This window comes from Streptomyces sp. CNB091 (genome assembly GCF_000377965.1).
The window spans coordinates 33,214-89,196 of sequence record NZ_KB898999.1 but is presented as its reverse complement, the minus strand read 5'-3'; the positions used below and the strand labels follow the sequence as shown (position 1 = coordinate 89,196).

The 55,983-nt window shown below is 71.3% G+C and carries 54 protein-coding genes and 2 pseudogenes; 26 read left to right on the top strand and 30 right to left on the bottom strand.

The features are described from left to right. Window positions 1-66: 66 nt before the first annotated feature. Window positions 67-597, top strand: coding sequence for a hypothetical protein (locus D581_RS0118565; protein ID WP_018958717.1), 531 nt, complete (start codon window positions 67-69; stop codon window positions 595-597). 462 nt (window positions 598-1,059) lie between these two features. On the opposite strand, the pseudogene pip reads toward D581_RS0118565, so the two are convergent. Next, a pseudogene (gene pip, locus D581_RS0118560) lies at window positions 1,060-2,025 on the bottom strand (prolyl aminopeptidase); the annotation flags it as partial. An 89-nt stretch (window positions 2,026-2,114) separates the two neighbouring features. Here pip and D581_RS0118555 point away from each other — a divergent pair. Next, window positions 2,115-2,570 carry a VOC family protein gene (locus D581_RS0118555; protein WP_018958715.1) on the top strand — a complete coding sequence of 152 codons (456 nt, stop codon included), beginning with the start codon at window positions 2,115-2,117 and terminating at the stop codon, window positions 2,568-2,570. A 10-nt stretch (window positions 2,571-2,580) separates the two neighbouring features. Then, window positions 2,581-3,072 (top strand): hypothetical protein, encoded by a 492-nt coding sequence (locus D581_RS0118550; protein ID WP_018958714.1) that lies wholly within the window; start codon window positions 2,581-2,583, stop codon window positions 3,070-3,072. Window positions 3,073-3,133: 61 nt separating this feature from the next. Here the strand turns inward: D581_RS0118550 and D581_RS0118545 are convergent, their stop codons facing one another. Beyond that, entirely contained in the window at window positions 3,134-5,251 is a 2,118-nt protein-coding gene (locus D581_RS0118545) for a serine/threonine-protein kinase (RefSeq protein WP_018958713.1), read from the bottom strand. 113 nt (window positions 5,252-5,364) lie between these two features. Beyond that, window positions 5,365-6,177, bottom strand: coding sequence for an SDR family oxidoreductase (locus D581_RS0118540; protein WP_018958712.1), 813 nt, complete (start codon window positions 6,175-6,177; stop codon window positions 5,365-5,367). 220 nt (window positions 6,178-6,397) lie between these two features. Between D581_RS0118540 and D581_RS0118535 the strand changes: the two genes are divergently transcribed. Next, window positions 6,398-6,727: a nuclear transport factor 2 family protein gene (locus D581_RS0118535; protein ID WP_018958711.1), complete on the top strand. Its 330-nt coding sequence runs from the start codon at window positions 6,398-6,400 to the stop codon at window positions 6,725-6,727. Between the two features lie 39 nt (window positions 6,728-6,766). Here the strand turns inward: D581_RS0118535 and D581_RS0118530 are convergent, their stop codons facing one another. The 3 genes from D581_RS0118530 to D581_RS0118520 all read right to left on the bottom strand — a co-directional run bounded on the left by D581_RS0118530 (window position 6,767) and on the right by D581_RS0118520 (window position 10,141). Then, window positions 6,767-8,416 (bottom strand): helix-turn-helix domain-containing protein, encoded by a 1,650-nt coding sequence (locus tag D581_RS0118530; protein ID WP_018958710.1) that lies wholly within the window; start codon window positions 8,414-8,416, stop codon window positions 6,767-6,769. A 74-nt stretch (window positions 8,417-8,490) separates the two neighbouring features. Beyond that, window positions 8,491-9,297 carry an SAM-dependent methyltransferase gene (locus D581_RS0118525; protein WP_018958709.1) on the bottom strand — a complete coding sequence of 269 codons (807 nt, stop codon included), beginning with the start codon at window positions 9,295-9,297 and terminating at the stop codon, window positions 8,491-8,493. Continuing rightward, window positions 9,272-10,141 carry a Scr1 family TA system antitoxin-like transcriptional regulator gene (locus D581_RS0118520; protein ID WP_018958708.1) on the bottom strand — a complete coding sequence of 290 codons (870 nt, stop codon included), beginning with the start codon at window positions 10,139-10,141 and terminating at the stop codon, window positions 9,272-9,274. The genes D581_RS0118525 and D581_RS0118520 overlap by 26 nt, the downstream gene beginning before the upstream one ends. A gap of 452 nt (window positions 10,142-10,593) precedes the next feature. Here D581_RS0118520 and D581_RS0118515 point away from each other — a divergent pair, with 452 nt between their 5' ends. Together D581_RS0118515 and D581_RS0118505 are read left to right on the top strand one after the other, a co-directional pair. Further along, the gene (locus tag D581_RS0118515) at window positions 10,594-11,013 is read left to right on the top strand and encodes a hypothetical protein (RefSeq protein ID WP_018958707.1); all 420 of its coding nucleotides are present in this window, start codon (window positions 10,594-10,596) and stop codon (window positions 11,011-11,013) included. A 318-nt stretch (window positions 11,014-11,331) separates the two neighbouring features. Then, the gene (locus D581_RS0118505; protein WP_469222169.1) at window positions 11,332-11,799 is read left to right on the top strand and encodes a hypothetical protein; all 468 of its coding nucleotides are present in this window, start codon (window positions 11,332-11,334) and stop codon (window positions 11,797-11,799) included. Window positions 11,800-11,971: 172 nt separating this feature from the next. On the opposite strand, the gene D581_RS0118500 is transcribed toward D581_RS0118505, so the two are convergent. Then, entirely contained in the window at window positions 11,972-12,604 is a 633-nt protein-coding gene (locus D581_RS0118500) for a hypothetical protein (protein WP_018958704.1), read from the bottom strand. A 362-nt stretch (window positions 12,605-12,966) separates the two neighbouring features. Here D581_RS0118500 and D581_RS0118495 point away from each other — a divergent pair, with 362 nt between their 5' ends. From D581_RS0118495 to D581_RS0118475, 5 genes are all read left to right on the top strand, one after another. Next, on the top strand, window positions 12,967-13,341 hold the full coding sequence (locus tag D581_RS0118495) for a hypothetical protein (RefSeq protein WP_051114608.1): 375 nt from the start codon (window positions 12,967-12,969) through the stop codon (window positions 13,339-13,341). Then, window positions 13,338-15,158, top strand: a complete 1,821-nt coding sequence (locus D581_RS0118490) for an alpha/beta hydrolase (protein ID WP_018958702.1) — start codon at window positions 13,338-13,340, stop codon at window positions 15,156-15,158. The genes D581_RS0118495 and D581_RS0118490 overlap by 4 nt, the downstream gene beginning before the upstream one ends. Beyond that, window positions 15,155-15,745 carry a hypothetical protein gene (locus D581_RS0118485; protein WP_026290652.1) on the top strand — a complete coding sequence of 197 codons (591 nt, stop codon included), beginning with the start codon at window positions 15,155-15,157 and terminating at the stop codon, window positions 15,743-15,745. The genes D581_RS0118490 and D581_RS0118485 overlap by 4 nt, the downstream gene beginning before the upstream one ends. Before the next feature lie 177 nt (window positions 15,746-15,922). Continuing rightward, window positions 15,923-16,558 carry a DUF1707 SHOCT-like domain-containing protein gene (locus D581_RS0118480; protein WP_026290651.1) on the top strand — a complete coding sequence of 212 codons (636 nt, stop codon included), beginning with the start codon at window positions 15,923-15,925 and terminating at the stop codon, window positions 16,556-16,558. A gap of 88 nt (window positions 16,559-16,646) precedes the next feature. Continuing rightward, on the top strand, window positions 16,647-16,997 hold the full coding sequence (locus D581_RS0118475; RefSeq protein WP_051114602.1) for a hypothetical protein: 351 nt from the start codon (window positions 16,647-16,649) through the stop codon (window positions 16,995-16,997). 479 nt (window positions 16,998-17,476) lie between these two features. Here the strand turns inward: D581_RS0118475 and D581_RS0118470 are convergent, their stop codons facing one another. Continuing rightward, window positions 17,477-17,716, bottom strand: a complete 240-nt coding sequence (locus D581_RS0118470) for a DUF397 domain-containing protein (protein WP_018958698.1) — start codon at window positions 17,714-17,716, stop codon at window positions 17,477-17,479. Beyond that, on the bottom strand, window positions 17,713-18,531 hold the full coding sequence (locus D581_RS0118465) for a helix-turn-helix domain-containing protein (protein ID WP_018958697.1): 819 nt from the start codon (window positions 18,529-18,531) through the stop codon (window positions 17,713-17,715). Before D581_RS0118465 ends, D581_RS0118470 begins: the two co-directional genes overlap by 4 nt. Before the next feature lie 82 nt (window positions 18,532-18,613). On the opposite strand from D581_RS0118465, the gene D581_RS0118460 reads away from it, so the two are divergent. Continuing rightward, window positions 18,614-19,039: a hypothetical protein gene (locus tag D581_RS0118460; RefSeq protein WP_018958696.1), complete on the top strand. Its 426-nt coding sequence runs from the start codon at window positions 18,614-18,616 to the stop codon at window positions 19,037-19,039. Between the two features lie 29 nt (window positions 19,040-19,068). Here D581_RS0118460 and D581_RS1000000140800 read toward each other — a convergent pair. From D581_RS1000000140800 to D581_RS0118420, 8 genes and pseudogenes are all read right to left on the bottom strand, one after another. Continuing rightward, window positions 19,069-19,305: pseudogene (locus tag D581_RS1000000140800) on the bottom strand (HNH endonuclease); the annotation flags it as partial. Window positions 19,306-19,436: 131 nt separating this feature from the next. Further along, a complete protein-coding gene (locus D581_RS0118450) occupies window positions 19,437-21,230 on the bottom strand; it encodes a pentapeptide repeat-containing protein (protein ID WP_158688617.1) in 1,794 nt (597 codons plus the stop codon). 100 nt (window positions 21,231-21,330) lie between these two features. Next, on the bottom strand, window positions 21,331-21,951 hold the full coding sequence (locus D581_RS0118445) for a hypothetical protein (protein WP_026290650.1): 621 nt from the start codon (window positions 21,949-21,951) through the stop codon (window positions 21,331-21,333). A gap of 224 nt (window positions 21,952-22,175) precedes the next feature. Further along, window positions 22,176-22,859 carry an HNH endonuclease family protein gene (locus D581_RS0118440; protein WP_032752817.1) on the bottom strand — a complete coding sequence of 228 codons (684 nt, stop codon included), beginning with the start codon at window positions 22,857-22,859 and terminating at the stop codon, window positions 22,176-22,178. 204 nt (window positions 22,860-23,063) lie between these two features. Continuing rightward, window positions 23,064-25,664, bottom strand: a complete 2,601-nt coding sequence (locus tag D581_RS0118435) for a hypothetical protein (protein WP_018958691.1) — start codon at window positions 25,662-25,664, stop codon at window positions 23,064-23,066. After that, a complete protein-coding gene (locus D581_RS0118430; RefSeq protein WP_199787814.1) occupies window positions 25,664-26,398 on the bottom strand; it encodes an ABC transporter ATP-binding protein in 735 nt (244 codons plus the stop codon). Before D581_RS0118430 ends, D581_RS0118435 begins: the two co-directional genes overlap by 1 nt. Before the next feature lie 181 nt (window positions 26,399-26,579). Next, on the bottom strand, window positions 26,580-27,368 hold the full coding sequence (locus D581_RS0118425) for a hypothetical protein (protein ID WP_078625876.1): 789 nt from the start codon (window positions 27,366-27,368) through the stop codon (window positions 26,580-26,582). A 188-nt stretch (window positions 27,369-27,556) separates the two neighbouring features. Continuing rightward, the gene (locus D581_RS0118420; RefSeq protein WP_018958688.1) at window positions 27,557-27,853 is read right to left on the bottom strand and encodes a type II toxin-antitoxin system prevent-host-death family antitoxin; all 297 of its coding nucleotides are present in this window, start codon (window positions 27,851-27,853) and stop codon (window positions 27,557-27,559) included. A gap of 198 nt (window positions 27,854-28,051) precedes the next feature. Between D581_RS0118420 and D581_RS1000000141665 the strand changes: the two genes are divergently transcribed. Continuing rightward, the gene (locus D581_RS1000000141665) at window positions 28,052-29,278 is read left to right on the top strand and encodes a hypothetical protein (RefSeq protein WP_018958687.1); all 1,227 of its coding nucleotides are present in this window, start codon (window positions 28,052-28,054) and stop codon (window positions 29,276-29,278) included. Here the strand turns inward: D581_RS1000000141665 and D581_RS0118410 are convergent. After that, the gene (locus tag D581_RS0118410; protein WP_018958686.1) at window positions 29,251-30,036 is read right to left on the bottom strand and encodes an SAM-dependent methyltransferase; all 786 of its coding nucleotides are present in this window, start codon (window positions 30,034-30,036) and stop codon (window positions 29,251-29,253) included. The genes D581_RS1000000141665 and D581_RS0118410 overlap by 28 nt on opposite strands. Before the next feature lie 406 nt (window positions 30,037-30,442). On the opposite strand from D581_RS0118410, the gene D581_RS0118400 reads away from it, so the two are divergent. Continuing rightward, a complete protein-coding gene (locus D581_RS0118400; RefSeq protein ID WP_018958684.1) occupies window positions 30,443-31,345 on the top strand; it encodes a type II CAAX endopeptidase family protein in 903 nt (300 codons plus the stop codon). Window positions 31,346-31,414: 69 nt separating this feature from the next. On the opposite strand, the gene D581_RS0118395 is transcribed toward D581_RS0118400, so the two are convergent. The 4 genes from D581_RS0118395 to D581_RS0118380 all read right to left on the bottom strand — a co-directional run bounded on the left by D581_RS0118395 (window position 31,415) and on the right by D581_RS0118380 (window position 35,431). Further along, window positions 31,415-32,614, bottom strand: coding sequence for an ABC transporter permease (locus D581_RS0118395; RefSeq protein WP_018958683.1), 1,200 nt, complete (start codon window positions 32,612-32,614; stop codon window positions 31,415-31,417). After that, window positions 32,611-33,444 (bottom strand): ABC transporter ATP-binding protein, encoded by an 834-nt coding sequence (locus D581_RS01000000137435; RefSeq protein WP_018958682.1) that lies wholly within the window; start codon window positions 33,442-33,444, stop codon window positions 32,611-32,613. Before D581_RS01000000137435 ends, D581_RS0118395 begins: the two co-directional genes overlap by 4 nt. Window positions 33,445-33,692: 248 nt before the next feature. Then, window positions 33,693-34,766, bottom strand: coding sequence for a peptidoglycan-binding protein (locus tag D581_RS0118385; protein WP_018958681.1), 1,074 nt, complete (start codon window positions 34,764-34,766; stop codon window positions 33,693-33,695). Then, entirely contained in the window at window positions 34,763-35,431 is a 669-nt protein-coding gene (locus D581_RS0118380) for a hypothetical protein (protein WP_018958680.1), read from the bottom strand. The genes D581_RS0118385 and D581_RS0118380 overlap by 4 nt, the downstream gene beginning before the upstream one ends. 135 nt (window positions 35,432-35,566) lie before the next feature. On the opposite strand from D581_RS0118380, the gene D581_RS0118375 reads away from it, so the two are divergent. The 3 genes from D581_RS0118375 to D581_RS0118365 all read left to right on the top strand — a co-directional run bounded on the left by D581_RS0118375 (window position 35,567) and on the right by D581_RS0118365 (window position 38,549). Beyond that, a complete protein-coding gene (locus D581_RS0118375) occupies window positions 35,567-36,283 on the top strand; it encodes a response regulator transcription factor (protein ID WP_018958679.1) in 717 nt (238 codons plus the stop codon). A gap of 212 nt (window positions 36,284-36,495) precedes the next feature. Further along, window positions 36,496-38,034 carry a sensor histidine kinase gene (locus tag D581_RS0118370; protein ID WP_051114607.1) on the top strand — a complete coding sequence of 513 codons (1,539 nt, stop codon included), beginning with the start codon at window positions 36,496-36,498 and terminating at the stop codon, window positions 38,032-38,034. Continuing rightward, entirely contained in the window at window positions 38,031-38,549 is a 519-nt protein-coding gene (locus D581_RS0118365; RefSeq protein WP_486585849.1) for a GerMN domain-containing protein, read from the top strand. The genes D581_RS0118370 and D581_RS0118365 overlap by 4 nt, the downstream gene beginning before the upstream one ends. 259 nt (window positions 38,550-38,808) lie before the next feature. Here D581_RS0118365 and D581_RS0118360 read toward each other — a convergent pair whose 3' ends face one another. Continuing rightward, complete coding sequence (locus tag D581_RS0118360; protein WP_018958676.1) at window positions 38,809-39,408, bottom strand: TetR/AcrR family transcriptional regulator; 600 nt, start codon at window positions 39,406-39,408, stop codon at window positions 38,809-38,811. Between the two features lie 363 nt (window positions 39,409-39,771). On the opposite strand from D581_RS0118360, the gene D581_RS0118350 reads away from it, so the two are divergent. Continuing rightward, a complete protein-coding gene (locus tag D581_RS0118350) occupies window positions 39,772-42,081 on the top strand; it encodes an exo-beta-d-1,3/1,6-glucosidase (protein ID WP_018958674.1) in 2,310 nt (769 codons plus the stop codon). Between the two features lie 94 nt (window positions 42,082-42,175). On the opposite strand, the gene D581_RS0118345 is transcribed toward D581_RS0118350, so the two are convergent. After that, window positions 42,176-43,054 (bottom strand): hypothetical protein, encoded by an 879-nt coding sequence (locus D581_RS0118345; RefSeq protein ID WP_018958673.1) that lies wholly within the window; start codon window positions 43,052-43,054, stop codon window positions 42,176-42,178. A 406-nt stretch (window positions 43,055-43,460) separates the two neighbouring features. Here D581_RS0118345 and D581_RS0118340 point away from each other — a divergent pair, with 406 nt between their 5' ends. Then, window positions 43,461-44,114 carry a TetR/AcrR family transcriptional regulator gene (locus D581_RS0118340; protein WP_026290647.1) on the top strand — a complete coding sequence of 218 codons (654 nt, stop codon included), beginning with the start codon at window positions 43,461-43,463 and terminating at the stop codon, window positions 44,112-44,114. 145 nt (window positions 44,115-44,259) lie between these two features. On the opposite strand, the gene D581_RS0118335 is transcribed toward D581_RS0118340, so the two are convergent. Continuing rightward, window positions 44,260-45,030, bottom strand: coding sequence for a GDSL-type esterase/lipase family protein (locus D581_RS0118335; RefSeq protein WP_078625875.1), 771 nt, complete (start codon window positions 45,028-45,030; stop codon window positions 44,260-44,262). On the opposite strand from D581_RS0118335, the gene D581_RS0118330 reads away from it, so the two are divergent. Further along, window positions 45,029-46,075: a hypothetical protein gene (locus tag D581_RS0118330; protein ID WP_018958670.1), complete on the top strand. Its 1,047-nt coding sequence runs from the start codon at window positions 45,029-45,031 to the stop codon at window positions 46,073-46,075. The genes D581_RS0118335 and D581_RS0118330 overlap by 2 nt on opposite strands. A gap of 53 nt (window positions 46,076-46,128) precedes the next feature. On the opposite strand, the gene D581_RS0118325 is transcribed toward D581_RS0118330, so the two are convergent. Together D581_RS0118325 and D581_RS0118320 are read right to left on the bottom strand one after the other, a co-directional pair. Further along, complete coding sequence (locus D581_RS0118325) at window positions 46,129-46,533, bottom strand: PPOX class F420-dependent oxidoreductase (protein ID WP_018958669.1); 405 nt, start codon at window positions 46,531-46,533, stop codon at window positions 46,129-46,131. 31 nt (window positions 46,534-46,564) lie between these two features. After that, window positions 46,565-47,473, bottom strand: coding sequence for a TetR/AcrR family transcriptional regulator C-terminal domain-containing protein (locus D581_RS0118320; RefSeq protein WP_018958668.1), 909 nt, complete (start codon window positions 47,471-47,473; stop codon window positions 46,565-46,567). A 127-nt stretch (window positions 47,474-47,600) separates the two neighbouring features. Here D581_RS0118320 and D581_RS0118315 point away from each other — a divergent pair, with 127 nt between their 5' ends. From D581_RS0118315 to D581_RS0118305, 3 genes are all read left to right on the top strand, one after another. After that, window positions 47,601-48,677 (top strand): daunorubicin resistance protein DrrA family ABC transporter ATP-binding protein, encoded by a 1,077-nt coding sequence (locus D581_RS0118315; RefSeq protein WP_018958667.1) that lies wholly within the window; start codon window positions 47,601-47,603, stop codon window positions 48,675-48,677. Next, the gene (locus D581_RS0118310; protein ID WP_018958666.1) at window positions 48,674-49,516 is read left to right on the top strand and encodes an ABC transporter permease; all 843 of its coding nucleotides are present in this window, start codon (window positions 48,674-48,676) and stop codon (window positions 49,514-49,516) included. The genes D581_RS0118315 and D581_RS0118310 overlap by 4 nt, the downstream gene beginning before the upstream one ends. Window positions 49,517-49,723: 207 nt before the next feature. Continuing rightward, on the top strand, window positions 49,724-50,248 hold the full coding sequence (locus tag D581_RS0118305) for a GNAT family N-acetyltransferase (RefSeq protein WP_026290645.1): 525 nt from the start codon (window positions 49,724-49,726) through the stop codon (window positions 50,246-50,248). 71 nt (window positions 50,249-50,319) lie between these two features. On the opposite strand, the gene D581_RS0118300 is transcribed toward D581_RS0118305, so the two are convergent. The 3 genes from D581_RS0118300 to D581_RS1000000141660 form a co-directional block, all read right to left on the bottom strand. Then, window positions 50,320-51,423, bottom strand: a complete 1,104-nt coding sequence (locus D581_RS0118300; RefSeq protein WP_026290644.1) for a methyltransferase domain-containing protein — start codon at window positions 51,421-51,423, stop codon at window positions 50,320-50,322. Window positions 51,424-51,768: 345 nt separating this feature from the next. Continuing rightward, a complete protein-coding gene (locus D581_RS1000000142160) occupies window positions 51,769-52,068 on the bottom strand; it encodes a hypothetical protein (protein ID WP_018958663.1) in 300 nt (99 codons plus the stop codon). A gap of 133 nt (window positions 52,069-52,201) precedes the next feature. Beyond that, a complete protein-coding gene (locus D581_RS1000000141660) occupies window positions 52,202-52,354 on the bottom strand; it encodes a hypothetical protein (RefSeq protein WP_018958662.1) in 153 nt (50 codons plus the stop codon). A 120-nt stretch (window positions 52,355-52,474) separates the two neighbouring features. Between D581_RS1000000141660 and D581_RS0118285 the strand changes: the two genes are divergently transcribed. The 3 genes from D581_RS0118285 (at window position 52,475) to D581_RS0118275 (ending at window position 55,653) form a co-directional block, all read left to right on the top strand. Continuing rightward, entirely contained in the window at window positions 52,475-53,593 is a 1,119-nt protein-coding gene (locus tag D581_RS0118285) for a helix-turn-helix domain-containing protein (protein ID WP_026290643.1), read from the top strand. 12 nt (window positions 53,594-53,605) lie between these two features. Next, the gene (locus D581_RS0118280) at window positions 53,606-54,187 is read left to right on the top strand and encodes an HD domain-containing protein (RefSeq protein WP_018958660.1); all 582 of its coding nucleotides are present in this window, start codon (window positions 53,606-53,608) and stop codon (window positions 54,185-54,187) included. 416 nt (window positions 54,188-54,603) lie between these two features. Beyond that, window positions 54,604-55,653, top strand: a complete 1,050-nt coding sequence (locus D581_RS0118275) for a hypothetical protein (protein ID WP_018958659.1) — start codon at window positions 54,604-54,606, stop codon at window positions 55,651-55,653. The last annotated feature ends 330 nt before the right edge of the window (window positions 55,654-55,983 follow it).

Here is a 55,983-nt window from a genome sequence, read left to right as displayed (position 1 = left end):
TGCGAATCCCCCGCCCTCTGGGCCGTCGGAGTTCTTCGAGTGGGCAGCACATGGGAGGAACAAAGGTTGAAGAGTCATCGCGTCCTGCTGCGCAGGAAATCACTCACTTTCATCGCGTGGTCGTTCGCACTGCTGCTCATGCTGATCGGCTCTATCGCCCTCGCCTCTCTCGCCGATGGGGTCGATGTCGACGCTTTGGGTGTCGCGGCAGTCTGTCTGGTGTCTGCTTCCTTCATCCTCCGCGTGGGGCGTGCGCGCATTGTTCTCGCTGATGTGAATGTACTGGTGATCAACCCTGTTTTCACTTATACGATTCCTTGCAGGGCCGTGACCGAGGTCCGCGAGGAACACACCTTGATCATCGTTACGCATGGTGAGGGTGATATCAGCTCGGCGGCTTTCGGGTCTTCTCTCATCGATCATTTCGTTCGCTCGACGGAGCGGGCTTCGGATGAGGTCGCGAGGCACGTTCGGGCGTTTCGAGGAAGAGCGGGCGGGCGCGTCGTGAGGCGCATGACCAGGGCGTGGGTCGCGGACGCCTGCGGCCTGGCGGCTCTTGTCTGCGCTGTTGCGGCGCTGTGGGCTGGAAGTGCTTAGGCGTCCGGTGTGACGTTCGAAGTGGGTCTGGGTGCAGGCCGGACTTGTCTGGGCCGCTACCGCGCTCCCGGGGGTTCTGTGAGTCCTGCACGGGCCCATGCGCCCGGGAGGGGAAACATGTACGAATTGATTCTCGCGGCCCGGACTTCTCATTTGGTGCGCTACGGCGAACTGGCCGTCGGGGTTCTGCTTGCCGTTTTCGGGTCCTTGTTTGCTTTGAATGTGAAGGGTTGGGCCGAAGTTGCTTCTGATTTCCTGGGGAGGGTAATGTTTTCAGCCTTCTATCACAATGACCTCATCCTGAGGATTCCGGCCGGGTTTTTTGCGGTGGGTGGAGTAATCTTGACCTCGATTAATCTGAAGATTCTCTTCTTTGGGTTCTGAGGAGTCATAGGGGGCAAGCACCGGACCTGGTCGGTGCCGGACTGCGTGCCGCCGCGCCGGCTTCGCCTCTACCGCCGCCCCCCCGAACCCGTCCAGCGCCCCCAGCACCGCCCGCCGGGTCTCCGTGCCGCCCGTGTGCCCCGCGTTCTCGATGATCGTCAGCTCGGCGTCCGGCCAGGCGCGGGCGAGTTCCCAGGCGGTGATCAGGGGGCTCGCCAGGTCCAAGCGGCCGTGGATCAGGGCGGCCGGGATGCCGGTCAGGCGGTGGGCGTGGGCGAGGAGTCGGCCTTCCTCCAGCCAGGCTCCGTGGGCGAAGTAGTGGGCGCAGATCCGGACGAACGCCTGCTGGGCGCGGTCCGGGCGGCTGCTGTACGGGGGCGGGCCCTGGGTCGCCTCCATCGAGACGACCGCGTCCTCCCAGGCGCACCAGTCGGCCGTGGCCCTCTCCCGTACGGCGGCGTCCTGGCTCTCCATGCGGCGGGCGTACGCCGCGACCAGGCCGCTCGGGTCGCTCGTCTCGGGGACGCCCGCGCGGAAGGCGTCCCAGGCCTCGGGGAAGAGCCGGCCGACGCCCCGGTAGAGCCAGTCGGTCTCGCTGCGGCGGGTCGTCGTCACCGCGGGGATCACCGCCTCCGTGACCCGGTCCGGGTGCTCCTCGGCGTACGCCAGGATCAGGGTCGAGCCCCAGGAGCCGCCGTACAGCAGCCACTTGGTGATGTTCAGGTGTTCCCGCAGGCGTTCCATGTCGGCGATCAGGTGGGCCGTCGTGTTGTGCGACATGTCCGTCGCCGGGTCGCTCGCGTGCGGGGTGGAGCGGCCGCAGCCCCGCTGGTCGAAGAGGACCACCCGGTAGCGGTCCGGGTCGAAGTACTGGCGGGCGCGGGGTGTGCAGCCGGAGCCGGGGCCGCCGTGCACCACGAGGGCCGGCTTGCCGTCCGGGTTGCCGCACACCTCCCAGTACACGTGGTTGCCGTCGCCGACGTCCAGCATGCCGCTCCCGTACGGTTCGATCGGGGGGTAGGGGTCGTTCGGTTCGCGGCGCACGGCGTTGTTCCCCTCGGTGCGGCGGGTGGCGGGCGGTGGGTCACGTTACGCGGATGCGGTCGTCGGGGGCGTCCCGTACGGTCCTGCCCATGACGACAGCACGTATCGATCTGACCCTTGACGCCGGCGACGCCCAACTCCTCGCCGTCTTCTGGAAGTCGGCCCTTGGCTATGTGGACCTGCCCCCGCCGCCGCCGTTCGCGACCCGGGAGGAGTGGCTCGCCCAGTTCGAGCTGCCGGAGGGCGAGACGGTGGACGACGGGGCGTGGCTCTGCGACCCGGACGGCGTCGGCCCCCGGCTGGCCATCCTCAAGGTCCCCGAGCCGAAGACCGCGAAGAACCGGCTGCACATCGACGTGCGGATACCGGGCCACGGCACCCCCGCCGAGCGGTGGGACCGCGTCCGGGCGGAGGCCGCGCGGCTGGTCGCGGCCGGCGGGTCCGTGCTGGCGGAGGTCGACGAGCACCATGTGGTGATGGCCGACCCGGAGGGGAACGAATTCTGCGTGGCGGCGGCCGGCGCGCCCACCCCGGCAGCCGCGTAGCCTGGACGCCGTGAACGCCGCTCCCCGCATTCTCGCCGTCCTCGACGAACTGCTCGCCTCCGCCGAGCCCGGCGCGCGCGGTGCGCTCTGGCATCTGGCGGAGCCGGGGCGGGAGTTGGACGCCAACCTGGTGCGCCTGCCGGCGGGCGCCGAGGTCGGTGAGCATCAGGAGGACGTGCTCGACGTGCTCCTCGTCGTGCTGGAGGGCCGAGGGAGCGTCAGGACGGCGGAGGGCGGACCGGCCCTGGAGCTGTGGCCCAGCGCCGTCCTCTGGCTGCCCCGCACGTCACGGCGCGCGCTGGTCGCCGGGCCCGACGGGCTGGTGTACCTCACCGTCCACCGCCGGCGCCCCGGCCTCACGGTCAAGCCGCCGGCCGGGGCGTACGAGGGCGGCGAGGGACCCTGCATGCTGGACCGGGTCTGCCCGGAGTGCGGGCGGCTGTCCCAGGACCCCGCGCCGGTCTTCTGCAGCCGGTGCGGGGAGCGGTTCCCCGAGCGCTGAGCCCGAGCGTTGAGCCCGGGGGCCCGTCGACGGGCCGCGCGCTCCGTCGGCGCCGCGGCCCTCAGGGCTTCCCGCACTCCGCCAGGTCCGGGCGGCCCGGCAGGTTCTCCCTGCCCACCAGGTCGGCCAGGTTCTCCTTGTACATGTCCTCCCAGACCCTGCCGGCCAGGATCGTCCGGAGCGCCGAGCACACCTCACCCTTCAGGAGCGGGCTCTTCGGCCGCATCGCCACGCCGTAACCCTCCGCGCCCTCGATGGGCTCCAACTGCCGCACCTTGCCCGGGTTGGCCTTCACGTATCCGGCGAGGATGATGTCGTCCGAGGCCACCGCGTAGACATCGGACTTCGGGTCCAGCAGTTTGTCCAGGCAGTCCTGGTAGGTGTTGGGCTGCGACTTCGCCATGGTGAAGCGCCGCTTCGGCAGCTCCGTCTCGTACGTCGACTCCCGCGCCGTGCACACCTCGACGCGCAGGTCCACCAGGTCGCTGGAGTCGTTGATCGTGTACTTGCGCGACTTCTCGCGGACCAGGAAGCTCCGGCTCGCCTGGTAGTACGGGCCCGCGAAGTCGACGCTGTAGCCGCCGGGAGAGGCGGTCTTGCGGTCGTCGGTGATGCTGTACGAGGCGATGACCAGGTCCACCTGCTTGGTCTTCAGCGCGGTGCTCCGGTAGTCCGTGGCGACGGTGGTGAAGGCGACCTCGCCCTTGCCGTAGCCCATGCTCTCGGCGATCGCGTACGCCAGGTCGATGTCGTAACCCTTGTACGTACGCGTCTTCTTGTCGAAGATGCTCAGCCCGGGCTGGTCGTCCTTGACGCCGATCTTCAGGGTGGGGTGGGTGTCCTTCCACCGCTCCTTGCTGCCGCTGCCGGCGGCACCCTCGGCGTCGCCCTGGCCCCGCACCGAGCCCGCCCGGTCGTCGCCGCCCCCGCCCTTCTCGCCGTTGCCCTGGGAGGCCATCCAGCCCGCGCCGGCCAGCAGCACCAGGCACACCACCGCCGCGGCCGCCTTCCAGCCCCGGTGCCGGCCGGGCGGCCCGCCCGCCGCCGCGGGAGCGGGCGGGGGTGTGGGCGTCGCCGGCGCCGGTGTCGGCGCGGGCGGCGGGGCGGCGGGACCGGGTGCGGGCGTGCGAGTCGAGGGGTTCGGTGGGTTCGGTGGGGAGACGGCCGTCGGCGGGTGCGTCGCCGACGCGGCCACCGCCGCGTTCGACGCGGAGGGGTCCGCGAGCACCTCACGGAGCATCGCCTCGGCCGTGGCCGCGTCCAGGCGCTCCCGCGGGTCCGTGGTCAACAGCCCCTGGATGACCGGGGCGAGAGGCCCCGCGTAGCGGAGGGCCGGGTCGGGGGTCTGCCGGATGTTCTCCTGGACCTCCCAGACCTCGTGCCCGGCGAAGGGCACGCGGCCCTCGACCATCTCGTACAGCGTGATCCCCAGCGCCCACAGGTCGGAGGCGGGGGTGGGTCCCGGGGAGGCGGGGGCGAAGAGTTCGGGTGCCAGGTAGGAGGAGGTGCCGATGACGCTTCCGGACCGGGTCACCCGGTCCGCGCCCTCGAAGGTGGCGATGCCGAAGTCCACCAGGATCGCGAGGCCGTCGTCGCGTACGAGGACGTTGCCCGGTTTCACGTCGCGGTGGACGACCGATGCCGCGTGGACCGCTTGCAGGCCCTGGAGGATCTGGAGGCCGATGTTCGCGGCCCTCGGCACGGCGAGGACCCCGTCGCCGCCCAACAGGTCTCCCAGGGACCTCGCTTCGAGCAGCTTCATCACGATCCAGACCTGGTTGTCGGTCTCGACCTGGTCGTGGACCGTCACCACGTTCTGGTGCTCGATCTTGGCGATGGCCTCCGCCTCGCGCCGCGCCCGTTGCAGCGCCGCCGTCTGCGTGGCGGCGGTCATCGAGTTCCGGTCGAGCAGGCCCTTCACGGCGACGTACCGGCGCAGCCGCCGGTCGTGGGCCTTCCAGACCTCGCCCATCCCGCCGCTGCCGATCGGCTCCAGCAGTTCGTAGCGGCCGTCGATCACGGTCCGGGGGGAGGGCGGAGCGTCGTGCGGCGGGGGCGGCGTGCTCGGCCACTGCTGCGGCGCCACGGCGTCCGGCCGCCGGGGGTCGTCGTTCGACCGGCGGTCCTCGGGGCCCCTGGCCCCGTCGCCCGCTCTGCCGGCCTTGTCTTCGTTGTGCATACGACCCCCTGTGCACTACATGGACCACGCCAGGTTAGACGTTACGTCCTGTTCGGACGCACGGGCGTGAGGTGCCGGTTCGCGCCACCGCGATCGGCGGTACGGATGGGAGCCTAGGACGCCGCGCCGCCGTTGCTCTTCAGCAACTGGCCGTTGACCCACTGGCCTTCGGGGGAGCACAGGAATCCCACCAGGTGGGCGGTGTCCCGCGGGGTGCCGAGACGGCCGAGCGGGGTGTCCCGCGCCAGGGCCTCGCGCAGCTCGTCGTTCATCCAGCCGGTGTCCACCGGGCCGGGGTTGACGACGTTCGCGGTCACCCCGAGGTGGGCCAGCTCGTGCGCGGCGGCCAGCGTGATGCGGTCCAGGGCCCCCTTGCTCGCCCCGTAGGGAAGGTTGCCCACGGTGTGGTCGCTGGTGAGCGCGACGATCCTGCCTGTCGGGGTGCCGGGCACGGTGCCGGGCGCGCCGCGGAAGCGGAGCCCGTACTCGCGGATCAGCAGCCAACTGGCCCGGGCGTTCACCGCGAAGTGCCGGTCGAACGCCTCCACGGTGGTGTCCAGCAGCCCCGAGTCCACCGACTCCGCGTGCGAGAGGACGAGTGCGGTCACCGGCCCGCCGAGGCGCTGTTCCGCCTCGTCGAAGATGCGCGTCGGCGCTTCGGGGTCGGTCAGGTCCGCCTCGATCGCCGCCGTACGGGCGCCTGCCTCCGCCAGCTCCTTCTCGATGGACGCGGCGGCCCCCGGCTCGGCGCCCCAGTCCATGCGGCGGTCGTACGGCGTCCAGTAGGTGAAGGCGACGTCCCAGCCGGTGGCCGCCAGCCGGCGCGCGATGCCCGCGCCGATGCCGATGCTGCGGCCGACGCCGGTGATGAGGGCGAGGGGGCGGCCCGGTCCGGAGGCGGGCGGGGACTGTTCGGTGTTCGTCACGCGGTGATCCTTCGTGACCCGTACGCGTACGTCAATGGCCTTTCCGGACACGCGGGCGACGCTCTTGCGCCTGCGCTGACCTGCGGTGAACCGTCTGCCTGGTGGGGCCCCACGGGGTCATGCGGTCCGGCGCGCCCGAGATGCGGTGACAGGCGTGCCGACGGAGACTCGGTGAGGATCTCCGGGACGCCCGTTCCCGGACGGGCCGAGGAGGAACACGATGACCTCATCGATCAGCGACCCGGCGGTGGAGAAGTTCATCGCCGCGGTGAACGCGGGCGACAGGGACGCCTTCTTCGCCGACGTCCTCACCGAGGACGCCACCATGTCCGACGACGGCAGCGAACGGGACCTGGCGGCCTGGACGGAGAAGGAGATCTTCTCCCCGAAGGCCAACGGCCGCATGAAGGTCGTGGACGCCTCCGACGACGGCCGTAGCCTCGTCGTCGACTACACCAACGACGCCTGGGGCACGATGCGGACCCGCTGGGTCTTCACGGTCGCCGGTGACCGCGTCAGCCGCTTCGAGACGGGCCAGGCCCCGTCCTGAGACTGGCCGTCCGCCAGGTGTACAGCCCCCTTAAGGGCGTCACAGGCGGCGGTAGGTACGGCCGCCGCGCCGGGGGAGGGCCGTCGGGTCGTCGGGACCGTTCCGGGTGGCCTTGAGCGCGAGGTGGACCTCGGCGCGCACGGTGGCGTCGGCGAGGTTGCGCGCGAGGTGGTCGGCGCACTGGGTGAGCCAGCAGGTCAGGGTGGTGCGGTGGACGTGCAGTTCGGCCGCGGCGGGGGCGGTGCGGGCGTGGTGGCGCAGCCAGCAGGCCAGGGCGATCCGCAGGTGCGGCTCCAGACCGCCGACCAGGCCGACGGCCCAGTTCCGGGCCGCATCGGTGTCCAGGAGATCGTCCGGCAGCGCCTCCAGCCGGGCGGGGCCGGGCGGACACCCGTCGCTGCTGCGGCTACGGCTTCTGCTGAGTTCGGCCCCAGCCCCATCCCCGGCCCCGGCCCCAGCCCCATCCCCGGCCCCGGCCCCGGCGTCGGCCCCGGCCCCGGCCCCGGCGTCGGCCCCGGCGTCAGGGTCGGCGTCGGCGTCGGCGTCAGGGTCGGCGTCGGCGTCGGCGTCGGGGTCGGGGTCGGCGTCGGCGTCGGCGAGGCCCGGGCAGGGAGCGGGGGCGCGGAGGGCGAGCAGCAGATGTGCCTGCACGGTGGCGTCCTCCAGGTCCGCGCCGAGCAGCCGGGACAGGTCGCGTATCCGGGCCCGGACCGTGCCGGCGGACAGGCCGAGCGCGGCGGCGGCGCGGGGCTTGCTGCCGGTGCGGAGCCAGACCAGGAGCAGGTGCTGGTGGGCCGGGGACAGCGGGAGCAGCACGGATGCCGCCCACCGGGCGTACGGGGCGGCGGGCAGGAGGGGGGCGAGCCGGGAGGTGCCCACGGCGTCGGCGGGGACGACGCGGCAGTCAGGGGTGGCGCTGTGCCGGGCGGCGGCGGCGTCGCTGTGGGCGGTGGACATCTCGGCCAGGGGCAGGGGCCCGGCCATGCCCGCGAGCAGGTGGTGCCGCTCGCTCAGCCGGGAGACCAGGCGCAGGATCCGCCCGTCGTCGCCGCCGGGGTGGAGCTCGGCGACGACCAGCTCGCCGTCCGGCCGGCCGATCAGGGTGCAGGCGTCGGCGTGCGGGGCGATGGAGGGGCGGGCGGCCCGCCAGAGCACCTCGTGGGCGGCGGGCAGGTCGGGGCCGGAGAGCCGGTAGACCGTGACATGCGTGAGCCTGTTCCCGCCGAGGGTCTCGGTGACGGCGGCGGTGTGGCCCGCCAGCAGCAGCCGGATGAGGGTGGTGTGCAGCCGCATCTGTTCGCCCCGCAGCTCCGCCGCCCGCCGGCCGCGCACCTCCAGGAGGGCCGCGGTGGTCGTGGCGACGTGGCAGGCGAGCCCCGGGGGCACGGTGGGCGCCGGGGCCAGGACGAGGACGGCTCCGGCCGCCGGGTGCTGCGTGCAGTGCGGGTGTTCCAGCGGTGCGGCGGCCGCGTGTACGCCGTCGGCGGCCGCGGCGGCGGGGGTGCTGTAGACGGCCCCGGCGATGGGGTCGGCCAGCACCGCCCACCCCTGGACCAGGGACGCGGCCTCGGCGATCAGGTGCGCACCGGACCGGGTCGCCGCCCGCAGCAGCCGGTCCGCCGCCTCCCGCTCGTGCCGGGCGCCCCGCGGGCCGGTGGCCCCGTGGCCGGTCGTGCCTGTGCTGCTCATGGGCGAGCCTCTGCGGGCCGTGCGCGCCGCGCGCGGGGAAGTCCCGCGTGCGGCACGCCAGTTGCGGACGTGGGTCAGGGAATGCGGGCGACCGCGCCCCACCCGGCCCGGGCCGTGGTGGTGCCGGTGTTCGCGTCGGGCCGCCAGTTCGGCCAGGACACCATGCCCGGCTCCACCATCTCCAGCCCGTCGAAGAACGCGATCGTGGTCTCCGGCTCCCGGAAGATGTACGGGATCGCGCCGCTCGCGTTGTACTCGTCCTGGACGGCGCGGTGGGCGTCGTCGGACGCGGTGGAGTGGCTGAGCGAGAGGTAGCTGCCGGAGGGCAGGCGGTCCACCAGCCGCCGCACCAGGGACAGGGCGTCGTCCCAGTCCACGATGTGCCCGAGGACGTCGCTGATCACGAGGGCGACGGGCTGCGTCAGGTCCAGGGTCTTCGCCGCCCCGGTGAGCACGGTCTCGGTGTCGCGCATGTCCGCCTCGACGTAGGCGGTGGCGCCCTCGGGGGTGCTGGTCAGCAGCGCGTGGACGTGCAGGAGCACCAGGGGGTCGTGGTCGACGTAGACGATCCGGGATTCCGGGGCTATCCGCTGGGCGACCTCGTGGGTGTTGTTCGCGGTGGGCAACCCGGCGCCCACGTCCAGGAACTGGCCGATTCCGGCGTCCCGGGCGAGGTGGGTGACCGTACGGCGGAGGAAGTCCCGCGACTCCTTCGCGAACGTCTCGATCAGCGGGTACTTCTCGCGGTAGGCGTCGCCCGCCGACCGGTCAGCCGGGAAGTTGTCCTTGCCGCCGAGCCAGTAGTTCCAGACCCGTGCGGAGTGCGCGACGCTCGTATCGATCTGCGCGGGCAGTTCAGGCCCATTTCCGGTCGTACTCATCCTGTAACACCTCTCCTGTTCGGGCCGGCCGCATCGCCATCACGCACGACACGTCCAGCATTCCCTGATACGTCTGCACGGGGTGGGGGCTGTCCCACACCTCCGCCGTGCCGGGGAGCCCGCCCTCCCGCACCACATGGTCCGCGATCTCCCGGATCTCCACCCGGTAGAGGGTCAGCGCCGGAACGCCGGTCAGCGGGTGCGGTGGAGCGTACTCAGGGTGCAGTTGCACCGTCACATCGCCCCGCTCCGCCAGCTGTTGGATGCTCCTGAGCTGTTCTCGCATCACCTCGTCGCCGCCCACCCGGACGCGCAGCGCGGTGACGGGCAGTACGGCCCAGAGCCGGGTCTGCTGTTCCTGGAGTCGTTTCTGACGCTCGACCAGGAAGTCCGCCCGACGCCGACGCCCGGCTTCGCCCCCGTCGGGGCACCTGATCTCGTCCACGGCCATCGCGTAGGCCGGGGTCCGCAGCAGCAGCGGAACCAGCGCCGGGTCCCAGGTGCGTACGACGCCGGCCGCCGACTCCACGCTCATCAGGTCCATCAGCCACGGTGCCATCGCATCGCGCCACGGATGCCACCAGCCCGGCATGTTGGCCGCGTTGAGCCGCCCCATGATGTCGTCGGCCTCCGCCGCACCGGCCCCGTAGACGGCGAGCAGGGCGGACACCTGCCCCACGTCGAGGGAGGTCTGCGCCTGTTCCAGCCGCCGCAGCGTCGTGGGATGCCACCCCAGCTGCATGGCGGCCTGGGGCACGGAAAGACCGGCGCCTTCCCGCAGTCGCCGCAGGCGGGCCACGAGGACCAGATGCCGCGCCGTCCGCCCCGACCTCTCGCGCGCCATGACTTCCCCCTCCCCGTTCCGGTCCCGCTCCGGTCCCGCTCCGGGTCCACCTCGGTCCCGTTCCCAGTCCCGTTCCCGCTCCGGCCCCGCTCCGGCCCCGCTCCGGTCCCGTTTCGGCTCGATCTATCCGACATTCCGCGCAGTCTGCGCACAGTGCACACAGCGCACCTTGCGACGGTCGCACGGCGCTCTCAAGGTAAGCATGTCCGACCCGACCACACGCGAACTCGGTGAGGCCGGACCGATCTTGCCCTCACCGCCAGCCCTGTGCCCACCCAGCCCTCGCCCCAGCAGTGTTCACCCCAGCCCGTTCTCGCCCCACCCTCGCCCCGGCCCAGCCCCCGCCCCAGCCTCAACCGGGCCAGCCTCAACCGGGCCCCCGCCCCAGCCGTTCCGTGCACTGCCGTTCCACGCACCGTCGTTCCGGCGGCCCGTTCTCTGGAGCCCACCGCATGAACAACCTGACCGACCTGACCGACCTGGCCCACCGGAACCGCCCGTCCCACCCGAAGCTCCGGTCCGTCGTCGGGATCCCGAGGCCCACCCCGGCCCGCCCGCTCGACCTGCGCGTCCGCGCCCAGCGGATCCAGATCGACGAGCTCGTCGTCGACGACCCCTGCCAGGTACTCGCCCATGCGGGCCAGGCCGTCCTCGACGACTCGGACACGGCCGCCCTGCTCGGGCACGATCCGGCCACCCCGCTGTCGCTGCCCGCCGCGGCGGCGCTCCTGTGCGCGCTCTACGACACGGACGCCCTCACGGCCATGGGGCTGCGCCTCGCCCGCCACACCACGCGTGTCTCCGCCTCCAACCAGCAGACGGAGCCTGTCTCCCTGGTACGGTCCACCGCCCCGGACCGGGAAGATCAGTAGCCTTGCCCCATGCCCACGACAGGGTGACGAGTGCGAGGGGTGGAGGAGCCTGTGCGGGACGATGCTTCGGACGGGTTCTTCACGCGAATGGCGCGCCACACGCATCCCGTGGACCTTATGTGCCTGTACTTGCAGCATGGCTCGGTCGAATAGATCCCTGACCTGTTGGTCTCTCGGGAGACGCTGTCGTTCGAGTACCTGAGTCGGCAGGTCCGTGACGTGGACCGCTGGAGCCAGGACGGCACGGATACGTTCTCGCTCTGCGTCAGGAGGAAGGTCCGAGGCCGACTGTACGGCTTGGAGTTCAGGATCTATTTCATGGCCGGTGAGCCCTGTGCCGACGCGGTGATTCCGTTCGGCGCGACTGTCGATCTGCCCCGGTTCCTGCATCACTTCCGTGGACGCCACGCCTCCGGAGGAGCCACGGGCGACTGGGACTTCGACGTGTACACCGACGCGCGTGATCCCCGCGAGAGTGTCGTGCTGTTCGGCAACCACCGCGAGATCTGGTTCCGGATCGAACGCGGCCCGGTGACGACCGGCCGGACCAAAGCGACCCCCCGGACCCGGGGCCGGCTGGTGACCGGCCGCCTCCAGGGCAACCAGTTCGGGACGAACGCCCCCGTACTGAACGCGGGAAACGCGATGTTCCCTGACCGCCATGGACTCGTCGGGGGCGTCTCGGCCGAAGCGCGGGCGTACCGGCGGTATGTGGCCAGGCTGCACAACCCTCTTCCCCTGCGGGTGGGGCGGCCGACCCGCCCTGAGTTCGGCATGAGGCCTTGACCTCTCACGGTGTCCCGGTGCGCCGTCCTGCCGGCCATCGGGGCCGGCGCAGTCGTCGCGGCAGCAGCCCGGTCACGCCTCGACGCGTGGGTCCTGCGCACCAGGCCGAGCAGCGCATGCCCGGGCCCCGCCCCCGTCCCCCGTCCCCGTCGGCAGGTCGGGCCCCGGCGCGTCAGTGGATCGGGGTCCAGTGCGGGAGCGCCTCGTCCAGCAGCGGATGCTCCGGGTTCTCCCAGATGAGGCAGCCCCGCACCAGGCCGGGCACATCGGAGCCCATCGCATCCGCCGGGCCTTCGGTCACCGTACGCAGGACGGCGTCCAGGTAGGCGGCGATCGACGGGAACGCGGCCGTGGCGCCGACGCCGGGCAGGCTGTCCAGACCCCAGCGTCCGACACCGATGTCGCCCACCCAGTGGCCGGATTCGGGCCCCGCCTCGTCCGTGGTCAACCACGGCACCACCGGCGCGCCTTGCCACCAGTCCAGTCCGTTATGGTCCGGAAGGCGCGGGCGCAGGGCGTCCACCGGAGCCATGATCACCCCGCCGGGCAGGAACGCCCCCGAACCGATCTCGCCCTCCTCGTCGTGCTCGATCTCCTGATGATCCACCCCACCGCACAGCCTCCACAACGCGGCCAGCTCGGCGGGAAGGCCGAACCCGAGATGGTGCTTCAGCGCGGTGTCGGCGGCCTCGATGGCCGACTCGGCAGCCGGAGGCAGGAGCGAAACGCAGGAGACCGGGGCATGCGTCTTAAGCCAGCCGGTGAGGCCGCGCCAGGCTTCCGCGACATTCTGTTGATCGTTCATTCTGCCCATTCTCAGCCGGTCGTGACGTCACCGCGGCGGCCGGGACAGGCGATCACCTGCCCGGGCCGCCCGGGCGCACCGGTGGTCCACTGCCCTGACCGGCACCCTGACTACGACGCGACCTCGGCCTCCGCCCGGCCCCGCGGGCTTTCCAGCCAGTGCGCATGCAAGCACGAACGCCTGACCGACACGGTTGTCCAGCCATTTCCGTGTCTGGAACCCGTTCCCGATCGCGTACGCGCACATAGCCTGCGCTAGCCTCTCCGGGCGCAGAAATGGAACGCAGGCAGAGACGGGGGAGTGTCGTGTTTGATGCGGAGCGCTGGCAGGAGCTGTTCGGACCGACCGACGATGGGCCCGCGATGAGGCTCGCCTCGGCGTCCAGCGACGCCGGGGCCGGCCCGGGCGGGACAGGGAAACTCAAGTACACCAAGGGCCCTTGGACCAGTGCTTCCGGCACCGCCGGCGACTTACGGACCAGGGCGGGGACGAGCCGGTCGGTTCTCGGGCGCGGCCATGAGGGCGTCGAGGCGCGAGCCGCCGGGCTAAGTTCCGTCGCGGCTCTCAAGAGCGTGCTGACGTCCTGGGAAGAACGCCTTCAGGCAGTACGGGACGAGTGCGAGCAACTCAAGGGAAACCTGCTGACGGTCGCCAAGGAGATGGGCGAGTCGGAGACCGGGATCAAGTCGTCCTTCACGGGTGTCCAGGTCCCCGGCAAGGCGGATGAGAAGCGATGAGAGGATCCCTCACCTGGCAGCTGCTGCGCGACCTCAAGACCTCCGAGCTCACGCAGGCTGGCGACAAGTGGCACGAGGTATCCGGCCGTTCGGCCTCCGACCGGGCCCAGGTCGACCGCGCGATGTCCGCGAAGCTCCGTGAGACCCAGGAGAGCGATTCGGCCGAGGCGGCCCTCGGCAGGCTCCGGCGGCTCAGCCGCAACTTCCAGTACGTGGCGACCGAGTGTGGGCTGGTCCGTACAGCGCTCAATGGGCTTGCCGGCGATCTGGTCGAGCCCCAGAACCAGCTGAAGCAGGCACTTGAGGACGCGGCCTCCCTGAACTTCACGGTGCACGAGGACGGCTCCGTCAGCTACCCCGCCGCCAAGGTCGACGACCTGACCGGGGCGAAACAGGAGGCCCCGGGAGGCAGCTCGCGGGGCAGCTCCCGCCTCCCGCTGGACCCGCCGGGCCTCGGCTCGCCGGGGCAGCAGTCGCTGTATCCCGGCTACCCGGGCTTCAGGCCGGTTAACCCGAACGCGGAGAAGGCCCAGGACGTGGCCGACCGCATCGCCCGAGCCGTGCGGTCCGCGCGGGAGATCGACGCCCGGTACGCGAGGACCCTCAACGGCCTGAAGGCGGAAAAGGGACTCGATGTCACCGCGGCCACGCTGAAGGACGTGTTCAGGGACACCGCCGACGTCCGCGCCACCGCCGGCATGCACCTCGCCGACGGCATCCCGCAGGACAAGGACCCTGCGGAGCGCAAGAAGTGGTGGGACGCGTTGACCGACGAACAGCGGCAGGAGTACTTGAAGGTCGCACCGGACCTGATCGGCGGTCTGGACGGCATCCCGGCGGTCGTCCGCGACGAGGCTAACCGGAACTACCTGCCGGTCCTCATCGACGAGATGGCGAGCCGGGGCGGCGACGACGCCAGGACCAAGCTCGACGCCCTCCGCATGATTCAGGACAAACTCGGTGAGCCGAGTCGCCCGCCCATGTTCCTTCTCGGTATCGGGGACGAGGGCAACGGACGCGCGGTCGTCTCGTACGGGAACCCCGATACGTCCAGGCACGTCGCGGCGTACGTTCCCGGGCTCGGCACCAAGCTCGACGGTGACTTCGTCACGGACACGATGAAGCGGGCCGAACACACGGCTCTTGGCGTCGAGGAGGTGGACCCGTCCATTGCCTCAATCGTTTGGCTCGGCTACGACGCTCCGCAGCACTTGGACGTGATGACGAAAGGCGACGCGCAACGGGGTGCTCCAGCGTACAACGAGTTCATGGCAGGCCTTTCGGCGACGAACGCGAACGAGGACCCACATGTGACGGCGATCGGGCATTCCTATGGCTCGCTCACCGTGGGCACGGCCGCCAAGGAGGCAGGCGGGATTCCGGGCGTCGATGACGTGATCCTGCTCGGCAGCCCCGGCGTGGACGCGCAGAAAGCGACGGAACTCGGCGTAGGCAAGGACCATGTGTTCGTGGGCGCCGCCGACAACGACCCGGTCACCCACGTGCCCACGAAGGGGGAGTCGGCTCTCGGCGCGGGTCCCGCCTGGGCGCTGGGAGGCCCGGAGATGGTCAGGAGGGCTAATGACCTTTTCGATGTCGGCGAGGACGATCTGTACTTCGGCAAGGACCCGGCGAGTGAGGCCTTCGGAGCACAGCGTTTCGAGGTCGACGACGGGCCCAGGATGGTTGTCGAGGCCGGAACGTTCGATGCTCACTCTCAGTACTTCAATCCGGAGCTGGATGATGTGTCGGCGGACAACATCGCCACCATCGTCGGCGGACATCCTGAGAACATCTTGAGGGAGAAGCATCGATGAGGCGCATCACACCTACCATTCGCCTGGCCTGTGCGGTGGTTGTGGCCGGAGCTCTGCTCGCCGGATGCGGGTTGTCGGGCAGCGGTAAGAACGGGAAAGAGTCATTGGAAGACATGGATATGCAGGGAGCTGCGGAGCAGGCCGACAGGATGTTCTACGCGACGGTCGGGGCGATCAAGCCGGAGGTCGAATGGACCTACCGCGCGACGACGGTCGGCAGCTGTGATGTGACGCGCTACTGGGCTGTGATGACGGTCATTTCCGAACAGCGCCTGGGTAACTTCCTCGGCGTGATCGAGCGTTTCTGGAAGTCGAGCGACTACCGGATCAAGACAGTGAATCCGAGCAAGACTATGCCGGCGATCTACGCCAGGTCCCCGGAGGGCTTCGATATCAGAGTCAAGGTCGGCTACAAGGGGCAGGCGTTCTTCCAGGTCACTAGCCCCTGCGTGGGCGAGTCGAAGGTGACCGTGCCCAAGCGGGCGGCGAACGGTCGTACGTACGAGGGCAAGATCCCTACCCCCGACGTCCGCTCCGCCTTCTGGTCTGCCGAAGCCCCGGTACCGGCCCCCGCCCCCTCGTCCTGACCGCGCGTGGGCGGACGGCTCGATGGTTGCAGAGGATCGGCAGTCGGCCACCCTCAGGGTTGCTCAGGAAGTGGCGAACTCCATGAGATTGTGCGCCGTTTCGGGCGCCGGGCGAGCGTGTGGGCGGTGAGGGCTGTCGAGGCGCAGTCGCCGCACCGACTGCCTATCCTTGCGGCTATGACAGCCCAGTTTCCGGAGCCCTCGCCGCGCCCCGTCCCTCCAGGGGGAATTCGTGCCTCTCACGACGACCGGGAAGCCGTGGTGGAGCGGCTGCGTGACGCGGCGGCCGAGGGGCGCATCGACTTCGATGAGCTGGATTCACGCCTGGAGCGGGCACTGACGGCAAAGACGCACGGCGATCTGGCGACCCTCACCGCCGACGTGCCGACTCCAGGCTTCTCCTCGGCCACCGCCCCGGCCTTCGCAGCGGGGAGCCGACCGCCACTGGTGCTGAAGGGCGGCCTTCACGGTGCGTCCCGAGGCCCCGGGCGCTGGGAGGTGCCGGAGCAGGTGATCGCTCACGGAGGTCTGGGAGGTGTGAAACTCGACTTCACCCGGGTCGAGTGCCGTCTCGCGGAGATCGTCGTGGAGGCGTACGGGGAGACGTCCGGTGTCACGGTCGTCATTCCCGACGGCTGGGTCGTGGACACCAGTGGCATCGACCCCGGCTTCGGCGGCCTCACGGACAAGAGCACGTCCGGCCGGCTACCGGGAACTCCGCTGATCCGGCTCACCGGAGCCGGTGGGGTGGGCGGAGTGGTCGTCCGCCACCCCAACAAGCGCGAACGGCGCAAGCTGGACGACATCACCTAGAGTGCCGCATCAGGCAGGGTTCGCCCTGGTGTGATACCGCTCCCTGCCCGTCGGTCGGTAGGTAGGTGGCAACTGCCACAGTTGGGGGATGAATGGAAACTTCTTGGCCCGACACCATGACCAGCTGACTGCGTGGCTGAGGGACGGAGAGGCCAAAGGCCTCGACGCATTCCTGGGCGCACACCACGAGTCCTTCGTGCTCGTGACGACAGGTGGAGCAATCCTCGACCTTGAGACGCTGAGAGAATCCCTGCGCGGTGCGGGCGGCAGCCAGCCTGGTCTGTCGATCCAGGTCGAGGAAGTCACTAGCATCACCCCCGAGGTGTACCGGTTCTTGGAGCGCCACATCGTGGGTGGCTCCGTCGTGGACGTGCGGGTGGTGACTGCCGTGATGGAGGACGGGTTGCTGCTCAGCGTGCAGGAGACCGCCCGTCGGTAGTGGAACCAGCAGGCGTCACGCTTCAGCGTTATCGGTCTCGCGTGGCGCGTACCCGTTCTACCAACCACATTGCCTGCAACACCTCGCCGCCCGAGCCGGCATCCGAACGGAACGCCACGTCACAACAGGGCAAACGGTGCCTGATGCGGCACTGGTCACCGCTCGCGGTCGGCCAGGACGCAAGGCGTCGGGTCCGCCACGGAGATGGTGGACCCGACGCCTTGACGGTCGCAGCCATTACCGTCGGCCTGGCCCCCACCGGCCCGCAGGTACCGCGGGCATCACTTCACCACGGCGTTGTCCCCGGACGAAGTCGACGCCTCGGTGTGTTGCCGTAGTACACCCCGCGCAACGTACCCGTCTTGGACGCCTTCACGGTCGGCGGTGCCGTGCGGTGACCCCGGCCGGCGTCGCACCGCCGTCCTGCCCGCCACACCGCGCTGGTGAGCGGCTTCCGGTGACCGCCGCCCCGGCGTTGCTCAGGAGGCGGCGAACTCCACGAAGGACGTCCAGGAGGTGGGGGAGACGGCGAGCGCGGGGACGGTGAGGTCCTTGGAGTCGCGGATGTGGATGGTGTGGGGGCAGGTGGCGACCTCGACGCAGTCGCCGCCCTCGCTGCCGCTGTGAGTGGACTTGGACCAGGTGAGCGCGACCTCTACGCAGTCGCCGCCCTGGCTGCCGCTGTAGCTGGACTTGAACCAGTGGAGGCCAGTGCTCATAGTTCCTCTGCCATCTTCTCGATCGTCTCCTGCGTCCTCTCCGGAGTGTATGCCTGGGCCCGTGTGACGCCATACTTGCCGAACAAGTTGCCCAGCTGAGGATGGTCGGTGATGAAGAAGCTGCCGCCCTGCCCCTCGATATAGGCGAGCTGCTGCCGCTTGTCGGTCTCCAGCAGGACGAAGGGGCCGTCCAGCGCGGCGTGGTCCTCGCGGTACGGGTCCATCAGCTGGATCCGTACATGCCGGAGCCGCGCCACCTCGGCGAGGTGGTGGAGCTGGGCCTTCATCACCCGGCGGCCCCCGATCGGCCTGGTGAGCACGATCATCTCCAGGACGAAGCTGATGTCGGGCAGGGGCCTGCGGGACAGCAGCTTCTGCCGGGCGAGCCGCGCGGCGACCTTCTCCTCGATCTCGTCGTCGTCATAGTTCGGGTACCGGCTCGTGAAGACCGCCCGCGCGTACGCCTCCGTCTGGAGCAGACCTGGCATGACCTGGTTCTCGTACGAGTGCCGGGCCCACGCCTTCTCCTCCTCTTCCGCGAACGGCGTGAACCAGCCCGGCAGCGGGCTGCGCTTCTTCGGCGGCTTCGGTGCCGCGACGATCAGTGCACCTTGTGCACCGAGCACCTCGTCTGCCCGCTGCACGAAGACGCCTGTCGGCGGTCGCGCGCCCCGTTCCACCATCGCCACTTGCGACTTGGAGTAGCCGATCCGCTTGCCCAACTGCTCCTGGGACAGCCCGGCCCGCTCGCGGAAGTGCCTGAGCAGCAGGCCGAACATCTCGGCGGTGCTTTCGGGCTGATCACTGGAGTGCACGGGCTCACCTCGTAGGTACACCACTGTTCACAGCTTGCCTGTGACTCTGGTCACGGTACGTGTTCGCCGCAAAGCTGAGCGCATGGAACTGAAGAATTCACCGGATCCGGTGCCCTCCTGGATCCCCGCCGCAGGCCACGCCCTCCGTCACGTCGGCATCCACTTCGACGCCGTCCGCGCCGTCGGCCTGCTCGGTGAGGAAATCGCGTACGAGGTCATGCAGTTCACCGACTTCCACGCCGGGCCCATCGTCCGCTCCGGCATCGGCGAGCGCGGCATGTACTTCCTGCTCGCACCCGGCACCGCCGCCGGGCACCGGTGGCCCCCCGGCGTGGAGGCGATGAGCAGGAACGCGCGCGGGGACGCGTTCGTCGGGGTTCCGGCGCTGGACGGGGGGACCTGGCCGCTGGACTGGCGGTCGCGGCCCACCGCCCAGGATCCCTTCGTGGACGGTGGGTTGCTGCATGAGATGGCCTGGCTGCGGGCGGGGTGCGCTGTGAGGGAGTGAGCTAGGCCGGCTTCTCGTTCTCGGGTGGGTCAGAGCGCCGGCGCGTAGCGGACGATGGCGTCCTCGCAGGGCCCCTCGGCGTACACCTTCAGCGCTTCCAGCTCGCGGTCGTCCGCCGTGAGCTGCCAGCGGAGCTTGGTCGCCACCCATTCCCCCGCATACCGGCACTGGACCTCCGGGGACGGCGGCATCCAGTCCGCTGGGTCCTTGTCCGCCTTCTGGCGGTTGGTGCGCGACGTGACCGCGACCAGGGAGACGTCCGCCCCTGGTCGTTCGGTATCTAGGGGGCCAAGGGCTCCTGTGCAGCTCAGAAGCGTGATCGACAGCGCAGGCACGTAAGACACGGGGACGCTTCGGCCGAACCGTTCACAAGGCTTCGCTCGCCAGGGCGGATTCGTCAGCGTTTGACGCGGTTGCGGACGGCGAGGACGGCCAGGCCCAGCAGGACGGGTTCGGTCAGGCGTGAGGTCATCTCGATGTAGGTGCCGGCGGTGGTCAGATCCTGGCCGGAGGAGCGGAACACCACCGAGTTGAGAGTGACGTTCATGGCCTTTTCGAAGCGCTCGCCGGTGAAGCGGTCACCGGCGGGGTTCTGGGGGGCGTCCTTGTCGATCTCGAAGGTGACCTTGCCCCCGCCGGCCGGGACGGTGCCGGTCGCGGTCTGCTTCGGAGTGTTCTGGGCGAGGCCGAAGGCCATGAGCAGGGCGATGGTGAGGAGCATGGCGGCGCCGAGCCAGGCCAGGGCCCGGGAGGCGCGCAGGCCGTAGCCGGACAGTGCCCAGTACGCGGTCAGCAGCCCCCGTTCGCTGCGGGGGATGTCGTCGGCGTGGCGGCGCATCTCCATTTCCCCGTAGTAGAAGTCCGCGGCCCCCGGTTCATGCTTTCCGTCCTCGAACGCCTTGCGCAGCGCCCGGTACACCGGAGCCAGCTGCAACGGTCCTGTTCGCCCGGCGCCGAGAACCGCCACGTTCCAGCCCTGGACTGACCCTGGTTGGTTGGCGCGCCAGTGGTGTTCCTCGGCCAGGACGCGGCGCTCGGTGAACCGCACGGGCGGCCAGCGCCGCCAGTGCACGGAGGGCGGGGTGGTGGCGAAGGTGCAGGCGCCTTCCAGGCGCAGCTGGTCCAGGTGCACGGTGCCGGTGAACAGGCAGTCCGACAGGTCGACGTCTGCCAGGACCAGGTGGGCCGCGTCCACTCCGCGCAGTGTCGCCACTCTCACGCCCGGGCCGGGCGCGCCCGCGAGAGCGGTATCCGCCAGTTCTGAACCGTCGGCGAGGATGAACGGGTCCGGCTCGTCGGCGATCGTGAGGGGGTACTCGAACACCGCGTGGGCGAAGTCGACCGTTGCGTAGCGCAGACGTATCTCGGCCGTGGCCGACCAACGAGTCCGGCGACACTCCAGACGGCGCGCCGCAAACAACAGGTTCACCGGGCCACCAAACGCCGCACCGGACAGCACAATCCGCCCAGTACACACCAGCGGCCCGAAACGGTCGGCCTTCACGAAGGTCGCCGACGCGAACCAGACGTCGCCCTTGAAGGTCGCCGACTCGAACCAGGCCCTGCCCTCGAAGGTTGCCGACGTGAACCAGGCGTTGTCCCCGAAGGTCGCCGACGCGAACCAGACGTCGCCCTTGAAGGTCGCCGACTCGAACCAGGCCCTGCCCTCGAAGGCCGCCGACGTGAACCAGGCGTTGTCCCCGAAGGTCGTTGACTCGAACCAGGCGTCGCCCTTGAAGGTCGCCGTCTCGAACCCGGCCATGCCCTTGAAGGCCGCCGACTCGAACCAGGCCACGCCCGCGAACGTCGCCGACCGGAACGCGGCCTCGCCCTCGAACGTCGCAAACTCGAACCCAGCCATGCCCTCGAAGGCCGCCCACCCGAACCCGGCGTTGCCCTCGAAGATTGCCGCGTTGAAGAAGGCGTTGCCCAAGCGGGCTATTCCGGTTGCAGGGTCATGGAGGGCGTTGAGAAGGGCGCGGAGGAGCGAATCGGTGAAGGTGGTGCCCCGGTGGTCGATGCTGTCGCCGGGTGCCAGGGCCGTCAGGTAGGCGTCACGGTCGGTGTCCGTCAGGTGAGCGAGGCACGCGGTGTGCCCGGGAACGTGGATGCCGCGACAGCCCACGGGGTCGGCAGCAGGATCGGCACCGTGTGCGCAGTACGGCCAGGTTGGCGGCTCGGATGTACTCATGGCTCGGCAGCTCCACAGTGTCGTCGGGTATGCCCGCATGGACGCCCCGGGGACAGGTACGGTTCGGCTCGACGATTGATGCTCGCGTCGGCGCTGAAAGTCAGGGCAGCCCCACCAGGCCCCATCCCCGGTGAGCAGCCTCCGTGACCACTGCGCCCCATTCACGCAGCAGGGCAACGAAGTCCTCGAAGGTGTCCGGGCGGCCCGCCCAGCCCTCGCACTCGACCGCGAACGGGCCGCTCAACTTCTCCAGACACGGCTCCACCCGCTCCCAGGCCCGAGCCTTGCCCGCCACCGCCTCCGGCAGGCAGACCAGAAGGACATTCGGGTGCCAGCGGTCGGCGGCCGGCGGGAAGACTCCTCCGCCGACCGGTGCCGGAGTATTGGCCTGATCCCAGTCCCAGATCAGACCTCCGAGGAAGCTGTCCATCACCTCACGCACGGGCGCGCCGACGAGCGGCCGTATGTCAGCCCATGCGGTGCCCGCGCGGACATGCGGCATGTGGGCGCCGGTGGCGGTGAGGAAGCTGTATACGGCGCACCACGCCGGTGCTCCTCCAGGAGGCCAGAGCCAGCCATGGGCGCGCTCGGGCCCGCTGTCGTTCACGTCGCCGAACTCGCCCGGCCACGCCATGTCCTCAAGCCGTCCGATCCGGCTCTCGACAGGGAAGGCACTCAACTGACCCCAGTCCACCATGAACACCGTGAGGTCCATACCCATGGAGGCAGCATAGGAGGGGGTACACGGCACGTCGCGTACGGGCCGCTGACCGGCCAGTGCCGGGATGTCCGGCGTGTCGCCGGGCGCTCCGGCGGGCGGAGAGCGGAGCCCGTCCGGACGCCCTTCGCACGTCGCCCGGACGGGCCGACCACTGCGGGTCTACGGGAGCGGCTGGTCCGCAGAGGGGGGTTCCGGCGGACCAGCCGTTCCCGTAGGCGGGTGGGTCAGACCATCGGTGTGTAGCGGACGATGGCGTCCTCGCAGGGCCCCTCCGCGTACACCTTCAGCGATTCCAACTCGCGGTCGTCCGCCGTGAGCTGCCAGCGGAGCTTGGTCGCCACCCATTCCCCCGCATACCGGCACTGGACCTCCGGGGACGGCGGCATCCAGTCCGCCGGGTCCTTGTCCGCCTTCTGACGGTTGGTGCGTGACGTGACCGCGGCCAGGGAGACGTCCGACCCCTGGTCGTTCGCGTAGGCCTCCCGCTGCTCCGCGGTCCAGGCGGAGGCGCCGGAATCCCAGGCCTCGGCGGGCGCGACGAGGTGGGTGACGTCCAGGGATCCGGCGTCGGTGACCTCCTGGCCGTCGAAGTAGGACGTCCACCTGCCGCCGGTCAGCTTGCAACCAGACCCCACGGTCGGAGCGACGACCGCTTCGGCGAGAAGGACCTCGGCCCGGGTGTCGCACCCGTCCGTCGGGTCCTCACCCGCGTTCCAGTGCCGGAAGGACGAAGCGGTGTAGCCGGAGCGGTTCTCCTCGGTCACCTTGAGCAGGCCGACGGCGTCGGCCAGGGTCGTCACCTCCGCCACCGGAGCGGCCTGCGCTGCTGGAGTGGCGGGAGACGGGAGAAGAGGGGCGAGGGCGAGGGTGAGCGCGCCGATACCGCGCGCGAGGTTCTTGATCACCAGCGCGTTCTACCGGCCGCGTCCCGCCTTCGCGCAGCCTGCGTGTCCGCAATCACCCGCACGGGTCAGCGAGTTCACCGGAGGAACGCTTCCACAGCCCGTGCTTGGTGCTCCCCGGTCGCCTCGTCCCCGACACGCCCCCGCGCCGGGCCGGTGGTCGCTTCGCTCACCCTGAGAACGATCGATCCATGGTGGACGGCGCTGCCCTTACCTGCGTAGAGCGAGCGTTGATCGGGTTGCGGCGAGTACGGAGGCCAGGCCGAGAGTGGCGAGGAGCAGGCTCATCTGTCCCCAGGGAATGCTGAGCTGGAAGTCGGGGATCTGGGTGGCCAGGGCCACGGTCGGGACGATGGCGATGAAGAGCCCGAGGAGAGTGGCGGTTCCCAGGAGCACGGCGTACTGCCAGAGGATGATGTGGCGGCCCCAGGATGGCGGGATGCCGAGCGCGATGAGGCTGTCGATGTAGGTCTTGAGTGCTCGGGTCTGGCCGCGGAGCGCGGTGAGGACGGTGGCGAGTGCAAGCAGGGCCAAGGCCGCGGCGGAGACGTAGAGCGCGGTATCCGGGACCGGTGGTTCTGGCTCGACATAGATGTAGGCGGCGCGCGCGTCGATCGCGTGGTCCTGGAGGACCTGTTGCACGCGCTTGTCCTGGCCGTTCTCGACGTCGGCGACCATGATCGGGCCCCGCATGGCGATGGGGAGGTCAAGGCGGCGGGCGGTGTCGACGAGAAGGATTCCGTCCGTGCCGGCGCGCCAGCCCGTGCGTGCGAGTTCCAGTGGTTTGGAGGGCAGGGGAGGGGTTTCGGTGAGGATACGGTCGCCCTCAGCCACCACCAGTCGGGTCGGCTGTCCTTCGGGGGGCGGGGCGTTGTCCCGGTCCGCCCAGACCAGGAGGCCGCCGCGGTCGAGCAGCGCGCGCTGGTCGGCGGTAAGGGGGCGGCCGGTCAGGACGGGGACGTCGTCGGGTGAGTCGACGGCCAGGATGCCGCCGTCGTTGCCTTGGCGAGTTGTGCTGGGGACGGGGCCGGTTTCGTCCACGGACTCCTTCGAGAGGCGGTGGAGTTCCACCCGGGGAAGGCCTTCGAGAACTTGGCTCTCCTTGAGCACGGTGAGCATCCGCTCGGGTGGTGCGAAGGCGCTGCTGGCCCGGTGCGCCAGGAGTACCTGGCCGGGCAGGACGTCCGGTTGCACGGTGTTCTCGCTGCTGCGGATCAGAGTGTCGAGAAGGGCGAGCATGCCCAGGCTGGCGCCGATGATCACGGTAAGGACGGCGAGGGCGGCCTGCGCCCGCCGTCGGTCGGCCTGCAGTTGACGGCGGGCCAGCCTGCGGCGGGCGTCACGCTCCGTGAGCAGACGGGTCGCGAGTCCGAAGAACTCCGGCAACGTCAGCACCACCGCGGCCGTGATCAAGGCGATCAGGAACATGCCCTCGGACGGAGTGTCGAGGCGTGTCGCCGTGTAGACCACGCAGACGCACCAGACGCCCAGCGCGGCCAGCTGGCGGACATCGCGGACAACCGTCGCGGCACTCTTCTTGCGGAGGTTCTTCGCCCGCGGCTGGTGTGCCAGTGACGTGGTGGTGGGGTGAAGCTGCTCGCTGCGGGTCCGGCGGGCCAGGAGCAGCCCCGCGCCGGTCAGCACTCCGGTTGCCGCGACCAGAGCGATGAGCTGCGTAGCAGCGTCTGTGATTCCTTCGACATCTCCCACCGGCCGGTCTTGCAGGTACGCCAGGAGAGGTCGTAGGGCCCAGCCGGTGGCAACTCCGGCAGCGGCACCGGCGGTAGCTGCCGCCAGGCACCATGCCACACAGGCGAAGCTCACGGCCGCTACCGTGGTGGCGGGTCGCAACCCCAAGGAGACCATGGTCTCCGTGGTGCGCCGCAGGCGTCGGTCGACGAGCCCGAACATCAGCAGCACGGCGCTGGTGGGGACCAGAACGGCGGGGATGGCGTATCCGGCGGGGGACTTCTCGATCCAGTAATCGGCTGCTTTGGTCTCCATCTGTGCCCGAAGGGTCGGCGGGCCGGGCAGAAGCTCCGGTCCGCCCTCGGCCTCCTGTGAGTTGGAGCCATCGCTGTACGACGTGAGCGTCTTTGTCACCGCGTCCATGACGGCTTGTTCTGGCCCTCCGGTCCACAGCAGGTACGGCTGTGCGGCCAGGGAGGGGTAGCCCTCAGCGATTTTCGGGTCCAGACTGCTCCACGTGCCTGGCGCGGCGAGCAGGGCCGAGGTGTTTGCGTAGTGGTTGTCTGCGACGCCCACCACGCGCAGCCGAACGTCACCGAGCACGGTGAGCGTCTGACCGGCCGCGGCCTTGACGTCCCCTGGGTCGGTTACAACGATCTCGCCCGGCTGTTGCGGCCAGCGCCCGGCCGTCAACTCGTACACATATGGGTACGGGTTGGGCTTCCACTGCCCCTCCAGCAGGGTCACGTTCCGTGCAGGAGTGACGGCGAGCTGTACGTCGAGCGCGGTGAGGAAGGCGGCGGACTCGTTCGCACCGGCCTGCTGAGCGGCCCCCGCCATGGCCGGGGCCGGCGTCTTACTGCCGGGGGGAAGCGTCATCTCAGCGCTGGCGAGCGCGTCGAAGCGGCCCAAGTCGCGATCGGCCTCCTGAGCACCTGAGAGTGACAACGTCGACAACGCGATGAACATGGCCATCGTGAACAGGCCCGCCACGAACACCGTTGAAGAGGCACCGATCCATTGGCCCTGGCGCCGGCCCAGCCGCCATGCCAGCCGTGCCGCGAGCCGTGGCTGCGGCAGGACCGAATTGCCCTTGTCGGCCTGCTTCGGCTGCCGCGCCATCAGCGGTGTTCCAGGCGGCCGTCGACGACCTCATATACCGAGTCGGCGAACTCCCGGCAGCGGGTGTCATGGGAGCAGACCACTGCCAGCACCCCCTCGTCGCACAACTTCCGCAACAGTGTGAACATCTCCCTCGTAGCGGCCGAATCCAAGGCTCCTGTCGGCTCGTCCGCCAGGAGCACGGCGCGGTCACCGGCCAGCGCGCGGGCGATACCCACCCGCTGCCGCTGGCCGCCGGACAACTGACCGGGAAGTCGGTCCTCCAGCCCGGCCAGGCCCACGCGGGCCAATTGGGCGACAGCCTCTGCACGGGCAGCAGAGGACGTGTCCCCGCGCGCCTCCAGCGGCAGCGCAACGTTCTCGGCGGCGGTGAACTCATCCACCAACTGGTGGTGCTGGAAGACCACTCCGACGGCATCCAACCGCAGACGCGCGCGCTGTGCCTCATCCGCCGCACTGACGTCGACACCGGCGACCTGGATGTCACCGGTATCGGCGACATCCAGGCCGGCCAGCAGGTTCAGCAGGGTCGACTTCCCGGAGCCGCTCGCCCCGTATACGCAGACGAACTCGCCCGCGCCGGCGGCGAAGTTCACCTCCCGTGCGGCCCACACCGTTTCCACTGCCGATCGGTAGGCTTTACACAGGTCGCGAGTTTGTATCAGCGGTGCTCCGGCCATGTCGTCAGCGCTTCTGCTCTCTGAGCGGTTTAGCAGCCGTGCCTGGTTCGCCACGAGCTGACCTCGTCGCTGTTCAGCGGCGAGACGTCGTTGTCATTGGCTTCCGGAGCCAGGCCCTGTCTGTCGCCAGTGCCGTTGAAGGCGCCGGTCTCAGAACGACAGGTGGTCCTCACTCTTCGGTGAAGACCACTCCGGACGTCCAGCAGCCCGTCCGCCATGTTGCCGCCGACCGCGCCTACCGGATGGCGACCCGGTCCCCGGTCGACGAGCTCGCGCCGGCAGTCGTGTTGCCGTAGTACGTCCACCGCCACGTCCCCGCGCTGGTGGCCTTCACTGTGGTCTTGAGGGCTCCTGTCCTGCTCGACGTCGCCTTCTTGACCGTCTTGTACGAGGAGGAGCCCGCCGCCTTGAACTGGAGGCTCACCGAGCGGCCCCCGTACCCCTGGTACGTGTGGGTGTCCCAGTTCGCCCGGCTGACCTTTCCGGTCACGGTGAGCGTCTTCCCCTTCGCGACCGGCTCCGGCGAGGCGTTGACCGTGACACGGGTCGCCCGCTTCACCTGCAACGGGAGCTTCTCGTCGTCGATGTCCTCGGCGCCCTTGGGGAGGTACAGCTGCGCGGCCGTCTTCCAGGCGCCGGCGTCCTCGTTCCCGAAGTCGTAGTGCCTCGGGTCGATGGTCAGCCACTCCTCGAAGTCGCAGATCCCTTTCGCCTTGTTCACGACCACGCAGTCGTTGACGAGGATGGAATTCCACAGCGTCTCGCTGGAGCCGAGCTTGCCCCGGTAGGGGAACACCGTCGGGTAGGACTTGTGCTTGAGTTTGGTCGTCATCCGGAAGGTCACGTACAGCTCGACCTCCTTCTTGACCCCGATCACGATCGGCTTCCCGCCGTTCACCGTGACCCGGGAGAAGGCGACCCCGCCCTCCGCCGCCCCGGCCGGCACCGCCGCCACCCCGGTGAACACGGCCGCGGCCGCACCGGCCACCACCGCTCTCCGCGTTGCTCTCTTCACGCTCTTCACGTCGATCCCGTCCTCTCCCCAGCCGCCCGGGGCCGCGCGCGCAGGCGCGCCTGCCCGAGGTTTTCCTCGCGGCTGACCAGGAGACCAGGGAGGGGTGTGCGCGGTTGTGCGCGAGGCGGCAACGATTTGATCACCACGGCCCGGTAGTCACCTACTCGGGTACGCCATCGTGCCTCGTGGCCCCTGGGTCAGTTGGCCGACCGGAGGAGCGCGGCCAATTCTTCGAGGGATACCGATCCATCGGTTCCCTCGGTCTCGGTCTCGGTCTCGGCCTCTGCCTCGTCCGCGAGTCGGTTGAGCCATGCGTCCTCGTACCGCTCGGCGGCTTCGCGCAGGCGTCGGTATGCGTCGACGTCCACGATGACCGCTTCGCTCTTGCCTCGGCGGGTGATGATCGTGGGCGTCCCGTCACAGCGGGCGCGGTCGATGACGTCCGCGAGATGCTTGCGTACCTCTGCCATGCAGGCGGTCACGGGCTCGTTCATGAGATCAATGTGCCCGTTTTTGCGCGGTCGGCGCACGCCGCAGACGGAGCGTGACGTGGGGGGCACCTTCTGCGGTACGGTGATCGTGACATCACGCTCCGTGCGCTCAGGTTTGCGCAGCGCATAGGGCGGCCCCCGGGGGTGTTAGCGCACTTACCCGAGGGCCTTCACCACCAGTGGATCAGGAGTCCACCCGCGATGCTTTCGCATGTTATCCCGCCCCCTCGGGGCTATACGAAGGCCCCCAACTGCCTGGTGCGCCACCCGCGTCTCGGCAGTGACGCCAAGGTTCTGGTCCTCTACGTCCAGGGGCTGCCCGAAGAGCAGCGCGACAAGGCTCTGGGCGAGCACGCCCGCGCTCTCCGTATGACCGGTCGCGCCTATCAGAAGGCCAAGGCCGACCTCGTGACACACGGGTACGTGCATGAGAAGCGGGAGAGCCTCGACGGAGGGCGCTGGCGTACCGTCCAGGTGTTCAGCAACGAGCCGCTGACGGCTGACCAGGCTGCCCGTCTCCGCGCCGGTGTTCCCGCCGATGGGTACGGGGGCGTGGGCGCTTCCCCCGACCTGGACGTGTGGTCCGCTCCGAGTACGCACTCTCCGACGGTCGGTGAGCCGACCTGTCGGACGGCCGGTGGTCCATTACCCGCAGACGAAGAACAGGGCGAAGACTCTTCCCACCCACCCACCGAAGCGGTCGTGGAGGCGGAAAGCGAGTCGGCGGAGCTAGGCCACGAGGAGCAGGACCCGGGCCAGGACCCGGGCCAGGACCCGGGCCAGGACCCGGACCAGGGCCCGGACCAGGGCCCGGACCAGGACCCGGACCAGGACCCGGACCAGGACCCGGGCCAGGGCCCGGACCAAGACCCGGACCAAGACCCGGGCCCGGCTCAAGTCCTCCTCGCGGAACGCGTGTTGCTCTCGCTGCGGCACCAGACGCGTGAGCTCTCGCTCGGCGTGCGCGAGGCCCGCAAGCTCGGCGCGCTCGCCGCCGAGTGGCTGCGGCGGGGCGTCAGCGCCGGGGACCTGCGGCTGGCGCTGTGCAGCGCCCTGCCGGAGGACGGGGTGCGTTCGGCCTTCGGGTTCCTGGCGCACCGGCTGGTGGAGAAGCTGCCGCCGCACCCGGAGGCGACGGCGGAGCCCCCGCCCCCGGCGTCACCACTGCCCCCACCGCCACCGCCCCTGATCGCCTGCGACGGGCCCGGCGAGGAGCACATGTTCCGGCCGCACGCGTCATGGGTCACCACGTGCGGGCCCTGTCACCGCGAGCAGCAACGCGCCCACTGGGCCGACGCTTTGGCCCGTGCCGAAGCCGACCCCGAACCTCCGCGGCCGCCCTGGCGGGAGCTCGTCGCCGCCGAGGCCCGGGCGGGTGGGGGCGTCGAGGGGCCTCCCGGTTACGGGACCCGGGCCACGGCCACGTAGATACCGCTGAACTCCTGGGTGGGCGCGGGCGTGCCGTTGAACCACTCCGGGGCCTTCACCAGGCCGGGGGCGACGATCTCCAGGCCCTCGAAGAACCGCGAGAACTCCTCGCGGCTCCGCAGGGCCAGCTGGATGCCGCCCTTCTTGTACTCGTCCTCGCTCCGCTTCCCGAGCTGCTCGTTCGCGTCGGACGCGCCGTGGGACAGCACGACGTAACTGCCGGGTGCCAGGGCGCTCGTGAACGTACGGACGATGCCGAGCGGGTCCTCGACGTCGGGGAGGAGGTGGAGCAGGCCGAGGAGTGACAGGGCTATCGGGCGGTCGAAGTCCAGGGTCTCGCGGGCCGCGTCGAGGATGATCGCGGGCTCGCGGACGTCGGCGTGGACGTAGTCCGTCACGCCCTCCGGGCGGCTGACCAGCAGCGCTTCCGCGTGGCGCAGAACGATGGGGTCGTTGTCGCAGTAGACGACCCGGGCGGAGGGGCGGATCTCCTGGGCCGTCTGGTGCAGGTTCGGCTCGGTGGGGATGCCCGTCCCGATGTCCAGGAACTGCGTCACGCCCTCGCCCGCCAGCCAGGCCGTCGCGCGGTTCATGAAGGAGCGCTGCTGCCGGGCGCCGACCTTCGCCTCGACGGGCAGGAGCTCGGCCACCTGCTGGTCCACGGGATAGTTGTCCTTGCCGCCGAGCAGCGCGTCGTAGACCCGGGCCGAGTGCGGCTTGCTGGTGTCGATCGGGGGGTGGGGCGTCGCTGCTGTCATGCCGGACTCCTGATACACGTGGTGTGGACCAATCGGTCGACGCAGTGTGCCACAGCAATACCGGTGCGTCGGCGGGGTGTTCGGGTCTCGGTGCGCCCCTCGCGCCCGCCCTGCGGTTACGTCCGGCCGCACGCGGGTCCGTCCCCGCGGGCTTCCGCGTTGACCTCGTACGCCGTGCGCGCCGAAGATCGCTGGTGTGAACCCGCCTGCTGACGTGCCCCAGCCTCCGAACTCGTCTCCCTCGCCTCCTCCGTCTCCCTCGTCTCCCTCGTCTCCCTGGTCTCCTCCATCTCCTCCGTCTCCCTGGTCACCGCCGACGTCCTCCGCCGAACCGCCCCGCCCGCCCGACGCCACCTGGCAGGGCTGGGACCGGCCCCCGGAGTGGAGCCGTCCGCCGACCGGGCCGGTGCGTGCGCCCTCGGGCTCCCGCTACGACGAGCAGGGGCGCAACGGGCAGGGCGGACGGTTCGGCTGGCTGGGCGAACTGCTGGTCGCCCTCGTTCTGGTCGTGCTGGGCATGGTGGCGGTCGGTGTGGTCGGCGCGATCATCGCGGACGTGCTGGACGCGGGGCCCGCCTCGGCGGACAGCGAAGTCTTCTTCGAGGACCCGGTCGCCGAACTGGCCATCTCGCTCGTCGGCATCGCGGTCGGCATACCCATCGTCCTGTGGGTCGCCCGCCTCCTCGGTCGGCGGCCCGCCGGGACCGTGTCCTCCGTCGTCGGGCGGCTGCGCTGGGGCTGGCTCGGACGCTGCGCCGCCGTGGGCTTCCCGCTCATGGCCGTCCAGATCGGGCTGCTGATCGCCTGGACCTGGGACGCGGAACCGCTCACGGAGTCCGGTACGGGCTTCCCGGGCTGGCCCTACTTTCTGCTGAGCCTGGCCGTGGTGCTGGCGCTCGTCCCGTTCCAGGCCGCCGCCGAGGAGTACGTCTTCCGGGGCTGGCTGGTCCAGGTGATCGGCCGGGTCGTGCGCTCACCCTGGCCCGCGATCGTGCTGGCGTCCCTCCTGTTCGCCCTGGCCCACGGGTTCGGCGAACTCTCCGGCTTCCTCCTGCTGCTCTACTCGGCGCTGTGGTGGGGCTGGCTGGTGATCCGTACTGGCGGTCTCGAAGCGGTGATCGTCCTGCACGTCGCCAACAACGTACTGGCCTTCGGCCTGGCGGCGGGCTTCGGGGAACTCGACGACACCAGCACCGCCGCCGACGCCCCCTGGCAGGCCCTGGTCCTCGAACTCGTCTTCGCCCCGCTGTACTGCCTGACCGTGGCGAAGATCGCCGAGCGACGTGGCATCGAGCGGGTCAGCCCCTGACACCCGTCCTTCTCGCGCCCTGCCTCCTCAGGTCGCGCTCCTCAGGTCGCGCTCCTCAGGTCGCGCCCCTCAGGTCGCGTTCAGCGCCACCGTCGGGTGCAGGCGCGAGGCGCGGATCGCCGGGTAGAGACCCGCGACCACGCCGATCACCAGGGTCGCGGCCAGGCCGCCCGCCAGAGACCAGGGCGGGACCACCGCCGTCCACCCCTGCGCCCGCGCGAACCCGTACGTGGCCGCCGAGCCCAGCAACGCGCCCGCGACGCCGCCCAGCGAGGACAGGAGCAGCGACTCGGTCAGGAACTGGAGCCGGATCGCGTTGCGCGTCGCCCCCAGTGCGCGGCGCAGGCCGATCTCCTGGCGGCGCTCCAGCACGGAGATGACCATCGTGTTGGCGACGCCCACCCCGCCGACCAGGAGGGCCACCGCGCCGAGCCCGAGCATCAGGGCCGTCAGCCCCTTGTCGGCGGCGGCGCGGGCGGCCAGCGCGTCCGAGGGGCGCGAGACCCGGACACCGGCCTCGTTGCCGGGGCTGACCGTGCGGGCCAGCACCGCCCGTACGTCCTCGACCGAGGCGTCCGTGGAGCGCTCGAAGATCGTGGTGGGGTGGCCGTCGAAGCCGAAGTAGCGTGCTGCGGCGGGGAATCCGATCAGGGCCACCCGGTCCAGGGTCGGGACCAGCTCGACGGGTTCGAGGATCCCGACGACGGCCACCTGGATGTCGTTCAGCATGATCGTCTCGCCGGGGCGGGTGACACCGAGGCGGTCCGCCGCCACCGCGCCCAGGACGGCGGTGGGCAGGCGCTCGCCGGCCCGGGTCAGCCAGGTGCCCCGGGCCACCTCGCCGCCGAGCGTGGAGAGCAGGTCGGTCCGGGCCGCCTGGGCGGTGACCCCGGCCGTGCGCTCCTCGGGCACGAGGACGCTCCGCCGGATGCGGGCATCGACCTCGGCGGTGGCCGTGGCGTGTCGCACCGGGCCGATCCGCTCGACCATCGCCACCGCGTTCTTCGGCAGTTCGACCGTGCCCCCGAGAGGATCCTCGGCCGCCTCGGCGGTCAGGAGGTTGGTGCCGAGCCGGTCGAGCCGGGACATCAGGTCCGCCCGGCTCGACTCGGACAGGCCGACGACCGCGACCATCGTCGCGATGCCGATGGCGATCCCGAGCGCCGAGAGCACCACCCGGGCCCGGCGCGCCCGCAGCCCGACCGCGCCGACGCCCAGGACGTCCCGGAGGGAGAGGCGGGCGGGCCTGAGGTCATGGGTACGGGTCATGCGCCGGCCTCCGTACGGGGGGTGGGTGCGGTGGGGCGTGCGCCCGGCGTACGGGGGGTGGAGTGGTCGGCCGGTCCGCGTGAGGTCGAGTGGCCTGCCGGCCCACGTGCGGGGGAGCGTTCGTCCGCCACGATCTCGCCGTCCCTGAAACGGACCCGGCGCGGCAGCGAGGCCGCGATCCCGTGATCGTGGGTGATCACGCAGACCGTGGTGCCGGACGCGTTCAGCTCGTGCAGCAGCTCCATGACGATCTCGCCGGACGCGCTGTCCAGGGCCCCGGTGGGCTCGTCCGCCAGCAGAAGCCTGGGCTCTCCCACCAGGGCGCGGGCGATGGCCACGCGCTGCTTCTCGCCGCCGGACAGCTCGTTCGGGGTGTGCGAGGTCCGGTGGTCCAGGCGTACGCGGGCCAGCGCCTCGCGGGCCCGGTCGCGCCGCTCCCGGGAGGGGAGGCCGGTGTACAGCAGCCCGTCGGCGACGTTGTCCACCGCGTCGCGCCCGGCCGCCAGGTGGAAGTGCTGGAACACGAAGCCGATATGGCGGGCGCGCAGGGCGGAGAGGCGGGCGTCGGAGAGCGCGGACACGTCGTATCCGGCGACCCGGACCGTGCCCGAGGTGGGCCGGTCCAGGGTGCCCATGACGTTGAGCATCGTGGACTTGCCGGAGCCGGACGGGCCGACCACCGCGAGGAGTTCTCCCTCGTGGACCGTGAGGTTCACGGCGCGCAGGGCGTGGACGCCGCCGGGGTAGGACTTCGAGGCGTTCCGGAGTTCGACGACGGGGACGACGGGGACGACGGGGACGCCGGGGGCGATGGGGACGGCGGGGGCCACGGGGGCGGGACGGGCAGGGGAGGTCGGGCGGTTCTCGGGGGCGACGGGGACGGCAGGAGCAGGGGGGACCGGGTGGGTCTCGGAGGCCAAGGGGGCCGAAGGGGCCGAGGGAGCCGGGCAGGTCTCGGAGGCCGACGGGACCGAAGGGGCCGAGGGGGCCGGGCGGGCCAAGCGGACCGGGCGGGTCTCGGAGGCCGAGGAGCCCAAGGGGGCCGGGCGGTTGTCGGGGGCTCGGGAGGGCGGCTGGGTCATGGTTTCGCCACCCCCACCTTCATGCCCTCGCGCAGCTCCGCGCCGCTGACCTCGATCTGCCCGTCGGCCGTCATGCCCGTCTCCACCCGGACCATCGACGAGGTCGCGCCCCGGACGACCTGGAGTCCGTACCCTCCGTTCTCGCCGCGCAGCGCCACCACCGCCTCGACCGGCACCGCGAGGACCCCCTCGCGGGCCTCGCTGACGAACGTCACGCTCGCCGCCGCCTCGGCGTCCTCGCCGGCGGCCGCGCCGGGGCCACCGTCGAGGACGACCTCGACGGTGATGCCCTCCGGAGGCTCGTCCTCCGTACCGCCCTCCTCCGGGCGCACCGTCCCGGCGACCTTCCCGGGCACGGTCTTCCCGCTGGGCAGGGCCACCTCCACCTTCGTACCGCGTGCGGTGAGCGCGCCGTCGGCCTGGTCCAGGAGGGCCCGGACGACCGGCTCGGTGGAGGCGATCGTCAGGACGGGCCCGCCCGGGGCGACCTGGTCGGCCAGGGCCGCGTCGGCGGAGACCACCTTGACCCGGTCGGGCTGGAAGACGACGTCGCCCGGGCCGACCCTCCCGGTGGGCTCGCGGTTGAGGTGCTTCTGCCACCGTTTGACGGCGGCCTCGGTGTCCTCGCCGTACTCCGTGTCGACGTACAGCCCGGCCCCGTAGCCCAAGTCCCGCAAGTTTCGCTCCAGTTGGAGGACATCGCTGCCCCGGTCGCCCGCCTTCATCTCGCGGAACGCCGGGACCGGCCCGTAGAGGAGCGTGACCGGTTTGTCGTTCAGCTCATACAGGGCCTGCCCCCGCGTCACGGTCTTCCCCTCGACGGCCGCCACCGTGACCGTGCCCTCCACGGCGGCCTTGACGGCGCGGCGCTGGGCGAAGTCGATCCTGCCGTCGACGGTCCGGGAGAGGACGAGGTCGGTGCGGACGACGGCGGCCGTGGCGGGCGGGAGGCCGTCGCCGCCCCTGCCTGGGGTGCCCGCCCCGTCGCCGGAACCGAGGAACAGGACGCCCCCGGCGACGGCGGCGGTCACCGCGCCCAGCGCGAGGAGAGCGGTGGTGGAACGCTTCACTGCATGCCGTCCAGACCGTCGAGCAGCTTCGACTCGCACGCCGCCCGGGCCTCCTTGTACGCGGGCGACTCGGGGTCGTAGACCGGGGAGGCCGGGTTCGGGTCGCCGCCGGGCACCGTGTTGCCGCCGGACATCACCGGGTTGGTGAACCGGCTGATGCCGTTGTCCCGCATGCACTGGGCGTGCGCGAGCATCGACTCGTAGGACTTCTGCTGGTCGCGCTTGGGCTCGACCGCCATGGACGCCTGGAGCTCGTCCAGGCAGACGTGGTTCTTCCCGGCCTTGATGCCCTCGTTGCGGCCGGGCTGGGAGCCGATCTCGTTGATCTTCTCCCAGTCCAGGTAGCCGCTGAGCTTGGGGTCGGGGAAGTCCTTGTAGCCGCCCTTGGCGCGCATGCACTGGACGAACGCGACCTGGGCGTCGTAGTACGCGCTCTTGCCGGCCTGCTTCGCGCCCGGAGTGCCCGGAGTGCCCGGAGTGCTCGGAGTGCCCGGGCTGCTCGCGGCCTTGGACGGCTCGCTCTTCGGGGACGGTACGTCGGCGACGGCGTCGTGGCTCCGGGTCCCGGAGGTCCCGTCGTCGCCGCAGGCGACCGTGAGGGCGAGGACGGGCAGGGCCACGAAGGCGGCCAGGCGGAGCCCGGCGGTGGAGGTGGGGAAGCTCATGGGCCTCACGCTGGCCGCCGAGGATGACGGCCCGTCCATGGCCAGATGATGGAAACGTAACAATGCCTCCGACCTGCTCATCCGTCCTCGGGGGGAGGAGGCGGAGGCGGCCGGGGCGTGCGCATAATCGGCCCCATGCCGCATGTGCTGCTCATCGAGGACGACGCGTCCGTACGGGACGGGATGGAGCTCGTGCTGCGCCGGCACGGGTACGGCGTGGAGACCGCCGCCACCGGCGAACAGGCCCTCGCGCTGCTGGCGGGGGAGCGGGGCGCGCGGGTCGAACTGGCCGTGCTGGACCTGATGCTGCCCGGCATGGACGGCTTCGAGGTGTGCCGCCGCATCCGGGCCCGTACGGCGACGCTGCCCGTCATCATGCTGACCGCGCGCGGCGACGACCGGGACATCGTGACCGGGCTGGAGGCGGGGGCCGACGACTACGTGGTCAAGCCGGTCACCGCGCCCGTCCTGGAGGCCCGCATCCGGGCCGCCCTGCGCCGCGCGGAACCGTACCCCCGGCAGGGGCCCGCCGGGCGGGCCCCCGAAGCCGACCGCACCGATCACGCCGGTCTGGTGATCGACCGGGCCGGGCTGACCGTCACCAAGCACGGGGCGGCCGTTCCCCTCCCGCCCACCGAGCTGCGGGTCCTGCTGGAGCTGTCGGCCTCGCCCGGCCGGGTCCTCACCCGGGAGCAGCTCCTCGCCTCGGTGTGGGACCACACCTTCCTGGGCGACTCCCGGCTGGTGGACGCGGCGGTGGGCCGGCTGCGGGCCAAGATCGAGGACGTGCCGGCCAGACCCCGGTACGTACAGACCGTGCGGGGCTTCGGCTACCGCTTCGGGCCGCTGTGAGACGGCCCGTCGGCAGGGGCTCCGTCCGGCCCGACCCCCCGGGCTGCGCCCGGCCCGTCCCCCCGACGCCCTCCCACCCGGGCCTCCGGGGGTCCTCCCACCCGGGCCCACGGGGGTCCTCCCATCCGGGGCCCCAGGCGGGAGGACCCCCGGAGGCCCGGCGCTCGTACCGGCGCGCCGTCGGGCACGGCTCGCGGCGGTTCGTCGGCGGGCTGCGGGTCAGGCTCGTCGTCACCTTCGTCCTCGTCGCCCTCGTCAGCGCGGTGACCGCGACCGCCCTCGCCTACCGGGACGCCCGCACCGCCGTCCTCCAGCGCACCCAGAACACCGCCGTGAACGACGTCCGGGAGCGGGTCGCCTCCGTCGCCGCGGGCTTCGACCTGCCGCCCGACCAGAGGGCGTTGGCCCGGTTCGCGGCGGAGGTCTCCGAGGGCCTGGGCGCGCGCATCGTGGTCGCCCGCCACCAGGACCTGTCCGCCGTCTCCGACGCGTCCGCCGACACGGAGGGCCGGATCACCACCGAGCTGCGGGCCGCCGTCCGCTCGGGGGACGGGGCCCGGTTCCAGCGGGTCCAGTGGCGGGGCGATCCCTATCTGGTCGTCGGCACGCCCGTGACGTACGCCGACGGGGACCGGCGCACGTCGGGCCTGGAGGTCTTCGTGATCACCGACCTGCGGGCCGAGCGCGACGACACCGCCGCCCTGCTGGACTCCGTACGGACGGGGACCGTGCCCGTGGTGGTGCTGGCCGCGCTGCTGGCACTGCTGGCCGCCGGGACGGTCCTGCGGCCGGTACGGAAGCTGGGACGGGCCACCCGCGAACTCGCCGCCGGGGACCTCGGCAGCCGGGTCGCGGTCCGTGGCCACGACGAACTGGCCGGCCTGGCGCGGACGTTCAACGAGACCGCCGACGCTCTCCAGGCGTCCGACGCGGAGTTGCGGGTGCAGGAGGCGAAGGCGCGGCGGTTCGTGGCGGACGTGTCGCACGAACTGCGCACGCCCCTGGCGGCGATGACGATGGTGGCGACGGTCCTGGAGGAGGACGCCGACCAGCTGCCGCCGGACGCCGCCCACGCCGCCCGTACCGTCGGCGCGGAGACCGCCCGGCTGTCCCGGCTCGTCGAGGACCTGATGGAGATCTCCCGCTTCGACGCCGGGGCGGCCCGCCTCAACGCGGCCCCGACGGACCTCGCCGACACCGTACGGGCGTCGCTGGCGCTGCGCGGGTGGACGGACCGGGTGGCCGTCGAACTCCGCGAGGACGTAAGGGCCGTGGTCGACCGGCGGCGGATCGACGTGATCGTGGCGAACCTGGTGGGCAACGCGCTGCGGCACGGGGCGCCGCCGGTCACGGTCACCCTGGCCGCTCCCGGCGGCGACCGGGTGACGCTGGAGGTCGCCGACCACGGCCCGGGGCTGCCGCCGGAGGCCCGGGAGCGGGTCTTCGACCGGTTCTACAAGGCGGACGCGGCGCGCACGCGCCGCACGATCGATGACGGCGGCCGGGGTGGCGGCCCCGGGCAGCCCGAATCCCTCGGAGAAGGCGAAGCCATCGGGCAGGGCGAAGTCATCGGGCAGGGCGAAGTCATCGGGCAGGGCGAACTCTTCGGGCAGGGCAGCGGCCTCGGCATGGCCATCGCGCTGGAGAACGCGCGGCTGCACGGCGGGACCATCGAGGTCGGCCAAGGGCCGGAGGGCGGCGCGGTGTTCACGCTGCGGCTGCCCTTGCGGCGCGAGGAGGAGGACGAGTGAGGCGCTTGCGGGGAGCCGTGCCCTCGGCGCGGGGGGTCGTCCTCACCGTGCTGGGGGCCGTACTCGTCGGGTGCGGGGTCCAGCCGACCGGGGTGATAGAGGCGGGCGAGCCCGCGACCGGGCTGACGCGCGGGATGCGGCTGTACTACGCCTCCGACACCGGGCTGCGGGCCGTGCCCGTGCTGGACCGGGACATCAGCAGCCTCGACGCGGTGATGAAGCTGCTCGCCCAGGGGCCGACGGCCGCCGAGCGGCGCGAGGGGCTGACCACCCTGCTCCACGCCCCCAGCGGCTACAGCGTGACCGGGGACGGGCCCCGCGTCACCGTGGATCTGGAGGGCTCGTACTGGGCGGAAGCGCGGGAACAGGTGACGGGGCAGCTGGTCTGCACGATCGCCAGCTTCCAGTCCGTGCGCGAGGCCGGGGTCCGGGCGAACGACGTGGAGGTGACGATCCGCCCGGGCGAGGGGCCGGTGCTGGGGCCGCTGCGGTGCGCGGGGTATCTGGGCGGCTGAGGGGCGCGGCGGGCGGGCCCGGCCGTGAGGGCGGGTCGGGGTGCCGGGCAGTGAGGGCGGGGCGGGGTGCCCCGCCGTGAGGGCTGGGCCCGCTGCCAGGCCGTGGGGCGGGGCGCGGCGGGGTGCCAGGCCGTGGGGTCTGTGCCTGCTGCCCGGCCGTGGGAGTGGGGCCCGCTGCCCGGCCATGGGCGGGCAGCGGGCGGAGTGCCAGGCTGTGTGTGCGGGGCCCGCTGGCCGGCCGGGAGGAGCGGCAGGTCCGTCAGAACCGTACGGTCACCTGCGTCTGGACGTGGGCCCGCAGCACGCCCGCCATGTCCGTCGCGCAGTCGCTGATCAGCCACTGGATCTGGAGGCCGTCCATCAGCGCGATGAGCTGCTGCGCGGCGGCCGACGGGTCGACGTCCTCCCGGAGTTCGCCCGCCTCCCGGGCCTGGCGGTAGGCCAGCTCGGTGTTGGCGAGCGAGGTGCGGTAGCGGGCCTCGAAGTACGCGTGCGCCGGGTGGTCGGGGGAGGTGGCCTCCGCCGCGACCACCGAGAACAGCTCGACGATCCCGCGCCGCTTCGCGTTCAGCTCCGCGAGGTCGGTCAGCCGCCGCAGATGGTCGACGCCCCGGGTCACGCCCAGGGCCAGCCACGCGTCGTCCACGTCGTCGCGGTGCTGGAGCACGGCGAGGAGCAGGGCCTCCTTCGTCGGGAAGTGGTGGAGGAGGCCCGGGTGGGATATGCCGCAGCGGGTGGCGATCACCCGGAGCGACGCGCCCCGGTAGCCGGCCTCGCCGAACAGGGCCATCGCCTGGTCGAGGATCTCGGTCCGCTTGGCCCGGCCCTTGGCGTAGCCGCGCGGAGTCCCGGAGGTCACGCGCGATCACCCGCCGAACCCGCCAGGCCGGCCGGCCCTGGGGAACCCGCCGAACCCGCCAGGCCCGCCGTACCGCCCGAACCCGCCGAACCCGTGGAACACGCCGAACCCGCCGAACCCGCCGAACCTATGGAGCTCGCCGAACCCGCCAGGCCGGCCGGCCCCGGGGAACCCGCTGAACCTATGGAACCCGCTGAACCCGTACTCGCCGTCGTCATCGGAATCGGACACCTCTCTCGCACCGCCGCTCCCTCCGCTCCGGCCCAGATTCTCACAGGAGCGAATCCCGGTTCCCCCAATACTTACCAAGCGGTCGGGATTGAGCGTACGGTACGGCGGAGTGCTTTCGTGAAAGGAACTCCTGTGGGCCTCAAGCCGCCGTACCTCGACCCCGCGCTGCCCGTCGCGGAGCGGGTCGCCGACCTCCTGGGGCGCATGACGCTGCCCGAGAAGGTCGGCCAGATGCTCCAGCTCAACGCCAAGGAGGGGGTGCGGCACCTCGTCGAGGACCTGCACGCGGGCTCGATCCTGCACGCCTCGCCGGAGCGGGTGAGCGAGGCCGCCGTGCTCACCGGGAGGACCCGGCTGCGCATCCCGCTGCTCGTCGCCGAGGACTGCATCCACGGGCACTCCTTCTGGGAGGGGGCCACGATCTACCCGACGCAGCTCGGGATGGCCGCCACCTGGGACCCGGAGCTGGTGGAGCGGATCGCCCGGGCCACGGCGGTCGAGGTCGCGGCGACCGGGGTGCACTGGACGTTCTCGCCGGTGCTCTGCATCACCCGGGACCTGCGGTGGGGCCGGGTGAGCGAGACGTTCGGCGAGGACCCGTTCCTCATCGGCGAGCTGGCCTCCGCGATGGTGCGCGGCTACCAGGGCGACGGCCTCGGCGACCCGACCGCGATCCTGGCCTGCGCCAAGCACTTCGCCGGGTACTCGGAGACCCAGGGCGGCCGGGACGCCAGCGAGGCCGACATCTCGCGGCGCAAGCTGCGCTCCTGGTTCCTGCCGCCGTTCGAGCGGGTCGCCAAGGAGGGCTGCCGTACGTTCATGCTCGGCTACCAGTCGATGGACGGCGTGCCGATCACCGTGAACAACTGGCTGCTCAACGAGGTGCTGCGCGGTGAGTGGGGCTACACCGGGACCCTGGTCACCGACTGGGACAACGTCGGCCGCATGGTGTGGGAGCAGAAGGTCTACGCCGACTACGCGCAGGCGTCTGCGGCGGCGGTCCGCGCGGGCAATGACATGGTGATGACCACGTCCGACTTCTTCGCGGGAGCCCAGGAGGCCGTGGCGCAGGGTGCGTTGACGGAGGCCGAGATCGATGCCGCCGTACGCCGGATCCTGACGCTCAAGTTCGAGCTGGGCCTCTTCGAGGACCCGCGCCACCCCGACGCGACCCGGCAGGCGGAGGTCATCGGCAGCGGGGCGCACGCCGTGCTGAACCTGGAGGCGGCCCGCCGCTCGCTGGTGCTGCTGACCAATGACGGCACGCTGCCGTTCGCGGGCGGCCTGACGGCGGACGAGTCGGGCCGGGGCAGGCCCCTCGCCGCCGACAGCTCCAGCCCCCGTCCCCGTCCCCGTACGGTGGCGGTCATCGGCCCCAACGCTGATGACGCGCAGACCCAGTTGGGCGACTGGGCGGGCTCGTCGGGCCAGGCCGACTGGCTGCCGGACGGCCAGCCGCGCGCCATGATCCGTACCGTCCTCGACGGCTTCCGCGGCCACGTGCCCGCCGACTGGACCGTCGCGTACGCGCCCGGGGCCCGGATCCTCGACGTGGGACCGGACCCGGAGGGCGCGTTCTTCCCGGACGGCCAGCCCCGCCCGGAGGTGGTCGTCCCGGCGGCCCCCGACGCTCGGCTGATCGCGGAGGCGGTCGCCGCCGCCGAGGCCGCCGACCATGTGGTGGCCGTCGTGGGCGACCGGATCGAGCTGATCGGCGAGGGCAAGTCCACGGCCACGCTCGAACTCGTCGGCGACCAGGTGGCGTTGCTCGACGCCCTGGCGGCGACGGGCAAGCCGCTGGTGGTCGTGGTGATCAGCTCGAAGCCCCTGGTGCTGCCGCCCTCCGCGCTCGGCGCGGCGGCGATCGTGTACGCGGCCAACCCGGGGATGCTCGGCGGCCGGGCGGTCGCGGAGCTGCTGCTCGGCCTGATCGAGCCGACCGGCCGGCTGCCGCTGTCCTTCGCCCGGCACGCGGGCCAGCAGCCGACGTACTACAACCAGGTGCGCGGCCAGCACGGCTCGCGCTACGCGGACCTCACCCAGCGCCCGGCGTTCGCGTTCGGCGAGGGGCTGAGCTACACGACGGTCGACTACGCGGACCTGGAGGTGCTGACGTCGGTGGTCGACGTGTCGGAGACCGTACGGGCCCGGGTCACGGTGACGAACACGGGGGCGCGGCCCGCGCTGGAGACGGTGCAGGTGTACGTGAGCGACACGGTGACGTCGGTGACCTGGGCGGAGAAGGAGCTGAAGGCCTACCGGCAGGTGGCGCTGGCCCCCGGGGAGTCGCAGGAGATCCTTTTCGAACTCCCGGCGGCCGACTGCACTCTCGTGGACGCGGAGGGCCGGCGCGTCGTGGAGCCGGGCCGCTTCGAGCTGCTGGTGGGCCCGTCGTCCCGGGACGAGGCGCTGCTGCGGGGGGAGTTCACGGTCAAGGACTGAGCCGGGGGGCCGGGGGGCCGGGGGTCGGGGGGCCGGGCGCACGGTGCCGGTGGTGGCCGGGGCGCACGGCACCGGTGGCAGGGGGCGCGTCCGGTCAGGAGCCGTCGGACGTCCTCGTCAGCTCGTACCGGTCCACGCGATCCGGCTCGACGGATCGCACGACGGTCCGGTGGAGGGTGGGCCGGTCCTCGGTGCCGCCGACGTCCCAGAGCGTCGGGCCGCACGTGGGCACGTCCACGCCGACTCCCCGGGCGTGACGGCTCGTTCCCGTGCCGTATCCCCAGGTGCCGCCCCCCGCACAGGCCTCGCCGCGTTCACCGGAGGTGCCGTCGAGGCCGGAGACCGTGGCCCGGCCGTCGGCCGTGAGGGTCAGCAGCCCGCCCCTTCCGTCGGACCAGGTCCCCACCAGTTCGGCGCGGGCGACGGACGGCGGGCGATACATCGTCAGGACGCCCGTACCGAACGCGACGCCGCCGAGCACACCGGTGAGGACCACGGTCGTCAGACCCCACAGGAACACCGGGCCGAAGACCCGCTTCCGGCGCGAGCGGCAGACCAGCGCCGGAACGGTGAGCGCGACCGTGGTCAGCAGCCACCCCCGGGCGACGCCGGCGGGCTCCATGGAGCCGGTCACGACGGTGGTCGCGCCCACGAGGAGGAGGGAGACGACGGCCGCCACCGCCGGAACCCACCACCAGGCCCCCCGCCCGCCGAACCGGCGTCCCAGCGCGTCGCTCAGCGATGCGGTGGGGAGGACGAAGGCCATCGACAGCGCGGCGGCGGCCGTGGCCGCGAACAGCGCGAGGAAGGGCAGCAGCACCACGGACAGCGGCGAGCCGCCGGTCGGGGTCATGGCCCACGACTGCCGCGTCAGCCCGTGGAGGACGGACACGACGAGCGCGAGCACCGCCTCCAGCAGCAGGATCACCGTCGAGAGCAGCAGCGACAGCCCGTACGGACGCTTCTTCTCCACCGTTTCACTCCCCCTTGCGCACAGTGACGCACGCGGCACGCCCCCATCGGGGCGGCAGCTACGACCATGGTGGCAGAGCTGTTTGAACGCGTTCAAGGCGGGGGTCTCGGTGCTCTGGCGGTGCTCTGGCCGCGCCCTGCCGGGGCTCTGCCGGGGCTCTCGTAGGGCTCTCGCGGGGTGAGTGCCGGACGAGTGCGAGGTGGATGCGGGGTGGGTGCGGGGTGAGTTCGGGGCGCAGCCGGGGCGCACCCGGGGCGCGTAAAGAAGAAGCGTTTCCGCGTGTGGGTATTCCCCCATATGGGTGTGGCGTGGCCGTCCGGACGGCGGTGGGGCGAGCACAATGGGGCGGCGGTTCGTGCAGAGGCGCGCAGGCCCCTCTCCCGCACCTTGCGCTCAAGGAGGACCGGTGGCGGAGAGCTGGACGGTTCAACGGACCGGGCCCGGGGATGCCGCGCGCACACAGGCGCGCGAACAACTTCTGGAAGCAGCCAGGGAGTTGTACGGCATCAACGGATACCGGGCCACCGCCGAGCACGATGTGTGCGCGGCGGCCGGTGTGCCGGTCGAGGTGCTGCGTCAGGAGTACGGCTCCCGGGAGGGACTGCTCATCGCCCTCCACAACCGGGTCACGACGACCGGGCTGCGGGCGGCGGAGAACGCACTCCAGGCCGATGGCATCGAGAACCACTCGATCGTGGAGCGGGTCCAACTGCTCTTCGACGCGTACGTGGAGGCCGTCACCAGAGACCCGCGCGAGGCCCGGGTGACGTTCGTCGAGGTGCTGGGTGTGAGCGCCGTGGTGGACGAGCACTGCAAGCTCTGGCGGGCCCTGTGGACGGAGTTCCTGACCGGGGAGGCCGAACGGGCGGTGGAGCGCGGCGAGGCGGAGGACCGGGACCACCGGGTCGACGTGATGGTGATGGTCGGCACGGTCCACGAGCTGATGGCCCACCACACCCGCCGCAGCCGCCGGGCCCGCCCCGGGGAGGTCTCGGGGGAGCTGACCCAGCTGGCGCTGTCGATGCTGGGATCGCGGTCGGTGGGTGAGCCGACGGGGTGAGTCGGGGTGGTGCGCCGGGGTGGTCGGGGCTCGGGGACCCCGGTGGTACGCAGCGAGGCGAGCGAGCCCGGGGGGCCGAGGCCCTCTTGGCCGGCGGGAACGTCAGCGGCGCGTCGGGCGGGCGCTGGTCAGGCCGGGGCGCTGGTCAGGCCGGCAAGGGCAGCGCCGGAACCGGCCGGCCCGCGTACGGTCCGCCCAGCTCCCACGCCTGGTGCATCGCGTCGGCGAAGGCGGCGGCGAGTCTGTGCTCGCCCGTCGGGCCGGGGTGGGTGCCGTCGTAGGTGTCCGTGCGGATGTCGTACGCCGTGGGGTGTGAGGCCAGCAGGAGCGGTGAGGACGGTTCGTCGAGGTCGGCCACGGCCTTGGCGAGGAGGTCGTTGAAGCGGGCGCAGGAGGCGGCGAAGGGGGCGTCCGTCACGGCCCGGATGTTCGGTATCACCGGGAGCAGCACCATGCGCAGGCGCGGGTTGGCCGTGCGGGCCGCCGTGATGAACGCGCGGGCGTTGGCCGCCGTCTGCTCGGCGTCCGTGTAGAACCCGAGGTCTATCAGGCCGAGCGATACCAGCAGGACGTCCGCCTCCGCCTCCCGCACCGCGTCCGCGATCACCGGGGCCATGTGCAGCCAGCCCTCGCCCCAGCCGGCCAAGTGCCGGCGGGCGGCGGGCGGGAAGGACGGGTCGGCGTACGCGTGGGAGACCGGGGCGTCCGCCTCGATGTCGTACAGCGTCGTGCGCGGGCCGACGATCTCGTACCGGAGGCCGGGGATCTCCTCGAAGTGCTGCCACAGGCGGTAGCGCCAGGTGAAGTCGCCGGTGGCGCCGATGGTCATGGAATCGCCGACCGGGAGAAAACGCATGGCGTCATCATGGCCGATCACGGCTCCGGCCTGCGACGTGACGATGGACACTTGGGCCATGCGCTCGTATCCGACCGGCCCGGCGGGCCGCGCCGCCGCCACCCTCGCCGCCGCTCTCGCCGTCGCCCTTCCGCTGTTCGCCGGGGCCGGTCCGGCCGTGGCCGACGACGGACGGCCCGACCGTGACTTCACGATCGAGGACCCCCGTATCACCGAGTCCAGCGGCCTCGCCGCCAGCCGTGCGCACCCCGGCGTCTACTGGACGCACAACGACAGCGACGACGGCCCCTACGTCTACGCCGTCGACTCCCGCACCGGGAAGACCCTGGCGACCATCACGATGCGGGGCGTGGGGGAGCCGAGGGACGTCGAGGGCATCTCGATCGGGCCGGACGGAGACCTCTACGTCGGTGACATCGGCGACAACCTCGACGGCACCTGGGACCACGTCTGGATCTACCGCTTCCCCGAGCCGAAGACCCTGCGCGACGCCACGGTCACGGCCGTGCAGTACGACGTGACGTACGCCGACGGGGCCCGCAACGCCGAGGCGCTGATGGTCCACCCGAAGACCGGCCGCGTCTACATCGCCTCCAAGAACGAGGACGGCGGCGGCCTTTACGAAGGCCCCGCGAAGCTCACCGCCGACTCCCCGAACGTGTTCCGGCGGGTCGGCGAGGTGCCGTGGGTCACGGACGGGGCCTTCTCGCCGGACGGGACCCGGCTGGTGCTGCGCTCGTACTTCAGCGCCCGCGCGTACGCCTTCGAGAAGGGCCGCCTGGGTGAGGACCGGTCGGTCGCCGCCCCGTTCCAGCGGCAGGCCGAGTCGGTGACGTACACGGCGGACGGCTCGGCCCTGATGTTCGGCTCGGAGGGGGCCGGCGGCGAGGTCGTCCGTGTGGAGACGGAGGGCGGGCCGGACAGCGGTCCGGGATCCGGGTCCGGCTCCGGGTCCGGCGAGGGTTCCGGGTCCCCCTCGAAGGGCGGCGACCCGGGGAGCGCCGGCGACGCGGATGAGGGCGGCAGCGGCAACGCGACCCTCGGGGCAGCCGTCCTCGTCGGGGCCGTGGCCGTCTGGTTCGCGTTGAAGCGGCGGCGTAAGTAGGCGGAGCTTGCGGCGGCCGGGGCGTTCGCGGCTCGCTCGGGCTCAGGCGCGGCTCAGGTGTCGTCGTCCGTCACCGGCCACACCTCATAGTGCAGGGTCCGGTCCCGCTTCAGCCGGTGCGCGAGCGGGACGAGCACGCCCTGCACGACCGGGTACTTGCGCGACAGCATCCGCGCCGCGTGCGTGTTCTCCTTCGTGCCCGGCCGCAGCAGCCGTGCGTGCGCCCTGATCTGCGGTCCGGTGGGGCTGCCCCGGACCGTGCAGGGGGCGATCTCCACCTGCGGGTGGTTGCGCATCCGCTCCACCTTCCAGGCGGAGGAGAACGTGCGGATGAACGCGTGATCGCCCTCGACGGCGATGTTGACCGGTGTGCCGACGGGGGTCCCGTCCTGCCGGTGGGTGCTCAGCAGGACGGCGTACTGCTTGACGAAAGGAGCGAGCTCCCGGCTGGCGTCCATATATCCATTGGGGCACGGGCCGGGGGCGCTGTCATTTCCGGGCCGCCGTCCGCTCCGTGGCCTGGCCCGTGGTCCGGTCCGCCGCCCCGTCCGCCGTCTCCCTCACTGTCCGCTCCGCCGTCTGCTCCGCCGTCCCCTCCGCCGTCCCCGCCACGGTCCGCTCCGCGACCAAAGCCTCGAAGCCGGCGATCAGCCGTCGCAGCCCGAACTCGAAGTGGTCGAACTCGGAGCTGAAGGCGTCCTCCGACAGACCCGCCATCATCGGGTAAGCGCCGCTGAGCATGGCCCGCTCCAGGTAGGGGCGCTGGTGGTCCCAGAACTCCTGGTCGCTCAGCCTCGTCTGCCGCAGCGCCTCCGCCGCGTCGGCCTGGGTGCGGGCGAGACCCTCCACGAAGCTGTTGACCGTGATGATCACGCCGATCAGCTCGGGGTCGCGCAGGCCCATGGACCTCAGCGCGGTGAGGGAGAGTTCCAGGCCGCGCAGGGCGCTGGGGCCGAGCACCGTACGCGCCTGGTTGATCTTCAGCAGCCAGGGGTGGGCGCGCAGGTTGTCCAGGTAGGTACGGGCCATGGCGTCGATGGACGCCCGCCAGTCGGCGGGGGGCGCTTCGACAGGAAGCTCCGTGTCGGCGGGCAGGGGCTCACCCAGCACCCGGTCGAGCATCAGGTCCAGCAGTTCCGCCTTGCCGGGGACGTACCGGTAGAGCGACATGGTGCCCGTGCCGAGCTCGGTGGAGAGCCGGCGCATGGAGACGGCTGCCAGCCCTTCCGCGTCCGCGACGGCGATGGCGGCGGTGACGATCCGGTCCAGCGAGAGCCCCGGTTTGGGCCCGCGGCTGGGGCGGTCCCCGGTGCCCCACAGGAGTTCCAGGCTGCGCGCGAGGTCGCCGCTCCCGGTGGCCGTGTCGTCCGTCGCCGCTGTCGATCCGTCTTTCGCCATGGGGCCAGCGTAGTGCTCCGGAACGGAGTTGGGTACGCCGTACCCGTATCGGAGTACGCCGTACCCAATTTAGGGGTACGGTGTACTCAGTTAGCTTCCAGTCGGTCGAGAACAGGGAGGTTGCGGCATGCTCATGCCAAAAACCGGGTCGGGGCCCGCGTCCGGGTACGCGGTGCTCGCCGAAGGCGTCGTGAAGCGGTACCGGGGGCGGGGCAAGGGCGGGACGGAGAAGCGGGCGCTCGACGGGTTCGACCTCGCCGTGCGCCCCGGCACCGTCCACGGCCTGCTCGGCCCGAACGGGGCGGGCAAGACCACCGCCGTGCGGATCCTCGCCACGCTCCTGCGGTACGACGCGGGCCGGGCGGAGGTCGCCGGGCTCGACGTGGCGCGCGAACCCCGCCGCGTACGGAGCCGGATCGGGCTCACCGGCCAGTACGCGGCCGTCGACGAAGGCCTCACCGGGCGGCAGAACCTGGAGATGTTCGGGCGGCTCTTCCACCTCGGCAACCGCCGGGCCCGGCAGCGCGCCGGGGAACTGCTGGACCGGTTCGACCTGACCGAGGCCGCCGACAAGGGCGCCAAGGAGTACAGCGGCGGCATGCGGCGACGGCTCGACCTGGCCTCCTCGATGATCCTCCAGCCCGACGTGCTCTTCCTGGACGAGCCGACGACCGGGCTCGACCCGCGCGGCCGGGGCGAGGTCTGGGACGCGGTGCGGGCGCTGGTGGCGGGCGGTACGACCGTGCTGCTGACCACGCAGTACCTGGACGAGGCGGACCGGCTCGCCTCGCACATCACCGTCATCGACCGGGGACGGGCCATCGCCGACGACACCCCGGACGCGCTGAAGAACCGGATCGGCGGCGACCGGATCGAGGTGGTGGCCGCCGACGCGGGAGACCTCGACGCGGTGGCGAGGACCGTCGACCGGGTGGCCGGGGGCGGGCTCGTCGTCACCGACGCCACCGCCCGCCGGGTGCACGCCCAGGTCGCCGACCGGGTGGCCGCACTCACCGAGGTGGCCCGGAGCCTCCAGGACGCAGGGATCGCGGTGGAGGACATCGGGCTCCGCCGGCCGAGCCTGGACGACGTGTTCCTGCGCCTGACGGGCCACGGTGCGGCAGGCGACGCCGCGAACCACGACGCCAACGGGAACCGCGACACCACCGGAAACCGCGACGCACGAGAGGTGGCGGCGGCATGACCACACGCGAAAGGAACCCCGCTGAGGCGACGGGCCCGGTCCGCGACCGAGCCTCCGTCTTCTGGGCGGTCTCCGACTGCTGGAACATCACCCGCCGCACCCTCACCCACTACCAGCGGCATCCCTCCGCCGTCGTCTGGCAGCTCGGCTTCCCGATCCTCTCCGTCCTGCTGTACGGATACGTCTTCGGCAGCGCGATGAAGGTGCCCGGGGGCGGGGACTACCGGGAGTTCCTGATGCCCGGCATGTTCGCCATGACCATGGCCATGGGCTTCATGAACACCGCCGTGGCCGTCGTCACCGACGCCTCCAAGGGGGTCGTCGACCGCTTCCGGTCCATGCCGATGGCTCCCTCCGCCTTCGCCTCCGGACGCGGGACGGCCGACCTGGTGGTGGCCGCCGCCGAACTGACCATCCTGGCCGTCACCGCGCTGCTGATCGGCTGGCGTGCGGACGGCGGGGTGATGGCCGGCCTCGGGGCGTTCGGGCTGCTCCTGCTCCTGCGGTTCAGCCTGATCTGGGTGGGCGTCTGGCTCGGCATGCTGGTGCCCACCCCGGAGGCGGCGGGCGGGCTGTACGCGGTGGCCTTCCCCGTCACGATGATCTCCAGCACCTTCGTGGCCCCGTCCCTGATGCCGGACTGGCTGGGCACGATCGCCGCCTGGAACCCGATCTCCTCGACGGCGACGGCCACCCGCGAACTGTTCGGCAACCCCGTGGCGGGCGGCGGCACCTGGGTCGAGGAGCACGCCCTGCTGATGGCTGTGGTGTGGCCGCTCGTGATCACGCTGGTGTTCCTGCCGCTGGCGGTGCGCCGCTTCCAGCGACTGAGCCGGTGAGGGGTTGAGCCGGTGGGGGCCTGAGCCGGTGGGGGGCCTGAGCCGGTGGGGGCCTGAGCCGGTGGGGGGGGGCCTGAGCCGCTGGGGGGTGAGCCGGTGTGGGCCTGAGCCGGTGGGGGGCTGAGCCGGTGGGGGGCCGGACGTGCTGGCCGTGAGCTGCGGAAACGCAGGTGCCGGGGGCCGGTGGTCGGCGTAGGGTCGGCCAACGTGCCGACGACCATCACGCCCCCGCCCTTCTCCACCGCCCGCCTCGACGCGCTCCCCCTCGAACCGGCGTACGCCGACGAGATGGCGACCGTCCTCGCGGACCCGGCACTGTACGTGTTCACCGGCGGCGGCCCGCCGGACCCGGCCGCGCTGCGGTCCCGCTACGAGCGGCAGAGCGCCGGTTCGCCGGACCCGGGGGAGCTGTGGTGGAACTGGGTGCTCCGGATCCGTGCGGACGGAAGCCTCGCCGGATACGTGCAGGCGACCGTACGGGGACCTCGCGCGGAGATCGCCTGGGTCGTCGGGACGCCGTGGCAGGGCCGGGGCTACGCGAGCGAGGCCGCGAAGGGCCTGGCTGCGCACCTGGTCGCGGCCGGGGGCGTCCGGGAGCTCGTCGCCCACGTCCACCCCGACCACGCCGCGTCCGAGGCGGTGGCCACGGCGGCGGGCCTCCGGCCGACCGGGGAGTGGGAGGACGGCGAACGGCGATGGGCGGGCAACCCGCCTTTGCCTGGGGCCCGTTAGGGCCGACTCCGATTCGGCCCGTCGTGATGGCACGGCCCGAATCGGAGCAGGCCCTAACGCGGGTTACGTCCTTACGTCCTGCTGGGCCGGACGACGTCGGCGGGTTCGCGTAACCACACCTGCTGGCCCCGGTCGGTCACGGTCAGCCCGAATTCCTCGGCGTCGGGTCGCCCCACCGCTTCGTACTCCCACCAGGCCTGCTCGATCTCCTCCCACAGGAACCCGGGCCCGTACTGCCACACCTCCTCACCGGTGGCGGTCGTGGCAGCACCTCCGTCCTCCCGGGTCACCCACACCTGAACACCCTTGGCGGTGTTCTGGTGGATGAGCCGTACGCCGGGCAGCCGGGCCCCCGCGTACAGGGCGAACCCGAGATTGAGGAGCCGGGCGGGATCCAGGCCCGCCGCCCGGGCCCGCCCCTTGCCCCGCACCTCGTGAAGATCGGGCACGCGATGGGCTCGCATCGGCATGTACGTGGCCCCGCCGCAGAACGGGCCCGTCGCGGTGCCGTCGCCCTGAACGCGAAGCTGGACCAGCGCACCGGTCCAGAACTCCCGGGCGAGCGGGGCCACGACGACCCCGCCGGGGCGGACCTGCCGGAGCAGGGCGTACGGGACGTACCGCAGGGCGCAGGTGGAGACCAGCCGGTCGACGAGTCCTAGACCGGGCCAGGGCTGTTCGCCGTCGCCGACGCGAAGGTGTGGCCGGTAGCCGGCCTGCGCGAGGGCGTCGGCCGCCTGTCGGGCCACGACCGGGTCGAGCTCCACACTGTGGACCAGAGCGTCGCCGAGCCGTTCGCAGAGCAGCGCGGAAACGTACCCGGTGCCGGTCCCGATCTCCAGCACACGCTGACCGTCCTGGATATCAAGCAGCCCGAGCATCCGGGCGACCATCGAGGGCATCGAGTTCGACGACGTCGCGACACCGGGACCGCCCTCGACCCCGTCGTCGAGCTGAGTGACGACCGGCTCGTCCGAGTTCACCAACGCCAGCCACGCATCCGCCCCCACCACCGCCTCACACCGGTCGGGCGACTGCCGCCACACCAACTCCGGAACGAACCGACTGCGCGGAACAGCCTCAAACACCCGCCGCCATCCGCCGGTGAGCAACCCACGATCGGCCAACTCCTGCACCAGCGCCGGATAGGTGGGCGCCTGGGTTGCGGCGCTCACGGCTGCGGGAAGCACTGAGGGCGACTGCCGTCCGGAGTCGGCTTCGGCTCCGAGGGCGGCGTCCACGGCTTGTCCGACGGCGGCCCACCATGCTTACCGGCATCGGCCCGTACGGGGTTGGTGGTCATCGTCCATCTCCTCTGATCGGTGCAACAGTTCGTTTGGCAGGGTCGTAAACCCCATAGATCCCGTACGGCGGAAAGACATCGACGCGACGCGGACGACCGCTCTCGGCACACGCCCGGCACAGCAGATCCCGGCCGCGAGCGGTGCGCCGGGCGCCGGTCACCGAGGAACGCCAACACGCCTCACAGGTACGCACATCCGTTGCCGAGAAGTTGATGCTCATACCGCTTCCCGGAGAGCGGTGGCCATCGCATGGCACGGGCAGACACAGTCCGGACGCAGGCAGAGGGCGTGCACATCGGCCAGTCCGGACACCAAGGCGCTGCGGCAAGCAATGCCGTACGGACCGTCCGCCCCCGCCGACAACCCACCCAGGTCGGCCGCCGCGCCCTCGGTCACATCAGCGGACGTAATCGGGTCACCACGCCACAACAGCGTCACCTCATGCTCCGGACAGTAGGCACCGGTATCGCCCTCGACCGGCAACTCGTGCGCGCCCCCCTCTGCGTAGCACCTCATCCGCGCGCCTCCCGCCAGGCACAGCCGAGCTTGGCAGCCGTAGGACAGGTGATGCCGGTGCGGCAGGTCGGGCAGTGCTGAGTGTGTCCGAGCCAGGCCCTGTATGCGTCTTCTTCCAGTGCTGGCACCGACTTCACGAATCGCCCCCAGCGCAGAGGCGGCACTCGCAGGCGGCAAACTCGTTTGAAAACTCCGGCTCTTCGAGCGGAATCACCTCGACCTCCGGCCGGAGCACCCGGGCACGACCCTCGCGATCCACCTCGTACACCTTGATCGTCATCGTCACGACAAACGCCTTCCACTACCCTCTGTCGCAGGGCTGTCACTGTGACTACGACGGTAGAGAGCAAGGGCCGCCGCTTGAACTGACTGCGGGTACGGGTGCCCGACGGGCAAAGGGGGCGCCATGGACAGCGGATCACGCACCACCCTGACCAGCGGTCGGGGAATGCCGCAAAGAAGCCGCGGCGGCACAGTGTCCGGGTACGTATTCCGCCGGATTCGCGAACAGCTGGACCACACACAGGAGGCCCTCGCGGAGCAGTTGCGGGTCTCGCCCGACACCGTCGCGGGCTGGGAATCGGGGCGTCGGCCTTTGACCGCTGTCCCGGTCGGGCAGATACTCGTACACCGCCATCAACTCTTACGCCTGGGCAGCGCGCCCGTCCTGCTCCTCGCTCTGGAACGGGCCACGGAGGCCGACGTACTTCTATCGGCCACTCTCAACGAGGACGTACCCACCGAGGACAGCCCGATCGGCGCGTGGGTTATGCAGCGTGAGCTGGTCGAGTTGCTTTCCTGGCCACTCAACGGCGTGGCTCCAACGCCGTTGCGATCCTTACCCGCCTCTCCGCGACCGCGCAGGGGGCCCGCGCCGCGAGGTCCCGAGCTGTCCGCTGCCGAACGCAGGCGCTTCTTCTCCCGCATGCGTCAAGCCGCCGAGCAGGCGCGAGGCAAGGACCGCTTTCTATTGCGCCGTCAAGCCCTCTACCTGGCCGGGTATGACGACGCCTCCGACACCTCCGACTGGCTGGCCCAGCAGCAACGGACCGAACGCCCGGGCGGGTGGCTGACAGCCTGGCTCAATGCCCGTTCGGTCGCAGCCGTCGCCGCCAGACAGGGCGACCGGGACCGCATGAGGCACTTCATCAGCGTGACACTCGCCGAAAACGACGCAGGCGAGGCAGCAAACCTCAATTACTGGGCTTACTGGATCGGTGAGACACCGCACATCCAACTCTCCGACGACTTCATCGCCACCACGAACCCAGGCCCGTGGCCCGGCGACAAACTCATGCGCCACCTGGTTCGTGGCCTAACCCCGGACCATGGCTTCTTCGACTTGAACGTTCACACCCTGTGGGCCCTGCTCGCCGCACGTCCCAACCTTCTGCGACCCGAAACCGCGATCAGGAACGAACTACGCGCATCCCTCCCTGTGATGTTGGATAGTCGAGAGCTGTCGGCACGGACGCGCCGGGAGCTGGAGGGCATCCGGTATGCAATCCGCCTCGCCGAGGCGTGAGAGGAGAGGGTCGTGGCTGACGACCTGTCCGCGGTGGGCCGCTTCCTGTACGAGGCGGGCTCGCTCAAGCAGACGCGGCGCAGCGGGTGGTGGATGGCCGGGGTCCGTGATCCGGAGAGCGTTGCAGAGCACTCGTGGCGTACGGCGTTGATCGCCACGATCATCGCGAAGCTGGAGGGCGCGGACCCCGCGCGCGCCGCCTATCTCGCCGTGTGGCACGACACGCAGGAGACCCGGACCGGGGACGTGAACCACCTCGGGAAGAGGTACGCGCCCGCCGGCGACCCGCAGGAAGTCACTGCCGACCAGACGGCCGGCATGCCCGACGTGCTCGCCTCGGCGGTCCGTGAACTGGTCGCGGAGTACGAGGCGAAGGAGTCACCGGAGGCGGTCTGCGCCCGGGACGCGGACAAGCTGGAGTGCATGCTCCAGGGCATCGAGTACAAGGCCCAGGGTTACGAGAACGCCCAGCGCTGGATCGACAACAGCCGCAGCCGACTCGTCACCGGGACCGCCAACCGCCTGGCCGACGAACTGCTGGCGCAGGGGAGCCTTGATTGGCTGCGCGCAGCCCTGGGGGAGGGCAAGAAGTAGTCCTCCCCCGGAGCTCGTGTCCCGAGCACTGAGCTTCGGGCCTCGGGACGGGCCGGGTCACTCTTCCGGGGGTACGTGAGTGGGGCTTCGGCCCGAAGCTCGGGTGCCGGGACTCGGGCTTCGGGATGCGGGACCCGAGCTTCGAGCGCCTTCTTTAACCGGTAGGAGAAGAAGAGGGTTGGGCAAAACCTCCCCTACCTCCCCTACCCCGCAACGGTCAGCAAGTATGACTAATCGTGACGGCTTGCGGCGCAGCGTCACGACTGCTTACGGTGCGAGAACCAAACGACCCCGACTGGTGTTGTAGCACCAGGCCGGGGTCTCACCGCAAGATCGATACCCAGAAAGCCGATCCCTTGGCTACTCAGCACCCTAGCTCCGCCCTGCCCGCTCCTGCACGCTCCGCCGCGTACCCGATGGCCAAGCCCGGCTACGGCAAACGCTCAGCGCCGGACCAACAGGACCGCGCGCCCCATGACTTCGCACTTCTGCCGACCCGCGAGCGATACGTCGCCGGGTTCGTCGACCACCTCCCCGAGGGTGCCGCGATGAGCGTGAAGCAGCTCGCCAGGCAGCTCCCGCTCTACGGCCAACAGGCCATCTCCACCTCCCTGACCGCCTTGTCCGTCGCCGGGCATCTGCGGCGCGTACGGTGCGCGGCCGTAGGTGCGGGCGACGAGACCCGCTGGGTCTTCCGCACGTTCTGGTCGCGCACAGCTCGGGACAACGAGTGGTGGAACGCGTACCTCGTTACCGAGAAGGCCGCCCTGGCCGCAGCCCCCGCACCGGAAACCTCCGCCTCCGACATGGCACCGCCGCCGCCTTGGGTCCCGGCCGAGGAACCGCCGCCTCCGCCCGCTCCGGAGTGCTCCGGTACCGATCAGGCTCCCGAACCCAGCGCCGTACCGCCCCAGCGCACCCCCGACCAGGCCCCGGACGCCGAGGCCGCGCCGCCCCATGCGACCGCCCCGGGCGCGGTGCCCGCGACGCCCCACGGAGCCCCCGAAGTTGGCCGGTCTCCCGCCTACCTCGCCCTGGCACGCCTCGGCCGCGACGATCACCGCCTGGCCCTCTCCGCCGACGACTGCGCCGCCCTGGAAGCACAGGCGGCGGAGTGGCTCGCCCGAGGCGTGAGCGTCGACTACCTGACCAGCGCCCTGACCGCAGGGCTCCCCGCCCACGTCGACAGCCCCCTCGGCTTCGTCCGCCGCCGCCTCACCGACAAGATCCCACCCCGGCTCCCCCACGAGAACGCCTCGCCCAGCACTCCCGCACCAACGCGCCGCATCCTCATGGAATGCACCGGCTGCGGACGCCCCGGACAGCCAGAAGCCCTCCCCGACGGCCTCTGCCGTCCCTGCCGCACCGCCCACTCCCCGGCAGACGGGACCCCGCCCCACCCTGCCGAGATCGCTGACGTCAAGGCCCACATGGCCAACCTCCGCGACCTGCTCAAACCCGTCTGAACACGAGCGCCACAATCAACTCGCACCCCCGACCGACACAAGCCACGGGCACAGCGCACGACAGATCACCGAACCTCCCGCATGGCAGCCACGCGTCTCCGAGGTCCCGAACACGACGACGAACGCCCCTCCTCTTGCAGAGACGAGATACCGCACACGACCGGCAAAGGGCAGAATCACCCCTGCACCTGCCCAACTCCAAGCCAGCACGGTTTGCCACCCCGAGGAGATATGTCCGTTTCTCAAGAAGTGGGTAAAAACAGCCCCTCGGGCACATAAACCCGCAGGTCACGAACTGTGGTCCCCGCGCACGCGGGGGTGGTCCCTGGG

Bases quoted from the DNA above. Each gene is read 5' to 3' on its own strand.
- D581_RS0118410 (WP_018958686.1), bottom strand. From the start codon at position 30,036: ATGACAGCAGCGACGCCCCACCCCCCGATCGACACCAGCAAGCCGCAC.
- D581_RS0118380 (WP_018958680.1), bottom strand. From the start codon at position 35,431: ATGAGCTTCCCCACCTCCACCGCCGGGCTCCGCCTGGCCGCCTTCGTG.
- D581_RS0118315 (WP_018958667.1), top strand. From the start codon at position 47,601: ATGCTCATGCCAAAAACCGGGTCGGGGCCCGCGTCCGGGTACGCGGTG.
- D581_RS0118545 (WP_018958713.1), bottom strand. From the start codon at position 5,251: ATGCACAACGAAGACAAGGCCGGCAGAGCGGGCGACGGGGCCAGGGGC.
- D581_RS0118535 (WP_018958711.1), top strand. From the start codon at position 6,398: ATGACCTCATCGATCAGCGACCCGGCGGTGGAGAAGTTCATCGCCGCG.
- D581_RS0118490 (WP_018958702.1), top strand. From the start codon at position 13,338: ATGAGAGGATCCCTCACCTGGCAGCTGCTGCGCGACCTCAAGACCTCC.
- D581_RS0118520 (WP_018958708.1), bottom strand. From the start codon at position 10,141: ATGGCGCGCGAGAGGTCGGGGCGGACGGCGCGGCATCTGGTCCTCGTG.
- D581_RS0118530 (WP_018958710.1), bottom strand. From the start codon at position 8,416: ATGAGCAGCACAGGCACGACCGGCCACGGGGCCACCGGCCCGCGGGGC.
- D581_RS1000000141665 (WP_018958687.1), top strand. From the start codon at position 28,052: ATGCTTTCGCATGTTATCCCGCCCCCTCGGGGCTATACGAAGGCCCCC.
- D581_RS0118320 (WP_018958668.1), bottom strand. From the start codon at position 47,473: ATGGCGAAAGACGGATCGACAGCGGCGACGGACGACACGGCCACCGGG.
- D581_RS0118325 (WP_018958669.1), bottom strand. From the start codon at position 46,533: ATGGACGCCAGCCGGGAGCTCGCTCCTTTCGTCAAGCAGTACGCCGTC.
- D581_RS0118505 (WP_469222169.1), top strand. From the start codon at position 11,332: ATGGCCGGTGAGCCCTGTGCCGACGCGGTGATTCCGTTCGGCGCGACT.
- D581_RS0118395 (WP_018958683.1), bottom strand. From the start codon at position 32,614: ATGACCCGTACCCATGACCTCAGGCCCGCCCGCCTCTCCCTCCGGGAC.
- D581_RS0118435 (WP_018958691.1), bottom strand. From the start codon at position 25,664: ATGGCGCGGCAGCCGAAGCAGGCCGACAAGGGCAATTCGGTCCTGCCG.
- D581_RS0118495 (WP_051114608.1), top strand. From the start codon at position 12,967: ATGAGGCTCGCCTCGGCGTCCAGCGACGCCGGGGCCGGCCCGGGCGGG.
- D581_RS1000000142160 (WP_018958663.1), bottom strand. From the start codon at position 52,068: ATGAGGTGCTACGCAGAGGGGGGCGCGCACGAGTTGCCGGTCGAGGGC.
- D581_RS0118275 (WP_018958659.1), top strand. From the start codon at position 54,604: ATGGCCAAGCCCGGCTACGGCAAACGCTCAGCGCCGGACCAACAGGAC.
- D581_RS0118470 (WP_018958698.1), bottom strand. From the start codon at position 17,716: ATGAGCACTGGCCTCCACTGGTTCAAGTCCAGCTACAGCGGCAGCCAG.
- D581_RS0118475 (WP_051114602.1), top strand. From the start codon at position 16,647: ATGAATGGAAACTTCTTGGCCCGACACCATGACCAGCTGACTGCGTGG.
- D581_RS0118445 (WP_026290650.1), bottom strand. From the start codon at position 21,951: ATGGGTATGGACCTCACGGTGTTCATGGTGGACTGGGGTCAGTTGAGT.
- D581_RS0118285 (WP_026290643.1), top strand. From the start codon at position 52,475: ATGGACAGCGGATCACGCACCACCCTGACCAGCGGTCGGGGAATGCCG.
- D581_RS0118330 (WP_018958670.1), top strand. From the start codon at position 45,029: ATGCGCTCGTATCCGACCGGCCCGGCGGGCCGCGCCGCCGCCACCCTC.
- D581_RS0118450 (WP_158688617.1), bottom strand. From the start codon at position 21,230: ATGAGTACATCCGAGCCGCCAACCTGGCCGTACTGCGCACACGGTGCC.
- D581_RS0118480 (WP_026290651.1), top strand. From the start codon at position 15,923: ATGACAGCCCAGTTTCCGGAGCCCTCGCCGCGCCCCGTCCCTCCAGGG.
- D581_RS0118460 (WP_018958696.1), top strand. From the start codon at position 18,614: ATGGAACTGAAGAATTCACCGGATCCGGTGCCCTCCTGGATCCCCGCC.
- D581_RS0118525 (WP_018958709.1), bottom strand. From the start codon at position 9,297: ATGAGTACGACCGGAAATGGGCCTGAACTGCCCGCGCAGATCGATACG.
- D581_RS0118515 (WP_018958707.1), top strand. From the start codon at position 10,594: ATGAACAACCTGACCGACCTGACCGACCTGGCCCACCGGAACCGCCCG.
- D581_RS0118555 (WP_018958715.1), top strand. From the start codon at position 2,115: ATGACGACAGCACGTATCGATCTGACCCTTGACGCCGGCGACGCCCAA.
- D581_RS0118335 (WP_078625875.1), bottom strand. From the start codon at position 45,030: ATGGCCCAAGTGTCCATCGTCACGTCGCAGGCCGGAGCCGTGATCGGC.
- D581_RS0118310 (WP_018958666.1), top strand. From the start codon at position 48,674: ATGACCACACGCGAAAGGAACCCCGCTGAGGCGACGGGCCCGGTCCGC.
- D581_RS0118500 (WP_018958704.1), bottom strand. From the start codon at position 12,604: ATGAACGATCAACAGAATGTCGCGGAAGCCTGGCGCGGCCTCACCGGC.
- D581_RS0118485 (WP_026290652.1), top strand. From the start codon at position 15,155: ATGAGGCGCATCACACCTACCATTCGCCTGGCCTGTGCGGTGGTTGTG.
- D581_RS0118420 (WP_018958688.1), bottom strand. From the start codon at position 27,853: ATGAACGAGCCCGTGACCGCCTGCATGGCAGAGGTACGCAAGCATCTC.
- D581_RS0118375 (WP_018958679.1), top strand. From the start codon at position 35,567: ATGCCGCATGTGCTGCTCATCGAGGACGACGCGTCCGTACGGGACGGG.